Origin of the sequence: Halobacterium sp. MBLA0001 (genome assembly GCF_049705385.1) — an archaeon.
Lineage (GTDB): Archaea > Halobacteriota > Halobacteria > Halobacteriales > Halobacteriaceae > Halobacterium > Halobacterium salinarum.
This window is the reverse complement of the sequence record NZ_JBNAMQ010000007.1, coordinates 2,039,735-2,092,844: the sequence shown is the minus strand read 5'-3', so window position 1 is coordinate 2,092,844 and position 53,110 is coordinate 2,039,735. Positions and strand designations below refer to the sequence as shown.

General features: G+C 66.7%; 64 protein-coding genes and 2 tRNA genes (2 of these 66 cut by a window edge). 21 read left to right on the top strand and 45 right to left on the bottom strand.

Annotated elements, in window-relative coordinates:
- The 6 genes from htr2 to cosT all read left to right on the top strand — a co-directional run.
- Positions 1 to 1,931: the 3' portion of a sensory rhodopsin II transducer Htr2 gene (gene htr2, locus ACOZ32_RS12325; RefSeq protein WP_424335253.1), read on the top strand. 364 nt of this gene lie to the left of the window's left edge; 1,931 of the gene's 2,295 nt are visible here — the last part of the coding sequence; its start codon lies off the left edge, out of view; it ends in the stop codon at positions 1,929 to 1,931.
- Position 1,932: 1 nt separating this feature from the next.
- A complete protein-coding gene (gene sop2, locus ACOZ32_RS12320) occupies positions 1,933 to 2,646 on the top strand; it encodes a sensory rhodopsin II (protein ID WP_205250943.1) in 714 nt (237 codons plus the stop codon).
- Between the two features lie 292 nt (positions 2,647 to 2,938).
- Entirely contained in the window at positions 2,939 to 3,661 is a 723-nt protein-coding gene (locus tag ACOZ32_RS12315) for a hypothetical protein (protein ID WP_205250942.1), read from the top strand.
- 16 nt (positions 3,662 to 3,677) lie between these two features.
- A complete protein-coding gene (locus ACOZ32_RS12310) occupies positions 3,678 to 3,800 on the top strand; it encodes a hypothetical protein (RefSeq protein ID WP_267875136.1) in 123 nt (40 codons plus the stop codon).
- A gap of 241 nt (positions 3,801 to 4,041) precedes the next feature.
- On the top strand, positions 4,042 to 5,046 hold the full coding sequence (locus tag ACOZ32_RS12305; protein WP_229373355.1) for a glycine betaine ABC transporter substrate-binding protein: 1,005 nt from the start codon (positions 4,042 to 4,044) through the stop codon (positions 5,044 to 5,046).
- A 4-nt stretch (positions 5,047 to 5,050) separates the two neighbouring features.
- The gene (gene cosT, locus ACOZ32_RS12300; protein ID WP_205250941.1) at positions 5,051 to 7,483 is read left to right on the top strand and encodes a chemotaxis signal transducer protein CosT; all 2,433 of its coding nucleotides are present in this window, start codon (positions 5,051 to 5,053) and stop codon (positions 7,481 to 7,483) included.
- Positions 7,484 to 7,498: 15 nt separating this feature from the next.
- On the opposite strand, the gene htr7 is transcribed toward cosT, so the two are convergent.
- From htr7 to ACOZ32_RS12285, 3 genes are all read right to left on the bottom strand, one after another.
- Complete coding sequence (htr7, locus tag ACOZ32_RS12295) at positions 7,499 to 9,136, bottom strand: chemotaxis signal transducer protein Htr7 (RefSeq protein WP_205250940.1); 1,638 nt, start codon at positions 9,134 to 9,136, stop codon at positions 7,499 to 7,501.
- Positions 9,133 to 9,420, bottom strand: a complete 288-nt coding sequence (locus ACOZ32_RS12290; protein ID WP_010903282.1) for a hypothetical protein — start codon at positions 9,418 to 9,420, stop codon at positions 9,133 to 9,135. Before ACOZ32_RS12290 ends, htr7 begins: the two co-directional genes overlap by 4 nt.
- Positions 9,421 to 9,626: 206 nt before the next feature.
- Positions 9,627 to 9,911 carry a translation initiation factor eIF-1A gene (locus ACOZ32_RS12285; RefSeq protein ID WP_049892515.1) on the bottom strand — a complete coding sequence of 95 codons (285 nt, stop codon included), beginning with the start codon at positions 9,909 to 9,911 and terminating at the stop codon, positions 9,627 to 9,629.
- Positions 9,912 to 10,011: 100 nt separating this feature from the next.
- Between ACOZ32_RS12285 and ACOZ32_RS12280 the strand changes: the two genes are divergently transcribed.
- The 4 genes from ACOZ32_RS12280 to ACOZ32_RS12265 all read left to right on the top strand — a co-directional run bounded on the left by ACOZ32_RS12280 (position 10,012) and on the right by ACOZ32_RS12265 (position 14,461).
- Entirely contained in the window at positions 10,012 to 11,568 is a 1,557-nt protein-coding gene (locus tag ACOZ32_RS12280) for a phytoene desaturase family protein (protein ID WP_205250939.1), read from the top strand.
- Between the two features lie 2 nt (positions 11,569 to 11,570).
- Entirely contained in the window at positions 11,571 to 12,959 is a 1,389-nt protein-coding gene (locus tag ACOZ32_RS12275; protein WP_205250938.1) for a cryptochrome/photolyase family protein, read from the top strand.
- 63 nt (positions 12,960 to 13,022) lie between these two features.
- Positions 13,023 to 13,454: a universal stress protein gene (locus tag ACOZ32_RS12270; protein WP_010903278.1), complete on the top strand. Its 432-nt coding sequence runs from the start codon at positions 13,023 to 13,025 to the stop codon at positions 13,452 to 13,454.
- Positions 13,455 to 13,507: 53 nt separating this feature from the next.
- Positions 13,508 to 14,461: a PAS domain-containing protein gene (locus tag ACOZ32_RS12265; RefSeq protein ID WP_235262751.1), complete on the top strand. Its 954-nt coding sequence runs from the start codon at positions 13,508 to 13,510 to the stop codon at positions 14,459 to 14,461.
- A gap of 13 nt (positions 14,462 to 14,474) precedes the next feature.
- Here ACOZ32_RS12265 and ACOZ32_RS12260 read toward each other — a convergent pair whose 3' ends face one another.
- Positions 14,475 to 15,665 (bottom strand): redox-regulated ATPase YchF, encoded by a 1,191-nt coding sequence (locus ACOZ32_RS12260; protein WP_010903276.1) that lies wholly within the window; start codon positions 15,663 to 15,665, stop codon positions 14,475 to 14,477.
- A 121-nt stretch (positions 15,666 to 15,786) separates the two neighbouring features.
- Here ACOZ32_RS12260 and ACOZ32_RS12255 point away from each other — a divergent pair, with 121 nt between their 5' ends.
- Complete coding sequence (locus ACOZ32_RS12255) at positions 15,787 to 16,461, top strand: SDR family oxidoreductase (RefSeq protein ID WP_010903275.1); 675 nt, start codon at positions 15,787 to 15,789, stop codon at positions 16,459 to 16,461.
- Here ACOZ32_RS12255 and ACOZ32_RS12250 read toward each other — a convergent pair whose 3' ends face one another.
- Positions 16,462 to 17,151 carry a YqjF family protein gene (locus tag ACOZ32_RS12250; protein WP_010903274.1) on the bottom strand — a complete coding sequence of 230 codons (690 nt, stop codon included), beginning with the start codon at positions 17,149 to 17,151 and terminating at the stop codon, positions 16,462 to 16,464. It abuts the gene before it with no gap.
- 81 nt (positions 17,152 to 17,232) lie between these two features.
- On the opposite strand from ACOZ32_RS12250, the gene ACOZ32_RS12245 reads away from it, so the two are divergent.
- Entirely contained in the window at positions 17,233 to 18,093 is an 861-nt protein-coding gene (locus ACOZ32_RS12245) for a ZIP family metal transporter (protein ID WP_424335252.1), read from the top strand.
- A 41-nt stretch (positions 18,094 to 18,134) separates the two neighbouring features.
- Here the strand turns inward: ACOZ32_RS12245 and ACOZ32_RS12240 are convergent, their stop codons facing one another.
- The 6 genes from ACOZ32_RS12240 to ACOZ32_RS12215 are packed head-to-tail and all read right to left on the bottom strand — an operon-like array spanning position 18,135 to position 22,579.
- Positions 18,135 to 18,449: a transcription factor S gene (locus tag ACOZ32_RS12240; protein WP_012289371.1), complete on the bottom strand. Its 315-nt coding sequence runs from the start codon at positions 18,447 to 18,449 to the stop codon at positions 18,135 to 18,137.
- A gap of 7 nt (positions 18,450 to 18,456) precedes the next feature.
- Positions 18,457 to 18,882, bottom strand: coding sequence for a hypothetical protein (locus ACOZ32_RS12235; protein WP_205250932.1), 426 nt, complete (start codon positions 18,880 to 18,882; stop codon positions 18,457 to 18,459).
- On the bottom strand, positions 18,879 to 19,856 hold the full coding sequence (locus tag ACOZ32_RS12230; RefSeq protein WP_205250931.1) for a hypothetical protein: 978 nt from the start codon (positions 19,854 to 19,856) through the stop codon (positions 18,879 to 18,881). The genes ACOZ32_RS12235 and ACOZ32_RS12230 overlap by 4 nt, the downstream gene beginning before the upstream one ends.
- A gap of 44 nt (positions 19,857 to 19,900) precedes the next feature.
- Positions 19,901 to 20,740, bottom strand: a complete 840-nt coding sequence (locus ACOZ32_RS12225; RefSeq protein WP_010903270.1) for an RAD55 family ATPase — start codon at positions 20,738 to 20,740, stop codon at positions 19,901 to 19,903.
- A 25-nt stretch (positions 20,741 to 20,765) separates the two neighbouring features.
- Positions 20,766 to 21,797, bottom strand: coding sequence for a glycosyltransferase (locus tag ACOZ32_RS12220; protein WP_235158043.1), 1,032 nt, complete (start codon positions 21,795 to 21,797; stop codon positions 20,766 to 20,768).
- Complete coding sequence (locus tag ACOZ32_RS12215; protein WP_235218918.1) at positions 21,794 to 22,579, bottom strand: MOSC domain-containing protein; 786 nt, start codon at positions 22,577 to 22,579, stop codon at positions 21,794 to 21,796. The genes ACOZ32_RS12220 and ACOZ32_RS12215 overlap by 4 nt, the downstream gene beginning before the upstream one ends.
- Positions 22,580 to 22,730: 151 nt before the next feature.
- Here ACOZ32_RS12215 and ACOZ32_RS12210 point away from each other — a divergent pair, with 151 nt between their 5' ends.
- Positions 22,731 to 23,066 carry a hypothetical protein gene (locus ACOZ32_RS12210; RefSeq protein WP_010903267.1) on the top strand — a complete coding sequence of 112 codons (336 nt, stop codon included), beginning with the start codon at positions 22,731 to 22,733 and terminating at the stop codon, positions 23,064 to 23,066.
- Complete coding sequence (locus tag ACOZ32_RS12205) at positions 23,063 to 24,673, top strand: methyl-accepting chemotaxis protein (RefSeq protein ID WP_235262649.1); 1,611 nt, start codon at positions 23,063 to 23,065, stop codon at positions 24,671 to 24,673. The genes ACOZ32_RS12210 and ACOZ32_RS12205 overlap by 4 nt, the downstream gene beginning before the upstream one ends.
- A gap of 228 nt (positions 24,674 to 24,901) precedes the next feature.
- Here ACOZ32_RS12205 and ACOZ32_RS12200 read toward each other — a convergent pair whose 3' ends face one another.
- The 7 genes from ACOZ32_RS12200 to ACOZ32_RS12170 form a co-directional block, all read right to left on the bottom strand.
- A complete protein-coding gene (locus ACOZ32_RS12200; RefSeq protein ID WP_285271661.1) occupies positions 24,902 to 25,807 on the bottom strand; it encodes a hypothetical protein in 906 nt (301 codons plus the stop codon).
- Complete coding sequence (locus ACOZ32_RS12195) at positions 25,804 to 26,952, bottom strand: hypothetical protein (protein WP_285271660.1); 1,149 nt, start codon at positions 26,950 to 26,952, stop codon at positions 25,804 to 25,806. The genes ACOZ32_RS12200 and ACOZ32_RS12195 overlap by 4 nt, the downstream gene beginning before the upstream one ends.
- Before the next feature lie 535 nt (positions 26,953 to 27,487).
- A tRNA-Pro gene (locus ACOZ32_RS12190) sits at positions 27,488 to 27,558 on the bottom strand.
- Positions 27,559 to 27,610: 52 nt separating this feature from the next.
- Positions 27,611 to 28,516 (bottom strand): RNA-guided pseudouridylation complex pseudouridine synthase subunit Cbf5, encoded by a 906-nt coding sequence (locus tag ACOZ32_RS12185; protein WP_235262646.1) that lies wholly within the window; start codon positions 28,514 to 28,516, stop codon positions 27,611 to 27,613.
- Position 28,517: 1 nt separating this feature from the next.
- Positions 28,518 to 29,096: a (d)CMP kinase gene (gene cmk, locus ACOZ32_RS12180; protein ID WP_010903263.1), complete on the bottom strand. Its 579-nt coding sequence runs from the start codon at positions 29,094 to 29,096 to the stop codon at positions 28,518 to 28,520.
- 55 nt (positions 29,097 to 29,151) lie between these two features.
- Positions 29,152 to 30,024 carry a DUF106 domain-containing protein gene (locus ACOZ32_RS12175; RefSeq protein ID WP_010903262.1) on the bottom strand — a complete coding sequence of 291 codons (873 nt, stop codon included), beginning with the start codon at positions 30,022 to 30,024 and terminating at the stop codon, positions 29,152 to 29,154.
- Between the two features lie 63 nt (positions 30,025 to 30,087).
- Positions 30,088 to 30,738 carry an adenylate kinase gene (locus ACOZ32_RS12170; RefSeq protein ID WP_010903261.1) on the bottom strand — a complete coding sequence of 217 codons (651 nt, stop codon included), beginning with the start codon at positions 30,736 to 30,738 and terminating at the stop codon, positions 30,088 to 30,090.
- 88 nt (positions 30,739 to 30,826) lie between these two features.
- On the opposite strand from ACOZ32_RS12170, the gene ACOZ32_RS12165 reads away from it, so the two are divergent.
- Together ACOZ32_RS12165 and ACOZ32_RS12160 are read left to right on the top strand one after the other, a co-directional pair.
- Complete coding sequence (locus ACOZ32_RS12165; protein WP_424335251.1) at positions 30,827 to 31,237, top strand: hypothetical protein; 411 nt, start codon at positions 30,827 to 30,829, stop codon at positions 31,235 to 31,237.
- 102 nt (positions 31,238 to 31,339) lie between these two features.
- On the top strand, positions 31,340 to 33,016 hold the full coding sequence (locus ACOZ32_RS12160; protein WP_424335250.1) for a potassium transporter TrkG: 1,677 nt from the start codon (positions 31,340 to 31,342) through the stop codon (positions 33,014 to 33,016).
- Here ACOZ32_RS12160 and ACOZ32_RS12155 read toward each other — a convergent pair.
- The 27 genes from ACOZ32_RS12155 to ACOZ32_RS12025 form a co-directional block, all read right to left on the bottom strand.
- Entirely contained in the window at positions 33,013 to 33,207 is a 195-nt protein-coding gene (locus tag ACOZ32_RS12155) for a potassium transporter TrkG (RefSeq protein WP_285271137.1), read from the bottom strand. The two genes, ACOZ32_RS12160 and ACOZ32_RS12155, sit on opposite strands and share 4 nt — an antisense overlap.
- A 6-nt stretch (positions 33,208 to 33,213) precedes the next feature.
- Positions 33,214 to 34,377 carry an ABC transporter substrate-binding protein gene (locus tag ACOZ32_RS12150; protein WP_424335249.1) on the bottom strand — a complete coding sequence of 388 codons (1,164 nt, stop codon included), beginning with the start codon at positions 34,375 to 34,377 and terminating at the stop codon, positions 33,214 to 33,216.
- A 75-nt stretch (positions 34,378 to 34,452) separates the two neighbouring features.
- Complete coding sequence (gene secY / locus ACOZ32_RS12145) at positions 34,453 to 35,928, bottom strand: preprotein translocase subunit SecY (RefSeq protein WP_424335248.1); 1,476 nt, start codon at positions 35,926 to 35,928, stop codon at positions 34,453 to 34,455.
- A gap of 3 nt (positions 35,929 to 35,931) precedes the next feature.
- Positions 35,932 to 36,393, bottom strand: coding sequence for an uL15m family ribosomal protein (locus ACOZ32_RS12140; protein ID WP_010903256.1), 462 nt, complete (start codon positions 36,391 to 36,393; stop codon positions 35,932 to 35,934).
- Positions 36,394 to 36,398: 5 nt separating this feature from the next.
- Positions 36,399 to 36,863 carry a 50S ribosomal protein L30 gene (rpmD, locus tag ACOZ32_RS12135; protein WP_205250921.1) on the bottom strand — a complete coding sequence of 155 codons (465 nt, stop codon included), beginning with the start codon at positions 36,861 to 36,863 and terminating at the stop codon, positions 36,399 to 36,401.
- Positions 36,863 to 37,501, bottom strand: coding sequence for a 30S ribosomal protein S5 (locus tag ACOZ32_RS12130; RefSeq protein WP_010903254.1), 639 nt, complete (start codon positions 37,499 to 37,501; stop codon positions 36,863 to 36,865). Before ACOZ32_RS12130 ends, rpmD begins: the two co-directional genes overlap by 1 nt.
- Before the next feature lie 3 nt (positions 37,502 to 37,504).
- Positions 37,505 to 38,056, bottom strand: a complete 552-nt coding sequence (locus tag ACOZ32_RS12125) for a 50S ribosomal protein L18 (RefSeq protein ID WP_010903253.1) — start codon at positions 38,054 to 38,056, stop codon at positions 37,505 to 37,507.
- Positions 38,056 to 38,505, bottom strand: a complete 450-nt coding sequence (locus ACOZ32_RS12120) for a 50S ribosomal protein L19e (RefSeq protein ID WP_010903252.1) — start codon at positions 38,503 to 38,505, stop codon at positions 38,056 to 38,058. The genes ACOZ32_RS12125 and ACOZ32_RS12120 overlap by 1 nt, the downstream gene beginning before the upstream one ends.
- Positions 38,498 to 39,217: a 50S ribosomal protein L32e gene (locus tag ACOZ32_RS12115; RefSeq protein WP_010903251.1), complete on the bottom strand. Its 720-nt coding sequence runs from the start codon at positions 39,215 to 39,217 to the stop codon at positions 38,498 to 38,500. Before ACOZ32_RS12115 ends, ACOZ32_RS12120 begins: the two co-directional genes overlap by 8 nt.
- Before the next feature lie 3 nt (positions 39,218 to 39,220).
- Positions 39,221 to 39,757, bottom strand: coding sequence for a 50S ribosomal protein L6 (locus tag ACOZ32_RS12110; protein ID WP_010903250.1), 537 nt, complete (start codon positions 39,755 to 39,757; stop codon positions 39,221 to 39,223).
- Positions 39,758 to 39,760: 3 nt separating this feature from the next.
- Positions 39,761 to 40,153 (bottom strand): 30S ribosomal protein S8, encoded by a 393-nt coding sequence (locus ACOZ32_RS12105; protein WP_010903249.1) that lies wholly within the window; start codon positions 40,151 to 40,153, stop codon positions 39,761 to 39,763.
- Between the two features lie 2 nt (positions 40,154 to 40,155).
- Positions 40,156 to 40,314, bottom strand: coding sequence for a 30S ribosomal protein S14 (locus ACOZ32_RS12100; protein ID WP_010903248.1), 159 nt, complete (start codon positions 40,312 to 40,314; stop codon positions 40,156 to 40,158).
- Positions 40,311 to 40,838: a 50S ribosomal protein L5 gene (locus ACOZ32_RS12095; protein ID WP_205250920.1), complete on the bottom strand. Its 528-nt coding sequence runs from the start codon at positions 40,836 to 40,838 to the stop codon at positions 40,311 to 40,313. The genes ACOZ32_RS12100 and ACOZ32_RS12095 overlap by 4 nt, the downstream gene beginning before the upstream one ends.
- Complete coding sequence (locus tag ACOZ32_RS12090; protein ID WP_424335247.1) at positions 40,835 to 41,536, bottom strand: 30S ribosomal protein S4e; 702 nt, start codon at positions 41,534 to 41,536, stop codon at positions 40,835 to 40,837. Before ACOZ32_RS12090 ends, ACOZ32_RS12095 begins: the two co-directional genes overlap by 4 nt.
- Positions 41,533 to 41,889 carry a 50S ribosomal protein L24 gene (gene rplX, locus ACOZ32_RS12085; RefSeq protein ID WP_424335246.1) on the bottom strand — a complete coding sequence of 119 codons (357 nt, stop codon included), beginning with the start codon at positions 41,887 to 41,889 and terminating at the stop codon, positions 41,533 to 41,535. Before rplX ends, ACOZ32_RS12090 begins: the two co-directional genes overlap by 4 nt.
- A gap of 4 nt (positions 41,890 to 41,893) precedes the next feature.
- Positions 41,894 to 42,292: a 50S ribosomal protein L14 gene (locus ACOZ32_RS12080; RefSeq protein ID WP_010903244.1), complete on the bottom strand. Its 399-nt coding sequence runs from the start codon at positions 42,290 to 42,292 to the stop codon at positions 41,894 to 41,896.
- A complete protein-coding gene (locus ACOZ32_RS12075; protein ID WP_010903243.1) occupies positions 42,292 to 42,621 on the bottom strand; it encodes a 30S ribosomal protein S17 in 330 nt (109 codons plus the stop codon). Before ACOZ32_RS12075 ends, ACOZ32_RS12080 begins: the two co-directional genes overlap by 1 nt.
- Complete coding sequence (locus ACOZ32_RS12070) at positions 42,612 to 42,983, bottom strand: ribonuclease P protein component 1 (protein ID WP_010903242.1); 372 nt, start codon at positions 42,981 to 42,983, stop codon at positions 42,612 to 42,614. The genes ACOZ32_RS12075 and ACOZ32_RS12070 overlap by 10 nt, the downstream gene beginning before the upstream one ends.
- Positions 42,984 to 42,991: 8 nt before the next feature.
- Complete coding sequence (gene rpmC / locus ACOZ32_RS12065) at positions 42,992 to 43,207, bottom strand: 50S ribosomal protein L29 (protein WP_010903241.1); 216 nt, start codon at positions 43,205 to 43,207, stop codon at positions 42,992 to 42,994.
- Positions 43,207 to 44,115, bottom strand: coding sequence for a 30S ribosomal protein S3 (locus tag ACOZ32_RS12060; RefSeq protein WP_010903240.1), 909 nt, complete (start codon positions 44,113 to 44,115; stop codon positions 43,207 to 43,209). Before ACOZ32_RS12060 ends, rpmC begins: the two co-directional genes overlap by 1 nt.
- Complete coding sequence (locus tag ACOZ32_RS12055) at positions 44,115 to 44,585, bottom strand: 50S ribosomal protein L22 (protein WP_010903239.1); 471 nt, start codon at positions 44,583 to 44,585, stop codon at positions 44,115 to 44,117. The genes ACOZ32_RS12060 and ACOZ32_RS12055 overlap by 1 nt, the downstream gene beginning before the upstream one ends.
- A gap of 3 nt (positions 44,586 to 44,588) precedes the next feature.
- Positions 44,589 to 45,011: a 30S ribosomal protein S19 gene (locus ACOZ32_RS12050; protein WP_010903238.1), complete on the bottom strand. Its 423-nt coding sequence runs from the start codon at positions 45,009 to 45,011 to the stop codon at positions 44,589 to 44,591.
- Between the two features lie 3 nt (positions 45,012 to 45,014).
- Positions 45,015 to 45,737, bottom strand: a complete 723-nt coding sequence (locus ACOZ32_RS12045; RefSeq protein ID WP_010903237.1) for a 50S ribosomal protein L2 — start codon at positions 45,735 to 45,737, stop codon at positions 45,015 to 45,017.
- A 2-nt stretch (positions 45,738 to 45,739) separates the two neighbouring features.
- Complete coding sequence (locus ACOZ32_RS12040; protein ID WP_010903236.1) at positions 45,740 to 45,994, bottom strand: 50S ribosomal protein L23; 255 nt, start codon at positions 45,992 to 45,994, stop codon at positions 45,740 to 45,742.
- Positions 45,991 to 46,743: a 50S ribosomal protein L4 gene (gene rpl4p, locus ACOZ32_RS12035; RefSeq protein ID WP_205250919.1), complete on the bottom strand. Its 753-nt coding sequence runs from the start codon at positions 46,741 to 46,743 to the stop codon at positions 45,991 to 45,993. The genes ACOZ32_RS12040 and rpl4p overlap by 4 nt, the downstream gene beginning before the upstream one ends.
- Before the next feature lie 3 nt (positions 46,744 to 46,746).
- Positions 46,747 to 47,754 (bottom strand): 50S ribosomal protein L3, encoded by a 1,008-nt coding sequence (locus ACOZ32_RS12030; protein WP_010903234.1) that lies wholly within the window; start codon positions 47,752 to 47,754, stop codon positions 46,747 to 46,749.
- 4 nt (positions 47,755 to 47,758) lie between these two features.
- Positions 47,759 to 48,610, bottom strand: coding sequence for a putative RNA uridine N3 methyltransferase (locus tag ACOZ32_RS12025; protein WP_010903233.1), 852 nt, complete (start codon positions 48,608 to 48,610; stop codon positions 47,759 to 47,761).
- A 247-nt stretch (positions 48,611 to 48,857) separates the two neighbouring features.
- Between ACOZ32_RS12025 and ACOZ32_RS12020 the strand changes: the two genes are divergently transcribed.
- The 5 genes from ACOZ32_RS12020 to ACOZ32_RS12000 all read left to right on the top strand — a co-directional run.
- Positions 48,858 to 48,928 (top strand) — tRNA-Gly (locus ACOZ32_RS12020).
- Positions 48,929 to 49,033: 105 nt separating this feature from the next.
- Positions 49,034 to 50,287 carry an MFS transporter gene (locus ACOZ32_RS12015; RefSeq protein WP_010903232.1) on the top strand — a complete coding sequence of 418 codons (1,254 nt, stop codon included), beginning with the start codon at positions 49,034 to 49,036 and terminating at the stop codon, positions 50,285 to 50,287.
- Between the two features lie 59 nt (positions 50,288 to 50,346).
- Entirely contained in the window at positions 50,347 to 51,282 is a 936-nt protein-coding gene (mch, locus tag ACOZ32_RS12010; RefSeq protein WP_010903231.1) for a methenyltetrahydromethanopterin cyclohydrolase, read from the top strand.
- A 46-nt stretch (positions 51,283 to 51,328) separates the two neighbouring features.
- Positions 51,329 to 52,867 carry a phytoene desaturase family protein gene (locus ACOZ32_RS12005; RefSeq protein WP_205250918.1) on the top strand — a complete coding sequence of 513 codons (1,539 nt, stop codon included), beginning with the start codon at positions 51,329 to 51,331 and terminating at the stop codon, positions 52,865 to 52,867.
- Between the two features lie 6 nt (positions 52,868 to 52,873).
- On the top strand, positions 52,874 to 53,110 hold the 5' portion of the coding sequence (locus ACOZ32_RS12000; RefSeq protein WP_010903229.1) for a prenyltransferase. 591 nt of this gene lie beyond the right edge of the window; only the first 237 of its 828 coding nucleotides appear in the window; its start codon is at positions 52,874 to 52,876; its stop codon lies off the right edge, out of view.

Below are 53,110 nucleotides of genomic sequence, written 5' to 3'. Positions count from 1 at the left end.
CCAGCTCCGCCGACGCGTTCACCGGCGTGAACCCCCGCGAGCAGGGCGCGCCGTTCGCCACCGACCCGCCGTCGTTTGCGACCACCAGCGATGTTGTCGTCGCAGCACCGTTCACCGTTCCGGCGGCCGACTTCCCCGTGCTCTCGGTGCTCTCGCCGATCCCTGGCACCACGGATAAGGCCCTCATCTACATGGTGAACGTGAACACGCTCACCGACGACTTCGGGCAGAACGTCGCGGGAAGCACCACCACCGTCGTTTCCGCCGACGGCACGTACGTCTCACACCCCGACCAGGACCGCGTTCTCACCGGCCACGACGGCCCATCGCGGCTCCTCGACCAGTCGCGCACACAGCCCGCCTACATCGACGCCAACGGCACCGTGACGGCCGCCGCCCCCGTCGACGGCGCGCCCTGGTCGGTGCTAGTGCGCGCTCCACACGACCGCGCGTTCGCGCTCGGTGACTTCGTGGCGTCCAGCCTCGTCGGTCTCGTGCTCATCACGATCGTGAGCCTCTCACTGATCGGTGTCACTGTCGGCTCGACCACGGTCACCGCGCTCCGGCAGTTCTCCCGGCGCGCCGACGAAATGGCCGCCGGCGACCTCGACACCGACATCGACACCAGCCGCAACGACGAGTTCGGGACCCTCGCGGAGTCGTTCCGATCCATGCGGGACTCCCTGTCGGAATCCCTGACCGACGCCGAACGCGCGACGGCACGCGCCGAGGACGCCCGTGAGGACGCCGAACAGCAGCGCGCCGACGCTGAAGCCGCCCGCGAAGACGCCGAAGCCGCCCGCAAGGACGCCCAAGAAACCGCTCGCGCCCTCGAATCCGCGGCCGCCGACTACGAGGCCGCGCTCACGGCGGTCGCCGACGGCGACCTCACGCGCCGCGTCGACGCCAGCCGCGACCACGACGCAATGGCGCGCATCGGCCACGCCCTCAACGACATGCTCGACGACATCGAAACCAGCGTCGCCGCCGCAACGGCGTTCTCGGACCACGTCTCGGACGCCGCCCAACGGGTCGAAGCCGACGCCGGCGACGCCATCGACGCCGGAACGGACGTCTCGACCGCCGTCGACGAGATCTCCGACGGCGCAACCGAGCAGACCGACCGCCTCCACGAGGTCGCGGGTGAAGTCGATGACCTCTCGGCCAGCGCCGAAGAAGTCGCCGAAACGGTCGCCTCACTGGCCGACACCGCCGGACAGGCCGCCAGCGCGGTCGACGACGGCCGCCAGGCCACGGAGGACGCCGTCGAGACGATGGACGACGTCGCCGACGACGCCGAAGCCGCCGCCGACGCGATGGACGCCCTCGACAGCGAGATGGCCGACATCGGGGAGATCGTCGATGTCATCGCCGACATCGCCGACCAGACCAACATGCTGGCGTTGAACGCCTCCATCGAGGCCGCCCGCACCGGCGCTGACGGCGACGGGTTCGCGGTGGTCGCCGACGAGGTCAAAACGCTCGCCGAGGAATCCCGGGACGCCGCCGAAGACATCGAATCACGGCTCCTCGCGCTCCAAGGCCAAGTCAGCGACGTCGCCGACGAGATGCGCGCCACAAGCGACACCGTCTCCGACGGCCGAGCGACGGTCGGCGACGCCGCAACCGCGCTCGACGACGTCGTCTCGTTCGTCGCCGACACGGACACCGCCGCCGGCGAAATCCGAGCCGCCACCGACCGCCAAGCACACGCCGCCTCCCGCGTCGCAAGCGCCGTCGACGAGGTCGCCGGCATCAGCCAGGAAACCGCCGCCCAGGCCACTGCGGTCGCCGACTCGGCCGCCACCCAAACCGACACCCTGTCGTCGGTCGACGACGCCGCCGCCGACCTCGCGGACCGCGCCGCAGCCCTCGACGACCTGCTCGCCGAGTTCGACGCCCACGACGACACCGAACCGGAGGACTACTGATATGGCACTCACGACATGGTTTTGGGTCGGCGCTGTCGGCATGCTCGCTGGCACCGTCCTCCCGATCCGGGACTGCATCCGACACCCATCGCATCGCCGCTACGACCTCGTACTCGCCGGCATCACCGGACTGGCCGCCATCGCGTACACCACGATGGGGCTGGGCATCACCGCAACCACCGTCGGCGACCGCACCGTCTACCTCGCGCGGTACATCGACTGGCTGGTCACAACCCCGTTGATCGTGTTGTACCTCGCGATGCTCGCCCGCCCCGGCCACCGCACGTCCGCCTGGCTGCTCGCCGCCGACGTGTTCGTCATCGCCGCCGGGATCGCCGCCGCGCTCACCACGGGCGTGCAGCGCTGGCTGTTTTTCGCCGTCGGCGCTGCCGGCTACGCCGCGCTCCTGTACGGCCTCCTGGGGACGCTGCCGCGCGCGCTCGGCGACGACCCCCGCGTGCGCTCGCTGTTCGTCACGCTTCGCAACATCACGGTCGTCCTCTGGACGCTGTATCCGGTGGTCTGGCTGCTGTCCCCGGCCGGCATCGGCATCCTCCAAACCGAGATGTACACCATCGTCGTGGTCTACCTGGATTTCATCTCGAAGGTCGCGTTCGTGGCGTTCGCCGTGCTCGGTGCCGACGCCATCAGCCGCCTGGTCGCCGCCGACGCCGCCGCGCCGGCCACCACGGAACCAACGCCGGACGGCGACTAACAGCGGGTCCAGACCAGCAACGTCTTTCCGCTGTCCGCCGTGCTATCGACTGGCCGATGACGACACCACCGGGCCGACCCGGGGTGGCTCCCGTGGGACGACGAGCCCTATGAGTGCCGAGGCCAGCTTTCTATCCATACATTTCGGGAAAGGAGTGAACGAACGTCATAGAATCTTGTCTGCTGCCTTCTGAGAAAGGACAGTCGTCATTAGAGGTCGAAGAGTGAGGACGAGCGAATTGAGGATATAGATCTTCCTGGTGTTTATACAAAAGCCATGAGATTGTGCCGACATGTCTGACAATCCGGTGAATGGAATAGAGATTCCTGAGCCAGATTACGAGAGTATCGCTGGTTCGCTTCCATCGCAAGAGACTATCGACTCTGCTACCGATGCAATACAAAAGGCCAAGAAGCGTTTTGAACGAGCCCGAAAAGGGGCAGAGAAACATATCAATATTGGCCCGCCATGGGACTACGACCCGAGCGACTATTCCCCATCAGATGAAGCATCCTATCACGCCTTCAGGTGGGCACACGAAGGTCAAATCTCGTTACAAGAGACGGGAGACTCTGAACTAGAGACCATTGCAGAACAGATAGAGTATGGCTCTAAGATGCTTGCCGAAGATTCTAGCAATGACGATATTCAGGGTTTCAATTCAGGAATATTGGCCCTCATATCTGCATTAGATGGTCTAATCATCTGGCTATGCGAGTACGACTCGAATACTCCCGCTGACAGAACCAATGCCAATGGAGAAGATATCTATCACAGCGGAAGCAAAAAAGATGTTTTGAAGAGAATGTACGACCAGCACTCTGTTTTTGGCGTCGAGAATGGCCAAGGAAGTGAGTTCAAAAACAAGTGGGTCGACTTCTGGGAACACCGTCATCGCATAATGCACGGTGAGCCGGACGCATATTACGACGACAATGTTGGAGTCGCGACCCTGTTCTTTGTAGGCCTAACAGCTTATGTGGTTAAGGAACAGTACGAAGCGTTGAACCCGTGACAATCAACATATAGGTATGAACGAAGGGGAAGTGCGACAAGTGGTATCGGTTGCTCTTGAGAAGGTCAAGGACAAGGATACAGGGTTACTGAGGCTCGATGTCAACGAGAGGAGCATCACCCATCGTCTCGGGATGTAGCTTCAAGTTGCAGTCAGTGACCCTTGGGACGTAGATGTCGAGTACAACCGAATAAGCGAGGATCATGATGTGACTAAGCGGCTCCCAGAGAAGATGCTACATGAGCAGCCAATCCGCTGGCTGTCCATGCCTGTCATCCTCTGCCGAACTTATTGTGCGCGCTAACTGTTGTATCGTATGTGAGTATCACCGTTGATACTATCGCCAATGGACTTTTGACACAGTCCGGCTAGGGCCAGACATGATGGACACACCAGAACACGCCAGCACCAGCAGCCGACGGCGGCTGCTCGGGATGCTGGCGGCAGGGGGGACGACCGCAGTCGCTGGCTGTACCACGATCACCGGGGGTGGTGACACCACATCCACCGGCGGCGGCGACAGTGGCTCGTCGTCGATCGTTGTCGGCTCGAAGGGGTACGCCGAGCAGGTGACGCTCGGATACGTCGCCTACGAGCTCCTGGCAAACACCACGAACGCGACCCTCGTCGACGAAACCGGCTTCGGGGGGAACGCAGCCATCTCCGAGGCGTACCGGACCGGGAACGTCCACGCCTACTACGACTACATGGGGTCGCTGTGGTCGTCGCACCCGCCGAAACACGACAGCGCCGACTTCGACACGCCGGACGCCCAGTACGACGCGCTGAAATCGGAGATGGAATCCGAACACCCGATCCGCATCCTGGATCGCGCGGACTGGCAGAACACGTGGGCGGTGTTCGTCGCCGAGCGCGCCGTCGAGGGCACGGGCATCCAGTCGATCAGCGACCTCGCGGCGCACGTCAACAGCCGAAACTACGACATCAGGCCCGCGTTCGGCGACGGGTTCCGCTCCCGGAGTGACGGCCTGGACGCGCTGCTCGACTACTACGAGTTCGACCCCGAGCGCGTGACCGCGTGGGCGTCCGAGCGCGAGTTCCTGGAGACCGCGTCCGCACAGGCCGCGGGCACTGCGGTCGACGAAGGGTACGCCGATCTGGGGTTCGGGTACAGCACCAGCGCCTGGCTCACCGACGTCGACAACGTTCGTGTGCTCGACGACGACCGGAACTTCTGGCCGTTCTTCCATCCCGTCGGCGTCGTTCACGAGGACGTTGCCACCGACGCGGTGGTGGCGGCGCTGAACACGATGCCCGACGCGATCCCCGACGCGGAGACGATGCAGGCGTTGAACAGTCGCGCCGCTGCGAGCGGGAACCAGCAGGCGGCCGCCGACCACTTGCAGAACAACGACTTCATCTGATCCCATGTCCGAACCCACGGCCGACGCCGGCGACAACTCGCCGTCGTCCACAGACACGGCCCCGCTGGATCGCGTGAAAGCCATCGCCTTGCTGCCGCTGCGGTCGTACCTGGTGAAGTTCGCGGTCGCGTTGCTGGTGATCCTCGTGATCATCGCGGCCGGCGGATTCTGGGTGCAAGCCGACGCCACCGCCACGCTGGAGGCGAACACCGAACAACAACTCGAGCAGGAGGCCGTCTCCGATGCGACCGTGATCGGCGACTGGCTGGAACGCAACGAGCAGTCCGTGCTCATCGCGTCGAACAACCCGCGGCTCGGGTTCAACACCACGGCCGCCGACAAACAGGCGTACGTGACACAGCTCGTGGCGGCCGAACTGGACGCCGATCGGATCGCCGACGTCCACGTCGCTGACCCCACCGTCGGCGGGGCGAGCGACGCGCGCATCGTTGCAAGCACCGACGAGGACGCCCGTGGCACGCGCGTATCGGCGGACACCCACCCGTGGGTGGACCGCACGCGATCCATCGGCCGCGACACCGTGGTGTCCACGAACCCCTACCGGACCGCCGGCGGCCAGCGGGTCGTCAGCTCGATGAGCGTCGCAGCGGACCTGACACACGTTCTCGTCGTGGAGTACACCGCGGGGGATCTCAGCGACCAGTTCGGTGCCGGCATCGACGGCACGTTCACGCAGGTCGTGCGTCCGACCTCGGACGCGACGGCGGTGTTGTTCTCGGACGCCGGAACTGACGCCGTCGGGCAGCCCTACATCCCGGACCGGTCGCAGTCCGAGATCCCGGCGCTCGACTCGGCCACTGAGCGGGGACAGTTCACGAACACCCCGACGAAAGACAGCGTGCTCGACCGTGAGTACGTCGCCGCGTACACGACCGTGCCCGGGAAGAACTGGGTGGTCGTCAAGCACGCACCCTCCGAGAGCGCGTTCGCGTTGAGCAACCAGATCCGCACCGGGATCCTCGGGTTCATTCTGGTCGCGCTCGTGGGCGTGGTCCTGGTCGGTGGCACCATCGGGCGCAACACCGCGGCCGCGGTGCAGTCCCTCTCGGCGGCCGCAGCGGAGATCGAGGCCGGGAACTACGACGTGGACGTGGCGAGCTCTCGCCGGGACGAGATCGGGCAACTGTTCGCGTCCATCGGGAGCATGCGCGACGCGTTGGTCACCCAGATCGACGAGGCCGAGGCCGCCCGCGAGCAGGCCACGGAGGCCCAGCAGGACGCGGAAGCGGAGCGCGAGCGCGCCGAGGACGCCCGGGAGCGCGCCGAGGACGCGAAAGCCGACGCGGAAGCGTTGGCGGCCGAACTCGAAGCGCAGGCCGAGCGGTACAGCGACGTGATGGCGGCGTGCGCCGACGGCGACCTCACCCGCCGCATGCCCGCCGACGACACGGACAACGAGGCGATGGCGGCGATCGCGGCGTCGTTCAACGAGATGCTCGCGCAGTGGGAGCACACCATCATCGACATCCAGGAGTTCGCCGACGCGGTCGCCACCGCCAGCGAGGAGGCCGAAGTCGGAGCCGCCGACGCCGAGCGCGCCAGCGGCCAGGTCAGCGAATCCGTCCAGGAGATCGCCGGCGCGGCCGACGAGCAGCGCAACATGCTGGACACGGTGTCCGGGGAGATGACCGACCTGTCGGCGGCCATCGAGGAGGTGGCGGCGTCCGCCGATTCGGTCGCCGAGCACTCCCATCAGACCGCCGAGATCGCGCGCGACGGCGAGCAGACCGCCGAGGACGCCATCGAGCGCTCGCTGACGGTGCAGGAGGCAATCGACGCGACCGTGCAGAACGTCGAGGCCCTCGACGACCAGATGGCGGAGATCAGCGAGATCGTGGACTTGATCTCGGACATCGCCGAGCAGACGAACATGCTGGCGCTGAACGCCAACATCGAGGCCGCCCGCGCCGACAAGAGCGGCGACGGCTTCGCGGTCGTTGCTGACGAGGTCAAGGACCTCGCCGAGGAAACCCAGGAGTCAGCCGGCGACATCGAGCGCCGCATCACCGAGGTGCAGTCCCAGACGACCGCCACTGTCGCCGAAGCCAGGGCCGCCGAGGAGTCCATGGACGCGGGGATCGACGCGGTCGAGGAGGTCGTGGACGCGTTCACCGCAGTGTCCGACCACGCCGACGAGACCGACACGGGCGTCCAGGAGATCAGCGACACCACCGACGATCAGGCCGCCAGCACCGAGGAGGCGGTGTCGATGACCGAGGAGGTCGCGGATCTCAGTGACTCCACTGCTGGGGAGGCACAGAGCGTCTCCGCCGCTGCAGAGGAGCAGGCCGCGTCGATGTCCGAGATCAGCGACAGCGTCGAGTCGCTCAGCGGCCAGGCCGAACAGCTCAAAGCGCTGCTGTCGGAGTTCGAGGTCGATGCCGACCGGGACGTCACGCCCACGCAGACCGACTGACCAGACCGCAGCCGGTCAGTCCGACTGTCCGGCGGGCGCGTCGGTTGCTTCGCCGTGTGCCGTGCCGGTGGTCTCGGTCCGGAACTCGTTCAACCGGTCTTCGAGGGTGTCCGCCTGCGCGGCCAGTGACTGCAGGCTACTGGTCACCTCGGTGATCGATGCGGTCTGTTCTTCGGAGGCTGCGGACACGTTCTCGGCGCGATCGGCTGTTGCCTGGCTGATCGTGGCGATGTCGTCGACGCTGGAAACGACGCGTTCGGAGCGCTGGGCCTGTTCGTCCATCGCCTGACTGATCTCCTGGACGCCGTCGGTCGTCTCCTGGATGTTCTCGGTCACCGCCCCGAACGCGTCGACGGTCTCCTCGACGGCCGCCGCCCCGTCGTTGACGCGCTGCTCGGCGACCCGGATCTCCTCGACCGTCGTGGCCGTCTGTGACTGCACTTCCTCGATGAGCTCCGCGATGTCCTTGGCCGAGCGCTGGCTCTCGGTGGCCAGCTCTTTGACCTCGTCGGCGACCACGGCGAAGCCGTCCCCGTTGCTACCGCCGCCCGATCCCGCACGAGCGGCTTCGATGTTGGCGTTCAACGCCAGCATGTTCGTCTGCTCGGCGATGTCGCTGATGAGCTCCGCGATGTCGTCGATCTCGGTCGTGAGCTCTTCGAGCGCGTCGACGTTGGCGACCGTCGTCTGCATGGTCTCCTGGACGGCGTCGATCGCGTCGATGGCGTCCTCGGCGGTCTGTTTGCCCGCCGTCGCGACGTCCGTGGTGTCGGCCGCGGTGTCCGCGACGCTCTGTGCGGTCGCCGCCACCTCCTCGACGGTCGCGGAGTACGAATCCATCTCCTCGGCGACCGACTCCAGTTGCTCGCGTTGGTCGTCGGTGCCGGCGGCGATCTCCTGGACGGACTCGCTGACCGTCTGGCTGGCGTCCTGGATCTCCTTCGCGCCGGCGGTGGCTTCCCGGCTGGCCGTCGTGACGTTCGTCGAGAACCCCTGGATCTCGTCGATCGTGCGCTCCATCGTCGTCAGCATGTCGTTGACGACGGCTGCCACTTCGGCGATCTCCGCGTTGTCGGTCGTGGCGTCCACCCTGGCGGTCAGATCCCCGTCCGCCGCCGCTTCCAGCGTCGCTCCGACTTCGGTCGCCTGGGATTCGAGGTCCGCCGCCAACTGCTCGATCTCCGCGCTGCGTTCCCGTGCGTCCTGTTTGGCCGATTCGGCCTCGGCCGTTTGCCGCTCGGCTTCGGCCTGCTTCTGTTCGGCTTTCTCGCGGGCGCGCTCCGCCTCGGCGCGCTCTTCCTCGGCCTCCTGGCGGCGCTGGGCGCGCTCCTCGACCAGCGCCTCCATGTCCTCGACGATGGCCAGCGTCGCAGTCCCGCCGATCGCGAACACCGCCACCGTCGTCGCCATCAGCGGCCCCGTCGCGAGGTTGAAGATCTGCGTGGCGACACCGGCTTTCTCCAGCATGAGCGACACCGTCCACGTCACGCCGAGCAGTGAGGCGAACGTGAACGCCATCCAGAACGCCGCTTCAGCGTCCGTGTCCCGGTAGTTCCGGTAGCCGAGCGCGGCCGCGGCACCGAACCCGATCGCGCCGACCGCGTCACCGAGGGGCGCAACGACCGCGTCAACGAAGACGGCAGCACCACTCATGCCGTGTCCTCCGTTGCCGTCATCCCTTGCCGGCGCTGGTAGGCCGCGAACAGGAACGTCACGCCAGCGAGCCCGATGCCGACGACGTGCTCAGTGGCGTTCAACACGACCGGCAGAACCACGGCTTCGAGGTTGGTCGCCACCATCCCGACCACGAGCAGGAGGTAGCCGACCGTGAACAGCTTCGTGCTCTCCTTGTACTGGCTCACCACCGGGAACAACCCCAGCACGGCCACAATCAATCCCACAACTTCCAGAACACCGAACGCCCCAATTGCTGCCATTGCACACACTTACTTCCCGAGAACGTAGGAATGTTACCCGAACGGTGCTCTCTCACACACGTTCCGGTGAAAGATTTTGCGTCCGGACGCGTGCACGGGATCAGGTGGCATCGACTGGCACGCAGCGCGGACTCTCCGATCGCGCGACGAGAAGCACAGCTATGCGGGGCGAGAAGCGGTCGCGGCGCGGCCTGCTGTGGGCGCGGTTATTCGATGTGGCCTTCTTCGCGGAGCTGATCGGCGTCCTGGTCGGAGTACCGCCACTCGACGTTCGCCTTCTCGTCCTGCCAGTCCCACGGCTCGGCGAGCACGACGTCGCCCTCGTTGATCCACGTCCGGTACTTCATGCGGCCGGGAATGCGTCCCATCCGCTCTTTGCCGTCCTCGCACTGCAGCGTCACGTGGTTCCCGCCGTCGTGTCGCTTGACGACCGCAAACACTTCGTCGTCGTTGGGCATTCGGAGGTTCCGCCGCCCTGACTCATCGCTCACACGCTGCCTACGCGCCCGCCACAGTAAAAGGGCGCGGTCCCCCGCGATGCCCCATCAGTCACAACCCGGCTTTTTGTTGCCGGCGATCCAACACCACTCCATGCAGGGGAGCCTACCCGGTGAGCGTGACGTGACTGTCGTGGGCGGCGGCTTCGGCGGGCTCGCCGCGGCGGCCTACCTCGCCCGCGCCGGTGCCAGCGTCACACTACTCGAACAACACGACACCGTCGGCGGCCGCGCCGGCGTCCTCGAACGCGACGGGTTCCGGTTCGACACCGGCCCGTCCTGGTATCTGATGCCCGACGTCTTCGAGCGGTTCTTCGACCACTTCGACCACGACCCACACGACTTCTACGAGCTCACCCGCCTCGACCCCCAGTACCGGGTGTTCTGGACGGACGGCGACAGCGCGACGATCGAACCCAACCGGCGCAACGCCCACGAGCTGTTCGAGTCCTACGAAGAGGGCGCCGGCGACGCGCTCGCGACGTACCTCGACCGCGCCGCCACCAACTACGATCTCGCGATGAACCGCGTCGTCTACCCCGACCGGACGGCGTTCCGGGATTACGCGAGCACCGACATGCTCCCGCTGGCGTCCCGGCTGCGGCTGTTCGGGAACATGGACGACTACGTCTCGCGGTTCTTCGACCACCCCAAGCTCCGCCAGCTCCTCGAATACACGCTGGTGTTCCTGGGTGGTGCACCGCACAACACGCCCGCGCTGTACTCCATCATGAGCCACGTCGACCTCAACGGCAACGTCTTCTACCCCGAGGGCGGCATCGCCGGGGTCGTCGACGCGCTCGCCGAGCTCGCCGTCGAGCAGGGCGCAACGATCGAAACCGGGGTCGGCGTCAACGCCATCAGCGGCCGCCGCGGCGAGTTCACGCTCGCCACCGACGACGGCACACGAACCACGGACCTCGTGGTGAACAACGCCAACCCCGCGTACGCCGAGCGCGAACTCCTCGACACCGGCGGCCGCGACCACGCCCCCGACTACTGGGACGACCAGACGTACGCGCCGTCGGCGCTCATGTTCTACCTCGGCGTCGAGGGCGACGTGGGGCCACTCGCGCACCACTCGCTGGTGTTGCCCCCGGACTGGGACGGCCACTTCGCCCGGCTCTTCGACGACCCGGGGTGGCCCGATGATCCGGCGTTCTACCTCTCGGTGGCGTCGAAGACCGACGACACCGTCGCGCCCGACGGCCACGAAGCGGTGGTCATCCTGCTCCCGATCGCGCCCGGCCTCGACGACACCCCCGAGATCCGGGCGCAGTACCGCGACCGCCTGCTGGGGACGCTGGCGGCCCAGACCGGCGTCGACCTCCGGGACCGCATCGTCGTCGAGGAGTCCGCCTGCGTCTCGGAGTTCAGCGAGCAGTTCGGCGACCCCGGCGGGACGGCGCTTGGCCTGGCGCACACGCTGTTCCAAACCGGGCCGTTGCGCCCGGGGAAGCGCGACGGCCCCGACGGCCACTACTACGTCGGCGCGTACACGAACCCCGGGATCGGCATGCCCATGTGTCTCATCAGCGGCGAGCACGTCACCAAAGCCGTCATCGACGACGATCCCGCGGCGTCGGGCTCGACCGACCCGCTGGCCGTCCCCGGGGAGTTCAACTTCGACACGCCGACCACGGCCGACTGACCATGCACCTGTACTGGCACCAACGCGACCTCCGCGTTCCCGACAACCGCGGCCTCCACGCCGCCACCGACGGCGACACCGTCGTGCCCGTCTACGTCTTCGACGACACCGTGCTCTCCCAGGTGGGCCGCCCCAAGCGCGCGTTCCTCGCCGCCGGCGTGCGCGCACTGCGGGCGGCGTACCGCGAGCGCGGCAGCGACCTCCTCGTCCGCGAGGGCGACGCCGAATCCGTGCTGCCGGCGCTGGCCGACGAGTTCGACGCCGACACCGTGTTCCACGCCGCCCACTACGACGCCGCGCGGCGGAACCGCCGCACGCGGGTCGCGGACGCACTCGCCGCCGCGGGCGTCGACACCGCGGGCCACGTCGACCACACGCTCGTCGACCCCGCGACCCTCGACGACGCCTACCCCTCTCACAGCCAGTTCTACGACGACTGGCAGCAGGCACCGAAACCCGACCCGGTGCCCGCGCCGGACGCCGACGCGCTGGCCGACGTCCACGACGACCACACGCTCTCGGTCCCGGCCCCCGAGCCGCCGCTCCCGGATGCGGGACACGCGGCCGCCACCGACCGCCTCGCGGCGTTCCTCGACGACGGCATCGCGTCGTACAACGACACCCGGGACGACCTCGCGGCGGCGGTCGACGCCCCTACCAGCGCCGTCTCCCGGCTGTCGCCGTATCTCGCGGCCGGCAACATCGGCGTCCGCGAGGTGTGGGCGGCCGTCGCCGACGCCTACGACGACGCCACCGGGGACGCGGCGCGGAACATCGGGAAATACCGCTACGAGCTGTCCTGGCGCGAGCAGAACTACCACCTGCTGTACCACACCCCCCGCCTCCAGACGGAGAACTACGTCAGCTTCGACGCCCCGATCGCGTGGCAGAACAGCGACGACCACTTCGAGGCGTGGACCCGGGGGGAGACCGGCTACCCGCTGGTGGACGCCGGCATGCGCCAGCTCCGCGCGGAGGGGTACGTCCACAACCGCCCCCGGCAGGTGGTCGCCAGCTTCCTCACGAAACACCTCCTGGTGGACTGGCGGCGCGGCGAGCGCCACTTCGCCGACCGGCTGGTGGATTACGACCCCGCGAACAACGCCGCGAACTGGCAGTGGACCGCCTCCACCGGCACGGACACGGTCGCCGTCCGCATCTTCGATCCGGTCAGCCAGATGGCGAAATACGATTCCGATGCGGCGTTCGTCACCGAGTACGTCCCCGAGCTGCGCGGCGTCGACCCCGAGACCATCGTGGACTGGCCGACGCTGCGCCACTCCCAGCGCGAACGCCTCGCGCCCGACTACCACCACCCGATCGTCGACCGCGACCACGCCTACGAGCGCGCCCAGCGCGTCTTCGAAGCGGCCCTGGACGGGGACGCGTGACCCGGGCCGCGGCCACACGCTGATTCCGCGGCGGTTTTACCGCGTGTCCCCGTAGCGCCAGCCATGTACGACCGGATCCTGCTCCCGGTGGACGACAGTGACTCGATGGACCGCGTTGTTGAGCACGCCGCCGACGTGGCCGGCCGCCGGGACGCCACCGTTGACGTGCTGTACGTCCTCGACGATCGGGCGTTCCTCACGCTCGACGACGGCATGCAGGACGAAGCCACGGCGCAGCTCCGCACGCAGGGCGAGCGCGCCGTCGAACACGCCGCCGACCGCCTCTCGGAGGCGGGGGTTGACACCGAAACGTACGTCCGCGACGGTGACCCCGCGGATGAAATCCTCGCGGTACTCGCCGAGGACGGCGCGGACCTCGTCGTGATGGGGACGCGGCGCGGCGACTTCGAGCAGTCCATGCTCGGCAGCGTCTCCCGGGACGTCGTCGAGTCGACCGAAACACCCGTGTTGACCGTCCCGGTCACCGAGGACTGAGTACCGCGGCGTCGGGGCCAACGTATTTGTGGCTCGTCGGTGTGGCCCGAGACATGGATCCCCGCACAGACGAGTTGGACGAACGACAGGCTGTGACGGACGCGATCAACGTGACGTACGTCCTCGGCAGCGGCGGCGGGGCCGGCGAGCGCACCGCGGCCCGCCTCGAACGCGTTGCCGGCGACGTCCCGATCGCCGTCACACCCACGACCGACCCGATGTCGGTCTCCGACGACGCCGGCTGTGTCGTCGCCGAAACCGGTCTCCACGGCGTTGACATCGTCTCCGTGGTGGCGCGGCTCGCGGACGCCGACGTTCCCGTGGTGGTGGTCGACGACCCCGACGGCAGTGTTGCTGCCGGATCGGCCATCGACGCCGGGGCGACGGCCCACGTGCGTGCCCGGCCGGACGGGGACACAGCACGGGTGCTCGCGAACCGCGTTCGGGCCGCCGTCGAGCGGCGCCGCGACCGCGAGTCGATGTCACACACCGAGCGCCGGCTCCGGCGGGTGATCGACTCGCTTCCACAGTGCGTCCTCGAAAAGACACTCGACGGCGAGTACCTCCTCGTCAACGACTCGGGGGCGTCGAACTACGGGCTGGACCCCGACGCCGTCGAAGGGCACCGCGAGGACGAGTTCCTCCCCCCGGATCTCGTGGAACGCTTCCACCGCGAGGACGAACAGGTCATCGCCGACGACGAGGCGCTGCACATCCCCGAACAGCACGTCGACGACCGCGTCATCGGCGACGATCGCGTCGAGGAAGTCTACAAGCTCCCGTTCGACGACCCGGACACGGACGCCGACACCGTGTTGACCGTGGTTGCGGACGTCACCACGGCCTACGAGCGCCGCCACCGACTCGCCGGCGCGGCCACCCACATCGAGGACGCCATCTCCCAGATGGCGTCGGCGGACCCCGACCACGATCGCATCCGGTCGCTGCTCGACGCAGCCCACGAGTACGCCGTCGGCGACTCCGAGCGCGCCGTCGACCCCCAGTAGCCGCCGGCGTCGGTCAGTTCGTCGAGATGATCTCGATGACCGCCCGCGAGTCGAGGTCCTGGTCGGCGGCGATCTGGCGGTTCGCCCGGCAGTCAACGGCGTGCAGGAAGCCGTCACCGACATCGGAGTGAACGGCGTACGCGAAGTCCTCGGCGGTCGCGTCGGGTTCAAGCAAGAACACGTCGGGCAGCACGCGCCCGTCGGCGGTGCCCAGGCCGTTCGCCGACCCGGGGAAGACGGGCTTGACGCCGAGCGCGTCGAACAGCGCCGCCTCGATCGCGGACTGCACGCCGGTGCCGCCGTACTCGGTGACGAACTCCCGGATCGACTCCAGGCCAGCGCGCTGGTCGTCGCTTGGCTCGCCGACGATCGTGAACGCGTCGTCGCCCGCCCGGTAGTCGACCACGCCACCCTGGTCGGCCTGCGTGAGCGCCTGCTCGGCGTGCGCGCTCACGGGCACGAACTCCAAGTGGTCGTACTCGTCGTCGTCGGTGATCGCCGCCCAGTTGGCTTGGGCTTCCGGGGTGTCCATCTTGTTCGCCGCGACCACCATGGGCTTGGTGCGGGTGCGCATCTCGCGGGCGAGTTCGAGGCGGTCGGCGTCGTCCCAGGTGTCCGGGTCGAACGCCAGATCCAGGGCCAACAGCACCTGCTTGACCTCCTCGGGGCTCGTGCGGAACGCGCTCATCTGCTCGGCCAACTCGACTTCGAGGGTGGCGTCCGCCATGTGCTGGCCCTCGTAGCGCTCGATGCCCTTCTCTAGGACGTCGAGGTACCACTGATCGAGCTCCGTTTCGAGGAAGTCGATGTCCTCGCGGGGGTCGTGGCCCTCGGTCGCCTCGCCCTCGATGTCCGTCGTGCCGGAGAAATCGACCACGTGGATGAGCACGTCCGCCTCGTTGAGGTCCGTGAGGAACTGGTTGCCGAGGCCCGCGCCCTCGTGGGCACCCGGGATGAGGCCCGCGACGTCCACGAGCTTCGTCGGGACGAACCGCGTGCCGTCCTCGCAGAACCCCGTTGCGGGCGTACACTCCTCGCCGAACTCGGGGGCAGCACACTCCACACGAACGTACGCTTCGCCGACCGCGGGGTCGATGGTGGTGAACGGGTACGCGCCCTCCGGCACGTCGTTGTTCGTCGCTGCGTTGAAAAACGTGGACTTGCCCACCGAGGGCTTGCCCACCAGGCCGACGCGATAGCTCATTGATCACCGGCAGGGGGTTCTCGCCTAAACGGATTGCTACCTGCGGCCCGTATGCGAACCCGGGACAGACCCACCGCTGTGGCACCGGCGCTTTTACGCTGGCGGCGCTCCACGGTGGCGTATGAGCGAGACAGTCGTCGTGACTGGGGCGGCCGGCGGTATCGGAAGCGAAGCAGCCCACGCGTTCGCCGACGACGGCGCCACCGTCGTGCTCGGCGGCCGGAACCGGGACGCCATCGAAACGCTCGCCGCGGAGATCGGCGCGGAGTGGCTGCGGGCCGACGCGCGCGACGAGTTCGACGCCGAGCGACTGATGGAGACGGCCTCCCGGGCGGGTGATTCCTCCGGCATCGACGTGGTCGTTCCGTGTGCCGCCGTCTACCACGGCGACGCCGGACACACGCCGCTCGGGGAAACGGGCTACAGCACGTTCGACGACACCATCCGGACGAACGTGCGCGGGGTGTTCGCGACCGTGCGCGAGGCGCTCCCGCACATGGACAGCGACGGCCGCGTGCTCGTCCCAACCGGCAGCGTCGCCACCGACCCGAAACCCGGCTTCGGCGCGTACGCCGTGTCGAAAGCCGCCGCGGAGGGGGTTGCGAGGCAGTTCGCGGTCGACTGCGAGCCGGCTGTCGGCTGCGTCGATCCCGGCGCGGTCGACACCGAACTCCACGGCATGGGGGGCCGCGATCCAGCCGACGTCGGGGGGTTGTTCACGTGGGCGGCGTCGGTCCCCGACACCCTCGATGGCGGCGTGGTCGGGCTGAAAGACTGGAAGCAGGCGACCCGGTGATCAGACCACCGTGGGCAGGCCAGCGGTGACATCGACGCCAGGACTGTAGGCGATGTGGGGGCTGCCGGCGGGCTGCTCGAACCCGTTGGCGGTGAAGAGGTCGTTCCGGCGGACGTCCAGGGTGGCGTCGGCGAGCTGCCAGGGGTCGTGGTCGACCGCTCCCTGGTAGACGGTGCCGTCCTCGCTGGCGACGAAAAACCGATACCGCTCCAGGAGGAACGCGGTCAGCGACCCGGGGGTGGCGCGCGAGCACGCGCCCGCTTGCTCGTACGTCGCGTCGAAGGCAAGCGACGGCTGGCCGGCGTGCGTGCGGGTGCTGCGAACCGCGAGCGCGCCGCCCGCGCGGCGTTCGATCCGCATGTCCGCGGTGTAGTACGGCAGCCCGAACAGCCGGCGGGCGACCCGGACCCCCAGGGCGTCGGTGGCGTCCAGGTTGAAGAAGTAGATGCCGGGGCGGCCGTCCACCGTGACGTACGTGCGGAGGTTCAGCTCCCCGAAGGTGCGGCCGACACCCGACGGGAGACCGCGAGGACGGATGTTCTCCATCACGAACGGGACCACCGAGAGGTACGCGTCGCCGTCGTGGGTGTCGACGTCGACCCCGTCGGGGAGTCGGTCGGCGACGACCTCGGGGTCGACCGGCCAGCTCGCCACCAAGACGTCGGCCCACCGCATGGATAGCACGTCCATACCAGCGGGTTCGTGCGCCGGCAGCTTGGCGCTGTCGCCAACCGACAGGTTGTTAATACTGGGTACAGATTTAATAATCGAATGTCGGTTTCACACTCCACGTCGAGCGCACGCGCCCGCACGATCCGGCTCGGCGCAGCCAGCGCCATCGCCTTCCTCGCCCTCTCAGCGTACGTCTCTCGCACCGGAGACGCCCCCAAACTGGTGGGCATCTCCTGGGTGGCGTTCACCGCGATGGCCGGCGCCGCCGCGCTCGGCGGCCACACCACCGCCGACCACCCCCGTGGGCTCGTCTGGGGGTACGGCCTCGCCAGCGGCGCAATGATCGCCAGCGCTGCCGCCTTCCTCCTCCCGCAGGCCATCGGCTACGCCGCCAAACCGGGCGGGTTCGGCGTCGCGGCCGGCATCCTCACCGGGTTCGGCGCGCACACCATCGGCCACCGGCTCTCGCACCTCGACCTCCCGCTGGACCGCACCACCGCCGAACTCTCCGCGCACTCGCTGGCCGCCGGCTCCATCATCGGCGTCGTCTACACCGCCATGCCCGGCCTCGGCCCCCTCCTCGGTCTCGCCATCGTCTCGCACAAAGGCCCCGCCGGCTACGCCGCCGCCCGCCGCCTCGCCCGCACCGACCGCTCCCCGGCGATGCTGCTGTTGCCCGCCGCCGGCGTCGGCATCGCCGCGCTCGCCGTCACCGTCGTTTCGTTCCCCACTGCCCCGGTCTTCCGGGCGGTCGTCTTCGGGTTCGCCGCGGGCATCTTCCTGCACGTCGCGATGGACTTCCTACCGCACTGCGAGACCGGCAGCGACGTCCACGACGCGGTCACGCGCTCCGCCCACGACCACGACCACGCCCTGCTCGACCGCCTGCGCCTCCACGCCGTCGCCTCCACCGGCCTCGGTGCCGCCGTGGTCGCCACGGCCTGGGTTCTCCTGCAGTAGCTACACCCGAATCCGACAACTGCGGGCGTCTTCCGGCTCGGTTAGTTGTAGTCCCGCCACCGGTTGCCACAGTCCTGGCACTTGAAAAATCGCGTTGGCGGCTCGTCGGCGCTTCCGGTCTGCTTGATCGTGTACCACGCCTCGCCGTGGCCACACTCCGGACACGTCTCCTCGGCAGTCGGCTTCCCCTCGGAGGCCGCGTCCTCGCTGGTCTCGATGACATCGCTGGTGTCCTGGCTGGCGGTCTCCACGAACCCCTCGCTGCCCTCGCTGTCGGCGCTCGCGCCACAGGACGCACACACCATCTCGCCGTCCTGTTTGTGCATCATCGAGCCACACTCGTCGCAGAACTGCATACCTCGATTACTCGTGGTCGGCGGAAAAATCACTCGGGTCGTCTCCCGCCCGCCGGGCGACGATCGGACAGTCAACCACCCGGAAATGATCCACGTCCACCATCGCCGCGATCGTCGTGCCCTCGTGGGTGCAGCCCATCTCCGGCGGCGCGGCGAAGTGCGGACAGCCATGACAGAGACTCGACTCCACGACGGTCGTCTCCCCGTCGTCGGCCGCCGCGCTGTCGGTCGCGGCTGCACTCGACGGTGCCGCCGCCGCGCTGTCGGCGTCCGTCGCGAGCGCCGTCCACACCGCGTCCTCGTCGATCTCGGCGACCGACATCTCCTCGAACAACGCCGCGACATCGGCTCCGCCGTCGTCGTCGTGGTCGCGGCGCTCGTCGATCCGTCGGCGTACGTCGGCCAGCGGCTCGTCGGTCTCGTCGTCGCTCACGCCCCACCACCGTCGTTGCCGGCGTCCTCGGCGTCGGCGTCGAGCACCTCGGACGGCTCCATCGGCCCGTCGCCGTCCCCGCGGGAATCACCCGCGGACGCCATCCGCTCCAGTGTCTCCGTCTCCGCCCCGAGCCACGACTGATCGGAGTCCTCCCCCTCGCCGTTGCCCTGCGGGCCGCCGGCCGCAAGCGCCGGCGTCTCGCCGGTTTCCAGCGTGTGATTGCTGAACCAGCCCGGGTCCGGTGATACGTCCGCGAACGCCGCGCCACAGAACGGACACTCCGGGGCCGTCAGCAGCGCGACGTCCACGGCCTGCTCACATCCCTCGCAGTCCGCCGTCCGCACGCCCGCGACGTTCGCCGCACGCTTCAGGGCGTCCACCCGCGCCCGCCGGGCTTCGGCCGCGCCGACGCTCCGCACGGCCTCCCGCATCGACACCACCGCCTGCGCGAGCGTCGACACCTTCTCCGAGAGCCCCGCTGCCTCCTCGTCTAGGGACTCGGCCACCGCCTCGAAGTTCTCGAAGCCCGCGTCGACGCGCTCGGTCACCGCGGTCACGTCCTCCGCCACCGCGTCCACGGTCCCCTCGGCGTGCTCGGCGGCCGCCAGCGCCGCCTCGACGTCGGCCGCCAACTCGGGGTGACCGTGGCCGGCGTCGGCTTTCCCGTCGGTCTCGCGTTTCACCTGCACCACGCGCTCCCGGATGTCCTCCACCAACTCGTCGACTGTCGCCTCGTGGTCGTCGAGTTGCGCCTCCAGTTCATCGACGCGGCTCGTCACCTCCGTCAGCCGGTCACCGACCCCCTCGTCGGCTGCCAGCTCGCCGTCTTCGACGCTCCGATAGGCGGCCACCACGCGTTTCAGAAACGCGTCCTCCTCGTGGCCCAGCTCCTCGGCGCGCGCGGCCAACCAGGCGGCGGCCGGCCCCTCCAGAGTCACGCTCTCGACGCCATCCGACGTGCCGTCGGGCATTCGTTCGAACTTACTGTGCGGTGGTCTTAACGGTTCGGGGCAGCCTACCTGATCTTCCGCACGTCGCTGATGTCGAAGCCGCTGTCACGGATCTCGGTCTCGAACTGCACGATGTCGTCCTCTTCGAGCCGCCCGAGCACGCCACGGAACTCCCGCACGAACATCGTTCGAACCCGCTCGTTGCCGCCGCTCTCCCACGCGAACTGCACCGTGCCGTCCACCGACGACATCAGGCTCCCGAACTCCTCGCTGCGCACCGCATCCCGCGTCAGATGCAACAGGATCAGGCCGCTCCAGTCCCGCGCGGCCTTCCGCAGTCCCTTCAGCGTCATCACCACGTCGGAGAACGCCATGTCAGAGGACCGCCGCCCGATCAGATCGTTCAACGAATCCACCACCACGAGGCTGCCGCTGGCGTGTTCGTCGAGGTAGTCGGCGAACCGCTCCAGTACGTCCCGCGTGTCCTCGCCGGTGTTCCCGAGATCGCGCACGGTCTGGTGTTTGTCGGCGTACCACGACCGCGGCACCGGGCTCAACTGGAAGTACTCCGGTGACAGGTCGGCGAACGTCACGGCGTCCGCGCCAGCCGCCACGATCTCCTCGTCCATCGTGAACGCGATCTCGCGCTGTAACTCCGCCTCGTTCGCGGTGAACGACACGTAATGGATCTCCTCGGGCTGTCGAGCGCTCCCGTGAGGGCTGCCGTAATGCAGGTCGAACAGCTCTGGGTCCGCGGTCGCAACCGCGTTCATCATCGCCGCCGTGTACAGGAACTCCCGCGCCCCCGCGCCGGCCTCCCCGGACAGCAACACGACACTGCCCTCCGGTGCCCCACCCCCGATGCGGCTGTCCAGCCGCGAGATCCCGAACGGTATCGTCGCCATACCACGCCCCTCGCACGGTCTGCGCTTACGTCTTTTGCCACGCCGCACGGTCTCCCATGACCCGATCCGCAACCACGGGCGCGCCGTTGGGGAACGACGGCGCCGCCGGCGGCTGGGCGACCGCAGCCACGGCCTCGTCGGGCGTCGTGGCGACGGCGAACCCATCACTTGCAGCGAGGAACTCCGCGACGCCGCGTTGCTCGCTGGTGAACGGATACACCACACACGGCGTGCCCGCCACGGCGGCCTCCATCACCGTCGAATAGCCCGGACAGACGACAACGCTCGCCTCGCGCAACACCGGCAGCATCGACCGAACAGTCGTCCAGTCGTCGCCGCCCACGACGGTCACGCTGCGCCCCCGCTCGCGCAGCCGCCCGGCGACCGCGCCGAGATCGTCGGAGTAGGTGCTCGGTGAGACCAACACGTCGACGTCCGGCACAGCACCGTCCAGGGGGACGTCCAACGCCAGCGGCGGCACGCGCTCGACACCGCGCGGATCCCCAGCACGTGCCGGCCAGACCGCCGGATAGAAGAACGTGCGGCTGGCGGTGACCTGCTGGCGGGTCAGAAGCGCGGCCCCCGCGCGCTCCGCGCGGTCGTCGTAGTAGCCCGGCGTGTTGTGCGTGCAGACGTACTGGGGAACACGCGCCAGCAGCGCCGCCACCGACGCGAACATGTCATCGGTAACCACGCAGTCGGCGTCCACTCGCCCCAGCCACCGGGCGACATCACGCACCCGACGGACGGCATCCGGCACGCTTCCCGTGAGCACGTCCGCCAGCGAGCCGTCCGCGCCCTGGTAATCGCCGATGAAGTCCACGGCCGTCGGCACGAACTCCTCGTAGCCGAGCAACGCCGCGAAGCGCTCGCCCGGCCCGCCGCCCGCCACCTCCACGGTCGCCCCCCGGGACTGGAGTTCGCGGGCGATCGCCAGCATCCGCGTGGCGTGGCCGGCCCCTTCCGGGTAATGCACGACGGCGACGGTCGCGTCCATGCCGGAGGGTGCTTGCGGGGCACGCAAGCCGGTTTCGGTCGCCGCTCCCGGCGCGCTCACGCCGCCTCGTCGAGAACGGCAACGCCGTCACCGACTGCGAGCGTCTCTCCCCCCGAGATGTCGGGGGCCCGCGCCAGGATCATCGCAGCGTACTCGTGGTCGAACGCGTCGCCGTCGGCCCACTCGGGGAACGTCCGCTCGCGGTTCGCACAGAACGTTTTCCGGAACTCGGGTAGCGGCTCACCCGTGTCCGGGTCCCGTGATGGAACCACGCACCGATTACACGGGGTCACGCCCTCGAAGCGAACACCGCCCACCTCGAACGCCGGCGCACCATCGCCCACGAACCGGTCCTCCCAGAACGCCGGCACGCCCTCGATCTCGATGTTCGCCCGCAGCCGTCGCCGCGCGCCGGCCACGGTCATCGAGTCGAACCAGTCCGCGATGGCGTCCAGTGTGGCCGTGCTGACCACTGCCGGCCCCATGTCTGCCCGATCCACGAACCCAGTGGGATCGCTGCGCATCGACACTGAGACTGCCAGCCGGCTGTCGAACCAGTCGCCGGCCGCCGACAGCCCCTCGTCGTCGCCAAGCGAGAACGACGCCCGCTGGCCGTCGGGGTCCGTCACAGTCAGTGTTCCCGTTTCGGGCTCGTAGTCGGTGCGGAACGCGTGCAACGCGGGGCGGCGTTTCGCGGTCACGATCGACCCCGTGTCGGAGTCCACCAGCGTGAACGTCCGGTCGTGGTGTAGTTGCCCGTGGGTTCGCAGTGTTACGGTCGATCGGTGCTCGCTGTCGAGGCCTTTGATCGGATACACGTACAGTCCCGCGATGGCTGCCATCTCCTTGCGCCACGCCTGGCACCGTGATAACTGTTGGGTGGGCTCCGACGCACCAACCCATTTTTCCACCACGAGCGCCTGTCAGAGCGATTGTATTGCCTGATGTGTACGGCCGACACACTATTCACTGACATCACATAATACTGCGTTCATGATGGGCATCCTGGAGGTGCTTGATCCGCCGAAGGCTGTGCTCCCACTCATCGCACTCATCGGACTCGTTCCCGTTGTGGCGCGATACCGGACCGAATCACGGTGGTTCGTCGTCGGATACGGCCTGCTGGCCGTTGCGACGCTCGCAACCAACCTCGAAAACATCGTGCTCGGGGACGTGCTCAACGGCACCGAACACGCCCTCGGACTCATGGGCTCCGGGATCGCGTTCCTCGTCGCGGGCTACTACCGCCGCCAGACCATCCTCGACCCCCAGTCCGACGACGCAGCCACCGGCGACGCCGCCCCGGCCGCCGAGGGTGACGACCAATGAACCACCTCATCGTGCTGTTCGACGTCATCGCCGTCGCCGCCTACGTCGCCGCCGTCGGCGTCGGCATCCAGACCTACCGCGACACCACTGACATCGCGGGCTTCTGGGTGAACTACACGTACATCTGCGGGCTCGGCTTCCTCTGGACGGGGGTCGTCGCGCTCGAATGGATCGGCGTCGCCGGGCCCGTCATGGACGCGTTCAGCACGTCCCTGCTGGCCGTACTCATCGGCGTCGTCGCCATCTCGTCCACCGGCACGATCTCGATCGTTGAAGACCTGAAAACGTCGAACGCACGCGCCCACCGCCGCCGCAAGGACGCCGAACAAGCCAAACGCCGCGCCGACGAGCAACGCGCGCAGGCACAGGAAGCCAAAGCCGAAGCCCAAGACGCCCGTGAGGAAGCCGAGACGCTGGCCGCCAAGCTCCAAGAGCGCGCCGCCGAACGCGACGCACAGCTCTCGAAGAAAGCCTCCGAATACAGTTCGGTCATGGAGAAAGCAGCCAGCGGCGACCTCACGGTGCGCGCGAACTCCAGCAGCGACAGCGACGCGATGACCGAAGTCGGGCAGGCGTTCAACGAGATGATCGCCGCCTTCGAGGAGATGGTTGCGCGCACCCGCGAGTTCGCCGGCGACGTCGCCGACAACAGCCGCGACATACACGCCAGCGTCGACGAAATCGAAGCCGCAAGCGAACAGGTCGCCGAATCCGTCCAGGAGATCTCGGCCGGCACCGACCGCGAACACACCCGCCTCGCGGACGCAACGGACGAACTCCAATCGCTGTCCGGCGCCGTCGAAGAAGTCGCCGCCTCGGCCAGCCAGGTCGCCGACGTTTCCGACCAAGCCGCCGACCGCGGCCGCCAGGGCAGCGACGACGCCGCCGCGGCGGTCACACAGATGACCGACATCCAATCCGAGACCGAGGCCGTCGTCTCGGAGGCCAACGCGCTTGCCGCCGAAGCCCAGGAGATCCGCCGCGTGGTCGATCTCATCAACGACATCACCGACCAAACCCACCTGCTGGCGCTGAACGCCAGCATCGAAGCGGCGCGCGCCGACCAGGACGGCGACGGGTTCGCCGTCGTCGCCGCGGAGGTCAAGGAACTCGCCGAGGAGACCAACGAGGCGACCGACGAGATCGAGACGCTCGTGGACAACCTCCTGTCGTCCACGCAGTCGGTCGTCGACGACTCCGAGCAGATGGCCGACACCGTCTCCTCGGGCACCGAAACCGTCGAAAACGCGCTGACCGCGCTCGAAGAGATCGGCGACCACGTCACCGATGTCAACGAAGCCGTCCAACAGATCGACGACGCGACCGACGCACAGGCGGCGTCCGCCGACACCACCGTCTCGATGATCGAGGAGATCGAGGACATCAGCGAGCAGAACAGCTCCGAGGCCGCCAGCGTCTCCGCCGCCGCCCAACAGCAGACCGCGTCGCTGTCGGATGTCACCGACGGCGTCACGCGCCTCGTTGACCGCGCGGACACCCTCCAGGACGTCCTCACTGGCTTCACCGTCGACAGCGACGACTACGAACTGGACGTCGACACGTCACGACCCGCCACGACGAACCCGGAACTGGAAGCCGACGACTGACGCCCCCACCGGCGCGTTCTTTTATCGCCGGGCAGTGTCCGTCCTCCAGCTTTGCCAGCCCTGCCGACGGCACCGAGTAGTGTGTCTCGCTCGATCAGCCGACGGTTGTAGGATCTCCCCTGGACGAACGCGAAGTGAATAAGCACACACAGAATTGAACTGGTTGCTCAGGACGGATTCTACAGCACTATTCAATGGTCATCGGGACTGGCGGGGCCATGCACTTGGCTATCGCTCAAAGAACTCGTCAAGTCCTGGCACTTCGCCAGTACTTCTACCCCGCTCACTCACCAGCGTCTCGATATCCAGAATCTGCGGCATGTGTTCGGGCGTGAACTCTAGCTCTCGGTTCTCGTCGTAATCACCCGCTCCGACCTCGTCAACGAGTCCGAACGCGTTTTCCACTCTGCCGGGCTCCAGGCTCCGGTAATTGAAGTGGCTCCGTAGCTGCGATACACCAACGGTCACCGGCTTGGAGACTGCTCTCTGCCCCCAGATGTTACAGATGCTGACCGCAATGCTCTCTATCTCCAAGCCGTCAGTCATCGACACTGTGACGCGAGGCGTTTCCGACATCTCGATTCCGTAATCCAGCCACTTGGTGAGCTCCTGAGAATCGAATTCCCCCACCATCAGCTCCAGGCGGCGATCCCCTTCACGCCCCATAACAGGACAATTCGATTTCATTTCCATCAGGCGCTCGCGACAGTTCTCCCACTCATCTCGGCACTTCTCTACGTAGCCACTGTCGACGCCATCGTAATAGATGAATGGCTCAACAGCATACACGTCGCCTGAGAGTCCGAACCGTCCGACGTCGACGTTTTCCATATACTCCTCAGCTGCGTCAATCGTTACGCTGTCCAGTCGTCTTGCTTGCTCGACGTCTCTCTGGTCGATATTGTTTCCCTGCTTCACTTCGGCAAGTAGCAGAGTTTCGCCGTCATAGAACGAGAAGTCAGGTTCAACTGCGGTGTCGGTGTGCCGATTGTCTATCGTCGGGAAGAAGTTCGTAAGGCGAAATCCTCGCTCAGAAAAGCCGTGGTAGCTGTTCCGCGATTGGTACGCGGACAAGAACGCGTTATAGGCGTCTATCTCTCCCTTCTGGCGCGACCATGACGGCCCGCCGCTCACTGTGCTTTCACCCGAGTTTCCTTTTTCCTGACAGAGTAGGTTGAATCAAAACTGTCGAGTACAATTCGAGTGAAGGCACGCAGACTGAGTGCTGTCGTGGTCTCTCGGGCGTGAAGAACCAACTCGTTCGATTCGATACCAACCTCAAAGACCTCCTCGTGCTCTTTGTCGTAGACGAAGAACGTATCTCCTCCCCACCGCCCGACCTGGTATCGATTCTTTGAGAAGACATCTTCTTCAAGCTCCTTGTCAAGCGATTCCGCTTCGTCCCGCTCTGGATCGTGTAATTCTATACTCGTGTATTCGTCGACAACGAAGCCGGGCTCGAACAATTTCCAACTCGTATCCGCGCTGATCTTGAACCGTTCTGTATCCCGAGAAACGAACTCTTCGGACGTGTTCAGCAGTGTATCCGCAGCCTTCCCTTCTGAACCCTCTCGAACGCTCTCCAATTTGAGAAACCCATCATTAGACCCAGAACCCTGAATTGCCGTTGTAGGACTATTACTCTGGTTGAACTCGATTCTCGTCGGTGTAGCAGAGAACGTGCCTTCGGCTTTCTCTAGGTCGCCGTTCTCTGCACCATGGAACTGGAGTGTTGCGTCTCTATCCTTGTGTTGAGAGTGGTATTCTGCCGTGAATCCCGCGATTTCTGAATCTACGATACCTCGCATTGAGTCTTCCAAGTCGTCGGAAGAGAGATATACACGCTCCAACTGCGGGAGGTACTTGATGACCTTCTCAATGGTGTCTTCCAGCCAGTGCTTCAACTCTGTCGAGAGGAACCAAAGCGTATCACCACGGTCTACAACGACTGCCTCGTCTATTCGGTCATAACGAGGGTACGAGACGCTGAGGAACGTGACTCCGTCATCCGTCTGCTCTTCGTCGATAACGACTTTGTTGAAGAACTTCTGAGCCGCCTTCTTCGCATTCTCGTCTTCCGTTACACTCAGACCAGCTTCGTCGAAACAACCCTGGATGTCCTCAGAATAGTCGACGATGTAGAGCTTCAAGTCGGTCGATTTCGAGTTCCTCGTCTCTTTTTTGTCTATTTCTGCACCACTCTTCGTGACTTCAGAGATGAGTTCCAGAATCACCTCCCTCTCGTTGTGGCCCTGAATATCGGATGGATCGATGTTCATATTGGTGGTTTATTCATGGACAGGCTTGATTAGTCTGCCCACTCTTGACGTGTCAATATCCTCTCGCAATCGATGTTATGTGTTTCCCTGAAAACGCCGCGTGTGAAAACGGACCAGCCGCGGATCCGGTGCTAAACTTCTACCGTTGGGTGCGCTTGCTGGCAGAACCCGGGGTCGCTGCATATACGCCGGAAAGTCGTGTTTGTCCGTTCGTAGGAACTGCCACGTGCCGTGGTCGAAGCGCCCGCCCCGCAGCATCCCCGGTCCTACGATCCGGCCGGAGAATTCTTCGTTATCCAATATATACTAAGTCTTATAATTCTGCATTGCCTGTACTGTCCTCGCTGGATACAGCTTTGACCACATCTTCTGGTTGTCTAGTTACTCCACTGAACAATTTACATCAGACAATGGATTTTGTTGACTCGCTCACCCGCTCATATTAAACAAGCGCGTTGCACACAGACGTGCCTCCTCGAAAACTGAGCCAGCAGGCCGGGCGTATCCCGCGACAGGAATCCGGCCAGAATTGGAGTGGGACCGTCGAGATTCGAACTCGAGTCCGACGCACCCCATGCGCCGAGGATACCGCTACCCCACGGTCCCGTATCTGGGTGGAGGCGCGGTCCACCATTAAGACCTTCGTTTCGGCGGCGGGCTACACGAGCACGCGTTCGAGGGCAACGACCACGCCGGCGTCCGCGTCCGGATCGCCGACCAGCCGACCGAGGCAGACCGCCGTCCCGCCTGCGGTGTAACACGCCACCAGCGCCCCATCCGCCGGCGGTGTCGGCAGGGCCGTGGTGTCGATGACGCCCGGCGCGTACACCGGCGCACCCGTGGCGACCTCGTGGGCTGCCGAGTCGGCGATGGTGAGCCGCGGCAGATGCGTGAGCGCGCGCTCGGCGGGCTGGACCGCTGCGCGCAGCGCGTCCGCGGGTGCGTCCGGCGGCTCGGTGTCGTCGGTGTCGCGCAGCCACGCCACCGCGTCCGCGAGGTCGTGCAGCGTGACGAGGTCGGTGTCGTCGAACGGCGTGGTGGCGCTGCGGCGCAGATGCCCCATGTGGGCGTTCGTGCCGAGCGCGCGGCCGATGTCGTGGCAGAGCTTCCGGATGTACGTGCCCGACTCACACCGGATCCGGAGCAGGACCTGGCGGCCGTCCACGTCGAGCACGTCGAGGTCGTAGACCGTGCGGGTGCGCAGGCGGCGCGCGACCGCGGATTTCTTCGGCGGCTTCTGGTAGATCTCGCCGGTGAACGCCTCGATCACGTCCGGGAGGGTGCGCGGCGGGTCGTCGTGCAGCTCCAGGACGGCGACGTACTCCTTGAACCCCTCCAGGAGCGCGGGTGCGATCCGGGTCGCGGTCCCGGTCAACACGGGTAGACAGCCCGTGACCTTCGGATCGAGCGTGCCGGCGTGTGCGGCCTTCTCCACGCCCACGAGGTCTCGAATCCACGCCGACACCTGGTGGGCCGACGGCCCCGGTGGCTTGTCCAGGTTCACGACGCCAAACGACAGCACTGCCGCCGGGCTGCGCTCGCCGGGTGGCGGTCGAATCCCCATGTTAGAACTGATAGCGGACGTTCTCAATGGGTGTTGGGCCTTCGTCGCGCTCGGCCTGGTAGGCGTCGACGGCGTCCAAAACGATGTCCGTGACGGCGTCGGGCCCCCAGCGGGCGGTGTTCACCGACAGGTCGTAGATGGTGATGTCGTCGAAGTCGATGGCGTAATACTCCTCGTAGCGCTGGGTCTCGGATTCCTCGCGGGCCTCCGTCTCGGCGCGGGCCGCCGCCGGCGTCTTGTCCTCGCGCTCGGCGATGCGGCGCGCCCGCACGCTCATCGGGGCGTCCAGCCAGATCTTGATGTCGGCGTACTCGCCGGCCATCCAGCCGGCCAGCCGGGACTCCAGGACGATGTCGTCGCGCCCGCGGGCGGTCTCCCGGAGGCGGCGGTCCAGGTCCTTATCGATCTGGGGGTCCTCCTCGGCGAGCTCGTTGAACTCCGCGAGCGTCAGATCCCGGTCCTCCGCGAGCCCGCGAAAGATGTCACCACCGGAGATGTGTTCGTAACTGAGGTGATCGGCGAGCGTCGACGCGACGGTGCTTTTCCCGCTCCCCGGCGGTCCGGAGATTGTGACCAACATATCCGACCTGGGGGTGGCCGGGACAAAGAGGTTTTGAACCGCGGCTGCCGGCGCGCTACGTGGGCGTCGTCTGGATGTTCAGCGCCTTCCGGATGATGTTCGAGAAGCTGAACGAGCACATCATATACCAGAGGATCCACGCCGGGAACACGAGCACGCGGCCGCCGTTGAGATCGATCTCACCCAGCAACGGCAACACCATGTTGAGCTCGCTTTGCGGGATCGTGCCCGTGCCCAGCTTCCAGTACATCCAGAGGAACACCGGGATCGTCAGCAGCATGATCCACACCATGGGGCGGAACTGCTCTTTCATCATGCTGGCCTGATCGCCGAACGCCTCCATCTGTTCCTCGCGGAGGCGTTCGACCGCGGCGTCGTCGCCGCGCTCTTTCGCCGCGGACATCTTGTCCTGGAGCTCCTGGGCTTGCTCCTGGTATTTCGACATCTTCTCCATGTCCGTGAGGTTCGCCTGGAGGATCGTCGTGTACAACCCAGTCAGCACCGCCAACACCAGGATCACGACGTAGAACGGCATGATCGAGTCCAGGGGCCCCAACACGACGTTGATCGTGCCGCCGATCGCGTTCTTGATCGGCGAGTAACTGTACCCGATCATCGCGCCGACGGCCCCGACGCCCGCGAGCTTGTCGTACGTCGACCACGACGTGCCCTCGGGGCTGTCGTCGTCGCCGTCGTCGTCGGGTGCAAGCCCTTCCTCGACGCCGTCGGGGTCACCGACTTCGAACCCCGTGTCGCCCTCGACGAGGATGTCTTTCTCCAGGAGGCGGCCCCACTGGCCGCTCGAAACGTCGTCGCTGACGTCCTGCCACTGGAGGTCGCCGTCATGGTCCAGGAGGTCTTCGAGGATCGTCGCCATCTCGGGGTCCTCGCGAACCAACGACTGTACTTTCTCCGCGGTTCGTGCCATCGTGTGGCCGTGTTAGCGACGGCGGCTTGAATCGCTTACGGAACGCCGGCCCAGGCGCCGACGCTACGCCGTGCGCTCGTCGACGGCGGCCGCCACGTCAGTCCAGACCTCGTCGGGTGTCCGTTCACCGTCGACCTCCGCCAGCACGCCCTGTTCGCGGAAGTACTCCACGACCGGTGCCGTGTTCTCCTCGTAGACCGTGATGCGCTCGCGGGCCGTCTCCTCGGTGTCGTCCTCGCGCTGGTAGAGGCTGCCGCCACACGCGTCACACACGCCCTCGGTCTCGGGCTGGTTGAACGACACGTGGAACGTCGCCCCGCAGTCCTCACAGACCCGTCGCCCCGTCAGCCGGCCCACGAGCTCGTCCTCGTCGACGTCGAGGTACAACACCACGTCCAGATCCGTGATCGAGTCCAGATACTCCGTCTGGCTCTCGTTGCGCGGGTAGCCGTCGAGGACGTACCCGTCGGCGTCGTCCAAGGCGGTCTTGACGATCTCGTTGACGACCGCGTCGGGCACGAGTTCGCCGGCGTCCATGTACGCGCCCGGGGTGTCGTACTCCACGTCGAGGTGGGTGATGTCCTTCGTCTTGTTCGCGCGCAGCGCGTCCCCGGTGGTCACGTGTTCGACGCCGAACTCGTCGACCAGTCGACGGCTCTGCGTGCCTTTTCCAGCGCCCGGTGCACCCAACAGCAGTACGTTCGGATGGCTCATAGCGTTCTTTCACCGGCCCCGATTAAGGGCGTGTCGTTCCCGGTTGCCACACCCCGCCTGCTTTGTGGGTGCGCCCGCAAACACCACCATGACTCGATTCGACGCCGACACCGAAGCCGCCCGCATCGAACTCGTCGCCGACACGGTTGCCGCACACCGCGACCGCGACAGCCAGTTTTGCACCCTCGAAGCCGCGGCCGACGCCAGCGACACCCCCGAATCCCTCCCGCCGTGGGTGCAGTTCGCCGACGGCACGCTGAACCTCGACTGCACGGACGGCGAACTGGAGGCGCTGCACACGACGCTCAGCCGGTACGGCGCGTTCACCATCGCCGACCGAACCACCGTGGAGCCCGACACCGCCGAGGAATCACCCGGCACGAACGTCCGCATCGACGCGCGCGCCGACGACGATCGCGTCGGGCAGTTCGTCGACACCGTCTTCCAAGCGGTCTACGGACTGCCCACCGACTTCGAGCTCTGGGCCGTCGAAATCTGAGCCACACTCCGCCAACGCCCGCCGCCACCGCAAGCGGGGCACTTTTCCATCCGCGCTGTCGACATACGCCACGATCCGCACCGCGGTGCCATCCCACAACGCATGTCACGCGCGAACGCCAACCGCAGACGCGACCTCGCCACCATCGCCAGAGACGTCGGCGGCCTCGTTCTCATCGCCGCGGGCCTGATGTCCGCGAGCGTGCTCGTCGCTGCCGGCTTCCAGGAGTGGTACGCCGCCCTCGGGTTCCTGCTTGCAGGCGGCCTGAGCGCGACCATTGGCGGGCTCGCGCGCCGCCGGTTCGCGGACGCTCCCGCGCCCAAGATGAAACACGGCATGGTGATCGCGGCCGGCGGCTGGTTCGCGATCGCGGTCGTCGGCGCGCTCCCGTTCCTCTTTACCGCGTGGCTGACGCCGCCAGCAGCCATGGCGCGGTTCGTGCCCACCGATGCCACCTGGACGGCCGTCAGCGTCGGCAACACCACCACCCTGTCGAGTCTGGCGTACTTCCGCCAGCCGCTGCACGCGCTCTTCGAGAGCATGAGCGGGTGGACCGGCAGCGGGCTCACGATGGCGATCCACGAGCCGTCCCTGCCCCGCAGCATCCAGTGGTGGCGGTCGCTCACCCAGTGGGTGGGCGGCGTCGGCGTCGTCGTGCTCACCGTCTCCATCCTCGCGCGGCCCGGATCCGGCAGCTACGCGCTCTACCGCAGCGAAGCCCGCGAGAAGAAGATCCACCCCAGCGTGGTGTCCACCGTCCGCACTGTCTGGAAGCTCGTCGTCGGATACACCGTCGTGGGCGTGGCCGTGCTGTTCGTCGCGATCCGCGCCAGCGACTACGGCGCGGCCCTTCCGGTGTGGGACGCCGCCTGGCAGGCGCTCAACCACACCATGACCGGGCTCACAACCGGCGGGTTCAGCGTCACCGACAACTCCATTGCGACCTACGACGCCCCCGTGATCGAGGCGGCACTGCTGCCCATCATGGTCGCCGGCGCGATCGCGTTCCCCATCCATTACCGGCTGCTCGCCGACCGCGACCACGGTGTGCTCCGGGGGGACCTCCAGACGCGGTGGCTGTTCGTGCTCCTCGGCGGCGGCGTCGTCGTGCTCGCCGCACAGAACGTTGCCGCCGTGCCCGTGACGCCCGACGCGGTCACGCAGTGGACGCCCGCGATCGGTGACGTTCCGGTGTTGTCGCCCGCACAGGCCGACGCCGCCCGCGATGCGACCTTCCAGTGGGTGAGCGCACTCACCTGCACGGGCTTTCAGTCGGCTCCCATCGGCAACTGGATCGCCGGCGGGAAGATCCTCGTTGTCGGCGCGATGACGATCGGCGGTGCCGCCGGCTCGACGGTCGGCGGCATCAAGATCATCCGCGCGTACACCGCCGTTCGCGGGTTCATCTGGCAGTTCTCCCGGGTGTTCCTGCCGTCGAACGCGGTCGTCACGGCGCGCATCGACGGCCGCACGCTCGATCGGGACGCCATGGAACAGGAGTTCAGCGAAGCCGCCATCGTGGCGCTGCTGTGGGTGGTGTTGCTGTTCGCCACCAGCCTCGTGTTGGTGAACCTCGCGGGGCCGTCGTTCAGTTACGCGGACGCCCTGTTCGAGGTCGCCAGCGCCCAGGGTAACGTCGGGCTGTCCTCGGGCATCACCGGCCCGGACATGTCACCGATCGCAGAAGCCATGTTCCTGTTCAACATGTGGATCGGGCGCTTGGAGATCATTCCCGTGTTGGTGTTCGCGCGCGCCGCGATCTCCGGCCTCGACCCCTAATCCCGCCAGTACGACCCCGTGAACAACACGAGCACGGGCAGCATCTCCAACCGCCCCACCAACATCAACCCCACCAGCACCAGCTTCGAGACGCTCGTGAACACGCCCACGACGCCCGCGTAAACCCTGAACTCGTCGTCTCCGGTGAGCGCCTGCCAGACGAGCGCGAAGTTCGTCCCCGCGGGACCCACGCCCGGCTACTGGGCGTCTCCAGTGACGATGGCGGCGACCCGGCTGCGGTCGAACAGCCGCTCGGACGCCGGCAGCGCGGGATACGACCCGCCGTCCTCGAACCCCGGCCACGCGCCGAAGACATCCGGATACAGCTGTTTGGCGGTCATCTCCAGTTGGAAGAGGTTCATGATCGGGCCCTGATACCGCATGCCCGACGCGTACACGCGGTCGTTCGCTACGGCGGACAGCCGCCCGCCGACCGCGTCACCCCGGAGGCGGCTGCGGACGGCGTCCATCTCGTAGTTCGGCGTCGCCCCCCAGAGATGCAGGATCACGTCCGGATCGGCGTCCAGCATCGTCTCGTAGCCGACGGTCCCCCAGAGGCTCGCCCAGTCCGCGTCGGCGAACGCGTCCCGCGCGCCCAGCGGCCGGGTGTCCGCCAGCCAATACCCCGGCTCGTTGAGGTGGTAGGTGTAAAACGACCCCTCGTCGTAGGTCACACGCACGGCCGTCGGCCGGTCCCGCTTCGGCGGGAGGCGGTCGGCGATGGTCGCCACGAGGGTCTCGTGGACGCGACGTAACGCCTCGAACCTGGCGCGCTCCTGGAACACGTCCGCGACCCGCCCGAACAACTCCCACAGCGTGTAGTAGTCGTATCCGTCCCGGTAGCCCTGTGGTGGGTCGGCACGCGTCCCGCTGTAGAAGTTCCCGAACCAGGGGCCGACGTCGGACGCAATGGCCTCGATGTCGCGCGCGTCCCAGGCGTCCTGTGTGCTGACGTACGCCGGGTCGACGAAATGCACGTCGCTGTCGAGGGCGTAACACTCCTCGGGCGTGAAGCCGTCGGTGAGCGGATCGGGAAGCCCACCGTAGTCGAAGTCAACGCCGTCAAGCCGGTCGTAGTAGGCGTTCATCGTGGGGCCGCTCATCTCGGGGACGTAGATGGCGTTGACGGCATCGCCGTGGCCGAGCGCCACGGCCATGTCGGCGTACTGTGGGAACACCACGAACGCGCGGTCGGGCACCCCAGTGAGGGTGAGATCCCCGACCGGAGCCACTGCCGCGTGGTGGCTCGCGGCCGGTTCGGTTGACGTGCTGGTGTCGCTGTGGCTGGTGCAGCCGGCCAGAAGTGCGGCTCCAGCCGCGACGTGCCCCAAGCAGCGGCGTCTGGTTGCTTCCCCGGACATGGGTTTAGGCTAGCCTAAAACAGGATAAGCGTTCGGATCCAACGCCGCCGCAGAAAAACGGGTCGTGGAACGGCGTTAATCGCCGCCGCCGAACATCTCGCGCATCATCGGATGCATCTCCATCATCTGCTCTTCGGCGATCTCCTCGTAGAGCTTGTAGGTGATCGAGATCGTCAGCAGCAGCCCGGTTCCGGAGACGTTTCCGATCGTCCCGAGCATGTTCGCCATCACGGCGAGCAGCCCGACAAGCGCCCCACCGATCACGGTGACCTGCGGAATGTACCGCTCCATCACCTTCTCGATGACGCCCTGGTTCTTCCGGAACCCCGGGATCTGCATCCCCGAGTTCTGGATCTGGCGGGCGGTCGCGTCCGGCCCCATGTCCGCGGTCTCGACCCAGAAGATCGCGAAGATGGCGCCGCCGATGATCATGAACGACAGGTCGATCGCGATCCGGATCAGGACCTGCCACCTCGCGGCGGTCGCGCCGCTCGTCCACCACATCCACGCGTTCGGACTGTAGATGGGCGCGAGGTAGTAGAACAGCCCACCCGTGACTTGGCCGTTCCCGCCATAGACGCCCAGCCACGTCGGCATCGACGCCAACGTCGAGTTCAGGATCTGGCCGAGGAACTGGATGTTCGCCTGCAACGCGCGCACCAGGATCATCGGCAGGACGCTGGCGTAAATGAGCTTTACCGGGAAGCGACCACGCGCGCCTTTCACACGCGCGTGGCTCAGCGGGATCTCGACGCGCACGCTCTCGGCGTACACGACCACGACGTAGATGAACAACGTCGTTAGCAGTCCCAGGATGCCCGCCTGCATCAACAGGAACTCGATCCCGCCGCCGGACAGCAGCGGCGGCATGTTCGAGACGTTGCCGACGATGATGTCGAACCACGTCGGGAGCAGCCCCTGGCTTCCAACACCGCCTTCCCAGAAGACCAGCCCGCCGACGAGGCTCTGGCTCACACCGGCAACGATGAACAGCCCGATCCCGGAGCCGACGCCCCACTTCGAGATCACCTCGTCCATGAACAGGAGGAGGACGCCGCCGGCCGCGATCTGGGCGAATATCAGGACTTCGACGCCGAACGCGCCGCCCGGCATCGACTGCGCGAGCTGCTGGCTCGGCTGCAGGAAGTTCCCCAGGAACACCATCGGTGCCCCTGTCAGGACGACCATCACGCCCACGAGGAACTTCTGGAGGCCCTGATAGATCGCCTGGTCACGGGGATCGTTGTCCGTGTCCAGGCCAAGCAGGTTCGCGCCGCCAAGCAACTGCAACACGATACTCGCCGTGACGATGGGCCCAATGCCGAGCTGGAGTACGGTACCCTGACCGCCAGCGAGCAGGCTCCGGAACTGTCCGAAGAAGTCGTTGCCGGCAGTCTGGATTCCCCACAGGGGAACGTTCGTCAGGAAGAAATACAGCACAAGCACGCCGCCTGTCCAGTACATCTTCCGCCGGAACGGCACGTGTCCCTCCGGGCGTTCGACCGCGGGCATCCGCGTGAGAACCGGTGCAGCAGCCTCCTTCCAGCCCATGGGTTACTCCTCGTCGTCCTCGCTTGCGCGCTCGGAGACGACGGCGTCGCCGCCCTCGCCTTCGATGAGTTCGACGGCCGCGTCGCTGAACGCGTCCGCGGTCACTTCGAGCTGCTCGTAGAGCTGGCCGCCACCGAGCACCTTCACCACGTCGGCGTCCCAGCCGTCGTCAACGACGTCCCGTGCGTCGACACGGTAGCCGAACTCGGTTTCTTCGGCGACGCCGGACTCGCTGAGTACGGGGATGTCTTCGTCGAGTTCCTGCACGGAGAGCACCGCCACGTCGCGGTCGGTTTTCTCCGGTCGTTTGAACCCGCTCTTGCCGACGTCCTCGTAGTTGTGTTGCTCGTGTTTCTTGCGGCCCGCGCGGCCACGGCCGCCACGGTTACCGGCGCCGCGGCGGTTCTTGTGCGTACCGCCGCCGTGCGTGCGGGAGCCGCGTTGTCGTCGTTTCTTGTCGGTCATGGTTTCTATCGCATGTCGGTGAGGAGGTGATCGATCTCCTCGGTCGTGTGTTTCCCGAGTTGCCCACCGTCGCTGGCGGGCGTCTTGATGCCGTCGTGGCCGCCCCGTGGCGGATGCAGCCGAATCACCGGCGCGAGGCCGGCGTCCGAAAGCGTCGTCTCCTCGGCGAGCAGCGCGCCCGCCAGGTCGGCGACATCGTCGTACTCGGTGTGCTCGGCGACCCACGCGTCGTCGACGTCGCCCGCCCCGCTGGCGGGCTCGCCGCGACTCTCGATGAGGTCCGCCAGCACGGCCTCGCTCGGCTCGCCGAACGCCACGTAGTCGTTCACCTTCGCAACCATCCCCGAGTACGTGTCGGTCTCGGGGACCAGCGCGCAGTGGTTCACGCTGTGGATGTTCAGCATCTCCAGGGTGTCCTGGATGTCGCGGCTCATGTCTACCGGACCGCGAACCTGAACGAGTGCCTGCATCACTCGATCACCTCGCGTTCCTCGCGTGCGTGCTGTGGCACACGCGCTTCGGAGGTCTCACGCAGCGCGTTGAACGTCGCCTTCGCGAAGTTCACCGTCGTGCGCGTCTTCCCCGAGGACCGCGTCCACACGTCGTCGATGCCAGCGAGCTCGAGTACGTGCTGGACCGTCTCACCGCCCGCGAGCCCGAGGCCGCGGGGTGCCGGCATCAGCTCCACGTCGACGCTGCCCGCCTTGCCGGTGGACTTGAGTGCGACGGTGTGGGGACGCCCACAGCCACACTCCCAGGACCCACAGCCGCGGGAGACGTCGATGATGTTCAGCTTCGCTACCTCGATCGCTTTCTGGATGGCGCCGCCGACCTGATCGTCGCGGCCCTCCGCGTAGCCGACGTAGCCGTCGCGGTTCCCGATCGCAACGACGCATCGGAACTTCACGCGGCGACCGGAGTCGGTCATCCGCTGCACCATATTGATGTCCAGCACTTCGTCGTCCAACCCCGGCAGGAGCTGGTCGACGATCTCTGGCTCCTTCAGGGGCAGCCCGGTGTCGAGGGCCTCCGACATGTCCTCGACCTCCCCGTCCTGCACGAGGCCGCCGAGGCGGGTCTTCGGTTGCCAGGTGTCGTTGTAGCTCATGTGTTAGTCCTCCATGATGGCTTCCCGTGTTTCGTCGAAATGCGCGGGAAGCGCCGTTGCGTCGAAGTCACCGCTGTACAGCGGCTCGTCGAGACTCTCAGCGTACTCCGCGATATGCTCGCCGCGGGTGCGACTCCAGTCCGCCAGCACGGAGTCGTTGTGCGGAACGTCCAGGCCGGCATCGATCGCGCCCTCCTGGATGGCGAACACCTTCGAACCCGGGGTGGCCGTGTTCAGGCCGATGTCGAGGACCGCCTCCTCGACGCCCGCGTCCACCGCGCGCTGTCCAGCGAGCAGCCCCGTCAGGTACGCTGCCGGCAGGTTCCCCGTGGGAGCCGCCCAGCCGTACGCGTCGAGGTCACTGGAATGTGCGCTTGCAACTGTCTCGTCGCCGTCCGGGCCGGTCGTGACCAGCTGCGCCGTGACGTGCTTGTTGCTCTTGCGAGCGACAAGCCGGGGTTTCCCCGACTTCAGGAGGCGCAACCTCTGATGGTAGTCCGTCCGGACCTCGCGGCGGCGCCGCATCGGCACCTTGTATCTAGGTCCTGTCGCCATTAGCTATCACCGTAGTTCTCTTCGACGTAGTTCGTCAAGCGCCGAACGCTATCGAACTCGCCGCCGTTTGCCATGTTGTACATCTCGCGGTACTGCGCGGGGGACAGCGTCCCGTCGTCGCGCAGCTCCCGGAGCTGCTGTCGCTGGGCACGGATGCCAGCGACGTACTCGCGCTTCTCGTTCTGCCGCGCGCCGGCTTTCCCCTTCCGGGAGCCAGCGCCCTTCTTGTGCCCGTAGGACTCCTTGGCGTCGCGCTCTCGCGCGCGACCCCGAGAGTTGCCCTGGGTGTCCTCGGCGTCGATGGTGCCGTCCGCGACCAGCTCACGGATGTCCTCGCGCGTGATCGCGTCGGCGATCTCGGACTGGGCGTCAGGGTCGAACCACACGCGGTTCTCGCCGACATCCAGCACGTCAGCCGCGAGGCGTTTCTGTGCGCTCAGATCACTCATTGTCCTCGACCTCCACTTCGACGTACGTCGGGTTCAGGACACGAATGCCCTGTGATTCGGCGTGCTCTTCGATTCGCTCGCGCTTGCGAGCACCGACCTTCGAGGCGATCCGCGCCGCCTCGGTGTCGGGGTCCACGCCCGCGAGGTCGTCGGTGTTGTGCACGCGCACTTCCTCGAACCCGCTGGGGTGTTTGCCGCGAACCGCCGTCGGCGTTCGGAACCCGGCTTCGACGGTGTCGCCTTTCCCCTTGATGCCGCGGCGCTGCTTGGACAGCGTGCCCTTCGGTCGCCGCCACGACGTCGGGGTGCGCTTTTTCTTGTGGTAGTCCTGGCGGTTGAACTGCGGCGTGTTGACGCTGCGCCGCTTCTGGAGCAGTCGCTGCTCGTCCTCGCTGAGGTCCGGGGTCTTCTCGGTCAGCCCGCGGGCCCGCAGCTCGGTCTCCACGTCCGCGTCGGTGTCCGCCTCGTCATCGCCGCCGACTTCCTCGACTTCGGCGTCGGTGTCGGCCTCGACTTCCAGGCCACCAACGTCGGCCTTGATGCGCGCTGCGAGCGCGTTCCCGATTCCGTCGGCCTCGGCGAGCTCGCTCTGGTCGGCCGCCTGCACGTCCGCGACTGACTCGAAGCCGGCCTCCGCAAGCGCCTCGGCCTTCGACGGCCCGACGCCGGAGATATCGGCGAGTTCTTCGGGTGTGTCGTTCTCGTCGCTCATCTATCAGGCACCTCCTTTCGCGGGCTTCTCGACGATGTAGACGCCGTCCTGGAAGACGCGCGTGTCCTTGTCGGTGACCCGCGTTAGCTGTTCGATGTCGGCCGCCGTCTGGCCGACGTCCTCGATACTCGGGCCGCTGAGCGTGACCTCCTCGTCGTCCACGACCACGTCCGTGTCACCACGGATCTGTGTGCGACGGGCTGCCTTCTCGCCGAGGAAGTTCTGAATCACGACTTCCTCGCCCTCCACGTCGACCTGCATCGGGAAGTGGGAGTAATGCACTTCGAGCTTGTACTCCCAGCCCTCGCTAACCCCGTGGAACATGTTCGCCACGTGGCTCTCGAAGGTCCCGACCGTCGAGTCCGTCTTCGCGTCGTCGACCTCGCTGGCGACGACGACAGCGTCGTCCTCGACGGACACGTCAACGTCAGGATACCAGAGGCGCCGTGTTACGGACCCCTCGGGGCCTTCAACGGTGAGATCGAGGTGGTCGACCTCGGCCGTCACGTCATCCGGAATTTCGATTTCGACTCGTGCCATGGTTCAGTATACGTACGCGATGACCTGGCCACCGATGCCGGCCTCGCGGGCCTCGTAGTGGCTCATGATGCCGTGGCTGGTCGTCACAACGAGCGAGCCGTAGTCCCGAGCCGGGAGGTATCGCTTCTCCCACTGCTCGAAGCCGTCCGCCCCCACGGAGTAGCGTGGGTTCACCGGACCGCACTCGTTGATGGCACCTTTCAGTTCGACCTCGAATCGGCCGGCTTTCCCGTTGTCGACGAACTCGAAGCCGTCGATGTACCCGCGGTCGTAGAAGACCTCGAGGACGGAGCCAACCATGTTCGAGGCGGGCGCTACCGTGTGTGTGAGATGGCCGACGCTCTCGGCGTTATCGATGCCGGAGAGTGCGTCGGACAGTGGATCGTTTGCCGTCATTGTTAGCTGTACTTCTTGAAGCCCATCGAACGGGCGATCTCTCGGAAGCACTGTCGACACAGCCAGATGTCGTACTTGCCGACGAGGCCCTGTTCGCGGCCACAGCGTCGGCACTCGTGTGTCTGACCCGTCTCTTCGGCTTCGCCGTCCGTCTCGCTCATTCGTTGACCTCCACGTCGAAGTTGGATACGAGGAACGACACCGCGTCCTCGGAGTTGAGTCGGTGATTCGACGGAATCTGTCGCGTACCCTGGTCGCGCTTCGCAACCCGGTAGCCGGGACGCGTGAGGTTCACCGTCACGTCCATCCCGTAGATTCCGATGTTCGGGTCGTACTCCTGGCTGGGGAAGTCGGTGTGCTCTTCGATGCCGAAGCTCACGTTCCCCGTGTTGTCGAACTGCCGGCGGTCGAGATCAGCGGCCGGCAGCGCGCGCTCCAGGAAATCCACTGCGGTGTCGTCGCGCAGCGTGACCTTCGCGCCGATCGGGTCGCCCTGCCGCAGCCCGAACTCGGGCTCCGGGCTTTTGGCCTTCGTACGAACCGTCTGCTGGCCGGTGATCGCTTCGAGGATCGTCTCGGCGTTCTGGAGCTCGACCCCACCCTGGCCGACGCCCATGTGGACGACGACCTTCTCGATGCGGGGCTCCCGCATCTCGTGGAAGTCAGTGCTGTCAGCCTCGCTCATTCGTCATCCTCCTCCACGAAGTTCTCGTCGATGACGACGACGTACTCCGCGATCGTCTCGAAGCCGCCGTTCTCGTCGTCCACCCGGACGGTGTTGCTCGCGCTGCCCGGCTGCACGTTGATCTCGGCGATCTCACCGATGTCGCCGGCGTGCTGGCCGGCAACCGCGGTGACCAGCGCGCCCTCCTCGTACTGGAAGTGCGCGACGATCTCGTTGGTGTCGGTGTCGACGACGACCGAGTCCCCGCCCGCGTACGCGTCCTCATCGAGGGCGAGGTTCGAGCCGTCGTGGAAGTTCAACTGTGTGCGACCGCCCGACACGGTCGTCTTGTCAGTGACTTTGTTCAGCTTGCTGCCGGCCGCGTCCGCGTCGATCTCCGTGAGGCCGAGTCGACCGCCCTCGTCGGGGAACACGCGGTAATACTCGTTGCGGTCCGGGAACGCCAGGATGTCGAACATCCCGATCGGACGGTTGACGTCGCCGACCGAGTCGCCGTTGACGAGCACGCCGTCCGTGTTGATGGCGTACTGCGCCTCGCTCGTGTCGTCGACGTACTCCAGGACGTCCCGAAGCACAACGACCAGTGGCACGCCGGATTCGCCGTGCGGGCCGGCCCCGGCCTTCGCGGTGAACGTCTCCGTCTTCCGCTCGACGGGCCAGGATTTCGGTACCGAAAGTCGCTTCTGGTGATTCGTCATTCGTTGTCACCTTCCAGTCGCTCGACGCGCATGTCGTCATCGAGATCGAGGTCGGTCACGCGGAGGTTACTCGACTCCACCGGCCGCGGCGTCTCCTCGCCGTCGGCGGCCTCCACCGTGACGTCCTCAACGAAGACCTCGGCGTCCCGCAGGTCGACGTCGGTGACTTCGCCGTCCTCACCGGCGTCGTCGCCACGCATGACCTCGACGGTGTCGCCGACGTTCACGCGGACGTTGCGCTGGCCGTACTCCTCGCGGAGCTCCTCGGACAGCGTTGCCCGCACTTGGTCTTGCTTCTCGTGCAGCGACGCGCGCTTCGTGCGAGTTCGCTGTTTGTGTGGTTGCTCGCTCATGGTTCTATACGATCATCGTCGCGGTACTCGCGATGGTCCCGTACCGTTCGGCCACCTCACGCGAAATCGGGCCCTTGATCTCGGTCCCGCGAGGCTCGCCGAGGTCGTCGATGATGACCGCGGCGTTGTCCTCGAATTTCACGCGAGTCCCGTCCGGGCGTCGGATCGGCTTGCGCTGGCGCACGACAACGGCCTCAAGCACCTGCCGACGCATCTCCGGGGTCCCTTTGGTGACTGAGACGGTGATCGTGTCGCCCAGTCCAGCCTTCGGGTGGCGGTTCTTTCGTCCTTGATACCCCATCACGCTCGTGATTTTGAGCTCGCGTGCGCCAGTGTTGTCGGCGCACGTGATCAGCGAGCCCTTCTCCAATCCCTGGGTGATGTCCGCCTTGATGGCTTCCATCAGGCGTCACCTCCGTCCGTGATCTCGACGACCACGTGGGATTTGGTCTTCGAAAGCGGTCGGGTTTCTGCGATGCTCACCGTGTCGCCGACACTGATGTCGAAGCACTCTGGTGCGTGTGCCGGAACGCGCGACCGCCGCTTCATGTAGCGGTCGTACTTCGGCACGAACACGTCGTACTCGCGTTCGACGACAACGGTTTTCTCCATGTCTGTGGACGCCACTTCACCCTCCAAGACCTGCCCGCGCACGGAAAGATTCCCGTGGAACGGACAGTCCTCGTCGGAGCACGTGCCCTCCGGTTCTGTTACGTTCAGTCCTATCGCCATTTCGAATCAACTCCGTTTTCGGAGCGCCGCTCGGGTCGTGAGAGCAATCGTCCTCCATCCACCGTAACGTAGGCCACGCTCTCGCCAGTGGTTTGGCGTGTCTCGCCACCTGCAGGTTTGAACGCGGTCCCGACCCCGTTGTCCGGGGCCGCAGCTTCATCTGTGAGACGGAACTCGAATGTCGCCCCCTTCTTGGGGACTTGTGCCACACCCGACGCAGTCCGGAGCACCACCGTCTGCATCGTCTCGTCGACGACGCGTCCGGCGATCCCCACCCGCGACTGATCGGTGTCCGCAGCGACCCGCGCGTGCAGGCCCAGCAGCTCGTGTCGCGGCAGCGATTCGGGTGTGATGGTCGTCATGTTCGTCGTTATTCGTCGTCCGCGAGGTCGCCTTCCTCCCGCTGCACCGTCTTGATGCGGGCGATGGTCTTCCGCAGCTCGCTGATGCGGCCCGGATTGTCCGGCGCACCACCGGCCGCTTTCACGGCTTTCGAGTTCAAGAGCTCGGTTCGGAGCTCCTCGAGTTCGGCCTCACGCTCCGCCGGCGTCATGTCACGGATCTCGCTCGTGTAGAGGATCGCCATTATTCGGCACCTCCATCCTCGTCGTCCATCTCATCGAGGAGGTCTTCGGCGGTGTCGGCGGCCTCGTCGTCGACGTCACTGAACTCGTCGTCCTCGTCCTCGCCTTCGACCGCGTCGGCGAGCTCGTCGAGTTCCTCTTCGACGTCGTCGTCGGTCTCGATGACCTCCTCGTCCTCGAAGTCGGCGGGCTCGGACTCCGGTTCGGCCGCCGCATCGGCGTCGGCGTCCTCGGCGTCCGCGTCCTCGCCCTCAAGCAGCTCTTCGAGGTCCTCGCCGGCCTCGGCCTCGTCCACGACGAGGTCTTCGATGTCCGCGTCCTCCTGGATCTCGAAGTCGTCGGGGAGTTCGGCGTTCGGCGGGATGATCTTCACGTTCACGCCGATGGTACCGAGCTTCATCACGGCAACGCCTTTGCCGTGGTCGACGATCTCCTCGGCCGGCTCGCCGTTGTGCTTGATGTAGCCGCGGTTGAACTTCTCGACGCGACCGCGGTTCCCGGTGACCTTCCCGCTCAGCACGATCTCCGCGCCGAGCGCGCCGGACTCCATGATGCGGTCGATCGTGGTGTGGCCGGCCTTCCGGAAGTACCAGCCACGTTCGAGCGCGTTCGCCAGTCGGTCGGCGACGATCTGCGCGTTCAGGTCGGGCTCCTCGACCTCCTGCACGTCGATCTGTGGGTCTTCGAGGTCGAATCGCTCCTCGAGCTGTGTGGTGATCTTCCGGATGTTCTTCCCGCCTTTCCCGATGACCATCCCGGGCTTCTCGGCCTTCAGGACGATCTGCATGCCCATCGGCGTTGGCGCGAGTTCCATCCCGCCGTAGCCGGCGCGTGCCAGCTCCTCAGCGAAGAACTCGTCGATCTGACTGCGCTGAAGTCCTTGTTCGATGAATTCGAGTTCGTCCGCCATCAGGCGGTCACCTCCTCGGTCTCGGTCACGACGATCTCGACGTCACAGAGCGTCGCGTTCCACGTGGTCGCGCGCCCCATCGCACGGGGTTTGCGGCCCTGGCTCTCACCGACCTTGTGCGGGGCGACGTGTTCGATCACCATCTCGTCGGCGTCGAACCCCTGCTGGTCGGCGTTGTTCGATACGTTCGACAGCAGCTTCAGGAAGTCCTTCGAGGCCTTCTCCGGGTAGCGCCCGGCGTCCCAGCCGTCGATGTCGTTCCGGTGACCGACGCCGCTGTTGTGCTGCTTGAACGGCACGGATCGCTCCTCGTCGATGACCGCCTGGAGGTACTCTTTCGCGTCGGCGACCGTTTCCCCGCTGATCTCGCGGGCGATGGCCTTGCTGTGCTTCAGACTGATGGAGCGCTCTCGGAGCATGGCTTTCGCCGACGCCTCCGAGTCCACGTCCACGCTGTAGCTGATTCCCATGGTTTATTTGAGCGGCACGAACTTCGAGGAGCGGGTCGCGCCGATGCCCGCCTGCCCGTGTTCGACCGACGACCGCGTGAGCTGGAACTCGCCGAGGTAATGCCCGATCATCTCGGGCTGGACCTCGACACGCTCGAACTCCTGGCCGGTGTACACAGCGAACGTCAGGCCGACGAACTCCGGCAGCACCGGCATATCACGCAGGTGCGTTCGGATCGGGTTGTTCGCCGTTTCCTCGGTGCCCGACTCGCGTGCCTCCGCGAGCACCTTGTGGTGCTCCTCGGAGAGGCCACGGGTGATGGTTCGCCGCTGGCGTGCGGGAAGCAGTTCCGCGACGTCCTCCAGGCTCATCTCCTGCAGCTCGTCGAGGTCGTGGCCGCGGTAGGTGAACTCCCCCTCACGGCCGGTTCGGTATTCCGTACTCATGGTTTACTCGTTGCCCCCGCGGCCCGTCCGCTTGGAGGCGATGTCTCCGACCTTGCGGCCGGGTGCTGCGTCCCGGGAGACCGACTTCGGTCGGCCCGGGTGCTGGCGGCCACCGCCACCGAACGGGTGGTCGACGGCGTTCATCGCAACACCACGCACGCGGGGCCACTTCGTCCCGCGCGCCTTCATCTTGTGGTGCTTGTTGCCAGCCTTCACGAACGGCTTCTCGGTCCGGCCACCGCCCGCCACCACGCCGATGGTTGCGCGGCAGTCCGGGGAGAGGCGCTTCGTCTCGCCGGACGGCAGCTCCACGATCGTGGCGTCACGCTCGTGGGTCACCAGGTCGGCGTTGACGCCGCCCGCGCGGGCGAACTTGCCGCCGTCGCCCGGATGACTTTCGACGTTGCAGACCGGCACTCCCTCGGGGATCTCCGCCAGCGGGAGGGTGTTGCCCTCCTCGATCGTGGCGGAAATCCCGATCTCGATGGTGTCGCCGACACCGACGCCCTCGCTGGCGAGCACGAGGCGCTGGTCGTCGTCCTCGAAGGCGACGCGGGCGACCGGCGCGCTGCGCGCCGGGTCGTGTTCCACGTCGATGACCTCGCCGGCCAGCACGTCCGTGTCCTCGGTTCGCTTGTGCGACAGTTCGGCCTTGTATCGGTGCGACGGCGCACGGAACGTCGACGTCCCGCGCCCGCGTCGCTGCCCTTGGATCCTGCGTCCCATTCTCAGAACACCCCGATGCGGGAGGCGACGTCTTGGGCGTCGTCCTCCGCGGAGAGTTTCACCGTTGCCTTCTTCTCGGCTTCGGGCGTGATCTGTGTGTTCACGTCGACGACCGTGACGTCGTACTCCGACTCGACGACATCCCGGATCTCGGGTTTCGCCGCGTCGATGTCGACGATGAACTGGAGCTTGTTCTGGAAGTCCATCTCGTCCATCGCCTTCTCGGTCACCAGTGGGTAGTCGATGATCGAACTCATCGCTGTGCCACCTCCTCGACGGCGCTTTCGGTCCACACCGTCAGTCGGCCCGGCTCCGCGCCCGGCGCGAGGTCCTCGGCGTTCACTTCACGACCGGTCGCCACGTCGACGCCCGCGAGGTTGCGGGCGGCCGTCGACGGCCCGCTCTCGCTGGCCGTGACGAACAGGATCGACGTCGGCTCCTGGTATTTGCGGCCGCGCAGCGTTCCCTGGCCGGCACGAACGGTGCGGCCCTCGTCTGCGCGCTCGATGTCCGCGTGGACGCCAAGCGCCTCCAGGAGGGAAACGACGTCCTGGGTTTTCACGAGATCCTCGAAGTCGTCGCTGACAACGAGGGGCAACTCGACGTCGTCGTCGAAGTTGTGGCCGCGGTCGGCCACCAGCTCGCTGTCCGTGGTCGCCGCGACGGCGGCCCGAACGGCGGCCTTGCGCTCCTTGTCGTTGACGTCGAGACCGTGGTCTTTCTCGGCTTTCGGCGGGTGCGCTTTCCGGCCGCCGACAGTCTGGGGCACACGGGCACCCTGCCCGTTTGCTTTCGGCACGTGGGCCATTCCACGGCCACTCCCCTGTGACTCGGCGGTGGTGCGCAGGCCGGCGTACTCGTCCGCGCCGTACTCCTGTGTCCGATTGGCCTGAGCGGCGAGCACGGCTCGCTTCACGAGGTCCGGGCGGACCGGTTCCTCGAAGACCCGCGGCAGGTCAAGCGTGCCAGCGTCGTCGCCGTCCAGGTCGCGTACGGTTACCTGCATAAATTATCCCTGGTTGGATGCGGTGCTCACGTACCGCACCTCCGGATCGAGGCGCGGCGATTCGTTCGGCCGGACGGCCGGCCGGAAGCGCACGAGGCGCTGCTCCGGGCCGGGCACCGAGCCTTTCACGAGCGTGTACGGGCCGTCGACTTCGCCGTAGTTCGGGAAGCCGCCGTCCGGCGTCGGCTCGTCCCCATCGTTGATGTCGATGAGGCGTTTGTTCAGTTCGGTGCGCTGGTGGTAGCCGGTCTGGCCCTGCTGTGGAACCGTCGAGCGAACCCGAGAGGGGTTCCACGGGCCGAGGTTACCGATGCGGCGCCGCCAGCCCTGGCGGGCGTGCTTGCCCTTTCGCTTCTGGACGCCCCAGCGCTTGACGGGGCCCTGGGTGCCCTTGCCTTTGGTGATGCCCGCGGCGTCGGTGAACTCACCGGCGCGGAACACATCGCCGAACGCGTGGACGCCGCCGTCCTCGATGAGGTCGGCAGCGAACTCCAGTCGGTCGGCGAGCGTGCCGCCGCCGACGCGAGTCTCCATCACGTCCGGGTTTTTCTTCGGGACGCCCGCGGTGTCGCCGGGGACCGTGTGCGTGATGACACGGATGTCGGCGATTTCCTCGGTGTCGAGCGCCTCGATCAGTTCGTCTGTATCTCCGCCCTCGTCGGGGACAGAGAGCGTGCGGTCGAGCGACTCGTGGGTGTCGTCCGCCCAGACTTCCGTTAGCGGCTTCTTGCCGTACGGCGTGTCCTCGTAGAGGCGGACGGCCGCCGCCCGCATGGGCGGCGTTTCGACGACCGTCACGGGGACGGTCGTCTCCATGCCCTCGGTCGGTGCGTTGGCCTTGTCGTCAACGAGGACGACGTGGGTCATGCCGGCCTTGTAGCCAGCGAAGCCCTGGAGGCCGACTTCACCGTCGTCGGCGGGCCACGAGTTGAAGCGCGGTACTTCGCTCTCCGCGCGCTTGCGGGGACTGAACCCCATCGAGCCTTTGCGTGGTCGGTTTGGCTGTGGCATCGTATCACTCCGTGAGCGTCAGGGAGCCGAGTGTCGCGAGCACCGCTTCTTCGGTGCGCACGACCTCGCTCCCCTGATCGGGGATGGTGTTGAGCCAGGCGTCGAATCGCGCGGGGGCGTCTGCGGATGAGTCGGTGACCGACTCGTTGACCGCGTCCGCCGAAACACCAAGCATGGGCGGCAGCCCACGTTCCGGTGCTCCGAACGCAACGGTCACGCCGTCCCTGGCGATGCGTTCGCGGTACCCACCGAGGGAAGCCACCGAAAGCGGCTCCCCGTGCCGGGAGGTCGCAATGCGAACGCCCGCGTCGGAACGGTCTAAAGCGTCACCGAGACCCGTGCGTTCGACCGAAAACCCCGGGAGGGGGTCGTCGACCAGTTTCGCACGGACCGGTCGTCGCGAAGAGACCCTGATGGTCACGCGCTCTCCTTCCGAGACCGCCATTCCTGGTGGTTCGTGGAGGGAGATCGGGTGTTGCATGCCGCAATTGACCCGAACGCGCCCTTCAGATCCGACCTGGGTCACGATTCCCTGTCGTAACGACCCAGACCCGCTCGAGTCTGAGCCGGTCCATGACGAGAGACGGAGCGGGGGCAGGACACCGGCGTACGCCAGTTCGTCGCGCGTATCGAAGGCCTCCTTTCGGAGGTATGGTGGCGTTGCGGCGTACCGCAACACCGTTTCGACGAACCCGCCGCCCCACTGCCGCTCGCCGTCTTCGTCGGGGAAGACAACGACGCGGTCGATCCGGAACACCGCCGCCGCGCGGGCGACGTAACCGAGCTTGCGAGTTGCCTCGCGTTTGTCCTCGGCTTCCCGGACGAGGGACGACGGCACGAGTACGCTCCGTGTCATGCCGTGTCGCGTCCGTGTCTCGTCACGAGACTGTAGCATACGTACAGATCACTCCCTAAAAAGGGTGGCGTTTCCGAACCGGCCGTGTGTCGCCGTCGCACGCACTCACGCCCCGGATCGTTTCGGCTCGCGTGCTGATCCGTCCGCGGCGGTCGCATCCGCGATCCATGGGGCTGACTACCGTACTCATAGCGTCCGTCAAAGAACGGATTTATATACACCCGCGTCGTTGTTCAGAATGCGAAGGGCGCTGGTAGTGTAGTGGTATCACGTGACCTTGCCATGGTCACAACCTGGGTTCAAATCCCAGCCAGCGCATTTCTCACCGTCGTTGTGTCCGATAGCCTGCCGTCGGCTGTCCGCACTCGCTCGGTCTCGAAGCATACTTGAACGCCGACGGGAACCGATAGCTGTCCCGCTGACATGAGTCGCCTCTCGAAGTCACAGGTCATCCGCCGGTATTACCTCTACAGAGCCACCGCCCGCCCCGGCTTCCATTACGCCATCTACACGTTCTTCTTGCTGTTCAACGGGCTGTCGTACACCCAGATCGGACTCATCGCCTCGATCCAGTCGATCGTCGTCGTCGCGTCCGAGGTCCCCACGGGCTACGTCGGCGACCGCATCGGCCGCCGGAACAGCCTCGCGGTCGGTGCCGCCATCCTCCTCGTGTCGAACGCCAGCTACCTCGTCGCCACGGACCTCATCGGGTTCACGTTCACCTTCGTCACGCTCTCGTTCGGCGGTACGTTCATCTCCGGCTCCGCCAGCGCGTGGCTCTACGACACCCTCCAGGAGCACGACAGCGCCGACGAGTTCACGCGCATCAGCGGGCGCGGGCGCGCCATCGGACTCTACGTCGGCGCTGTCGGCGTCGTTCTCGGGGCCGTTCTGTACACGGTGGACCGCTCGTATCCGTTCGTTGCGGGCATCGTGACCGCCGCGCTCGCGGCCGCGTTCGTGCTCCGCCTCCCGCAGAACGAGGCCTACGACGACAGCGCCGCCGTCGAACAGGACCGCATGTCCGTCGCCGACGCGCTCCCGGTCATCACCGACCAGCTGACCACCCCCCGGCTGCGGTGGTTCGTCGTCTACGTCTCGCTCATCAGCGGCACCATCTGGACGATGGACATGTGGATTCAGCCCATCGCCCGCGACGCCATCGAGGCGACGTTCCTCCCGCTGCTGCAGTCACTCCCCCTCCCGCAGCCCGCCGTTCTGTTCGTTGGCGGCCTCTACGGCGCGTTCCGGCTGCTCTCGGCGGTCACGAGCGATTACGCCGGCGACCTCGAAGGGCTGTTGGGCGTCCGGACCTCCCTCATCGTCGTCCCCGCCGCCATCGCCGCGACGTACGTCCTCGCGGGCCTGGTTCCCTGGGTGGTGTTCCCCATGTTCTTCGCGCTGAAAGGCGGGGGGTCGCTGCTGCGCCCCATCCAGAACCGCTATCTCAACGACAACGTCGCGTCCGTCGGGCGCGCAACGCTGCTGTCCGCGGTGGCGATGCTGCGGCAGGTCGTCGGTGCGCCGTTCCGGTTCGCCAGCGGCGTGCTCGCCGACGCGTTCTCGGCCGTGGACGCCGTCGCCATCCTCGGCGGCGTGTTCCTGGTCGGGGCGGCGCTGCTGTGGGTGCTCCGGCCGCCGGTCCGCGCGGACTACCAGCCGCCGCCCGGCGAGTGACCACCGCGCGCCGGCCGCTACTGCGAACCCTCTTGTATCGGGACGCCAAACCCCGCGGTATGGAGAGTCTCAACCGGATGGCGCTGGAACTCGCCGACGAGGCCTTGGAGTTCACCGAGGAACTCGACATCGGTGCCTTCGAGCTGGACACCGGCACGACGGTCATCGACTTCGGCGTGGAGCACGACGGCGGCCTGGAGGCCGGGCTGCTGTTGGCGGAGCTGCAGACCGCGGGGCTGGCGACTGTGCAAACGCGCGTCGACACCGTCGGCGACGCGACGTTCCCCCACGTCGAGGTCGCCTGCGACCAGCCCGCCGTGGCCATGCTCGGCGCGCAGAAAGCCGGCTGGGAGCTCGCCGTCGATGACTACGAGGCGCTGGGCAGCGGGCCGGCCCGCGCGCTCGTCGCCACCGAGGGCGAGTTCCAAGCCATCGACTACGTCGACGCCTTCGAGTTCGCGGTGTTGACCCTGGAGAGCACCGGCCTCCCGACGACGGCCGCCGCCAGTGAGGTCGCCGCCCGGGCGGGCGTCACCGAGGAGAGCGTCTTCCTGCCGACGTACCGCACGGCCAGCGTCGCCGGCAGCGTCTCCGCCGCCGCCCGCACCGTCGAGTTGGCGGTGTTCCGCCTCTACGAGCTCGGCTACGACCCCACGGACGTCCTCTCGGCGTCGGGCTGTGCACCGGTCGCACCGGTCGCCGGCGACGAACAGACGGCCATCGGCCGCACCAACGACGCCCTCGCCCACGGCGGCCGGGTTCACCTCACGGTCGCGGAGGACTTCGACGCCTTCGACGCGGTGGTGTCCTCGGCGGCGGCCCGCTACGACGACCCGTTCGCGGAGGTCGTCGGCACCGACGACTGGGATGCGGGCGACGTGGACAACGGCGTGTTCGGTCCCGCCCAACTCACCGTCGACGTCGTCGGCGGCCCCACCCACGCGTTCGGCACCGTTCGCGAGGACGTGCTCGCCGACGGGTTCGGGCTGTCGTAACGCCGGAAGGCGGCGTTTTATCTGGCGTCCGGCCCACGGCACTGCCATGGACGAACTCGCGGGGACATCGGTGGCGGTCATCGGTGCCGGCTTCGGGGGGCTCTCGACGGCCTGCTATCTCGCCGACGCCGGCGCGGACGTGACCGTCGTGGAGAAAACCGACCAGATCGGCGGCCGTGCGAGCACCCTGGAACGCGACGGGTTCCGGTTCGACATGGGGCCGTCGTGGTATCTGATGCCGGACGTCTTCGAGGAGTTCTTCGCGTCGTTCGACAGCCACCCCAGCGACTACTACGGGTTGACGCGCCTCGACCCCCACTACCGCATCTTCTTCAAGGACAACGAGGGGCGGCGGCCCGGCCGGGACGCCCCCGGCCTGAACGTGGACACCGACGGCGACACCATCGACGTGACGCCCGACCGCGAGCAGGTCAAGCAGGTGTTCGACGCCTACGAGCCGGGCGCTGGGGACGTGCTCGACGACTACCTCGCGCAGGCCAAGGAGAACTACGAGGTCGGCATGGAGCACTTCGTGAAGACCGACCGCCCCCGGGTCCGGGACTGGATGGACCCGAAGCTCGCGGAGTACGCCCGCGGCCTCACGCTGCTGGGGTCGATGCAGGACCACGTCGAGCAGTATTTCGACCACCCGAAGCTCCAGCAGGTGATGCAGTACACGCTGGTGTTCCTCGGCGGCTCCCCGGACACCACGCCGGCGCTCTACAACCTCATGAGCCACGTGGACTTCGGGCTCGGCGTCTACTATCCGGAGGGCGGCATGGGGGGTGTCGTCGACGGGATCACGGCCCTCGCGCGCGAACTCGGCGTCGAGTTCCGCACCGGCCACCCGGTGTCGGCGATCAAGGGCCGCCGGGGCGGCTTCAAGCTGGACACCGAACCCGGTGACGCCGTGCTCGCGGACGTCGTCGTCTCCGACGCCGACTACGCCCACACCGAACAGGCGTTGCTCCCCGCGCAAAAGCGCCAGTACGACGCCGACTACTGGGACGCCCGGACGTACGCGCCGTCGGCGTTCCTGCTGTACCTCGGCGTCGAGGGCGACGTGGAGCCACTCGCCCACCACACCCTCGTGTTGCCGTCCGACTGGGACACGCATTTCGCGCAGATCTTCGACGACCCCGCGTGGCCCGACGACCCCGCGTACTACCTCTGCGTGCCCTCGAAGACCGACGACACCGTTGCGCCCGACGGGCACAGCAACCTCTTCGCGCTCGTTCCCGTCGCCCCGGGGCTGGACGACACCCCGGCCGTCCGTGAGTCCTACCGCGACCTCGTGCTCGACGACATCGCCGAGAACACGGGCGTCGAACTGCGGGACCGCATCGTCGTCGAGGAGCGGTTCTCGGTTTCGGAGTTCGCCGACCGGTACAACAGTCACCAGGGCACCGCGCTCGGGCTGGCGCACACGCTGCGACAGACCGCGCTGTTCCGCCCGCCGCACCGGTCGACCGCCCTTGACGGCCTCTACTTCACGGGCGCGAACACAACCCCCGGCATCGGCGTCCCGATGTGTCTGATCAGCGGCGAAGTGACCGCCAACAACGTGCTCGCCGACGCGCGCTGACACACCATGTTCCGGTATCTGTTCGTGCTGTCCCGGCCGCGGTTCTGGCTGTACCTCGCCGGCCCCGTCTTGGTCGGCGTGTCCTACGGCGCGACCACCGTCGGGGAGCTGTTCAGCGCGCCCGCGGTGGTGCTGTTCAGCTACTTCCTGTTGCCCGCGAACATCTACCTCTACGGCATCAACGACGTCTTCGACCGCGACGTCGACGAGACGAACCCGAAAAAGGACGGCCGGGAGTCGCGC

Bases quoted from the DNA above. Each gene is read 5' to 3' on its own strand.
- sop2 (WP_205250943.1), top strand. From the start codon at position 1,933: ATGGCACTCACGACATGGTTTTGGGTCGGCGCTGTCGGCATGCTCGCT.
- ACOZ32_RS12315 (WP_205250942.1), top strand. From the start codon at position 2,939: ATGTCTGACAATCCGGTGAATGGAATAGAGATTCCTGAGCCAGATTAC.
- ACOZ32_RS12310 (WP_267875136.1), top strand. From the start codon at position 3,678: ATGAACGAAGGGGAAGTGCGACAAGTGGTATCGGTTGCTCTTGAGAAG.
- ACOZ32_RS12305 (WP_229373355.1), top strand. From the start codon at position 4,042: ATGATGGACACACCAGAACACGCCAGCACCAGCAGCCGACGGCGGCTG.
- cosT (WP_205250941.1), top strand. From the start codon at position 5,051: ATGTCCGAACCCACGGCCGACGCCGGCGACAACTCGCCGTCGTCCACA.
- htr7 (WP_205250940.1), bottom strand. From the start codon at position 9,136: ATGAGTGGTGCTGCCGTCTTCGTTGACGCGGTCGTTGCGCCCCTCGGT.
- ACOZ32_RS12290 (WP_010903282.1), bottom strand. From the start codon at position 9,420: ATGGCAGCAATTGGGGCGTTCGGTGTTCTGGAAGTTGTGGGATTGATT.
- ACOZ32_RS12280 (WP_205250939.1), top strand. From the start codon at position 10,012: ATGCAGGGGAGCCTACCCGGTGAGCGTGACGTGACTGTCGTGGGCGGC.
- ACOZ32_RS12275 (WP_205250938.1), top strand. From the start codon at position 11,571: ATGCACCTGTACTGGCACCAACGCGACCTCCGCGTTCCCGACAACCGC.
- ACOZ32_RS12270 (WP_010903278.1), top strand. From the start codon at position 13,023: ATGTACGACCGGATCCTGCTCCCGGTGGACGACAGTGACTCGATGGAC.
- ACOZ32_RS12265 (WP_235262751.1), top strand. From the start codon at position 13,508: ATGGATCCCCGCACAGACGAGTTGGACGAACGACAGGCTGTGACGGAC.
- ACOZ32_RS12260 (WP_010903276.1), bottom strand. From the start codon at position 15,665: ATGAGCTATCGCGTCGGCCTGGTGGGCAAGCCCTCGGTGGGCAAGTCC.
- ACOZ32_RS12255 (WP_010903275.1), top strand. From the start codon at position 15,787: ATGAGCGAGACAGTCGTCGTGACTGGGGCGGCCGGCGGTATCGGAAGC.
- ACOZ32_RS12250 (WP_010903274.1), bottom strand. From the start codon at position 17,151: ATGGACGTGCTATCCATGCGGTGGGCCGACGTCTTGGTGGCGAGCTGG.
- ACOZ32_RS12245 (WP_424335252.1), top strand. From the start codon at position 17,233: ATGTCGGTTTCACACTCCACGTCGAGCGCACGCGCCCGCACGATCCGG.
- ACOZ32_RS12240 (WP_012289371.1), bottom strand. From the start codon at position 18,449: ATGCAGTTCTGCGACGAGTGTGGCTCGATGATGCACAAACAGGACGGC.
- ACOZ32_RS12230 (WP_205250931.1), bottom strand. From the start codon at position 19,856: ATGCCCGACGGCACGTCGGATGGCGTCGAGAGCGTGACTCTGGAGGGG.
- ACOZ32_RS12225 (WP_010903270.1), bottom strand. From the start codon at position 20,740: ATGGCGACGATACCGTTCGGGATCTCGCGGCTGGACAGCCGCATCGGG.
- ACOZ32_RS12215 (WP_235218918.1), bottom strand. From the start codon at position 22,579: ATGGCAGCCATCGCGGGACTGTACGTGTATCCGATCAAAGGCCTCGAC.
- ACOZ32_RS12210 (WP_010903267.1), top strand. From the start codon at position 22,731: ATGATGGGCATCCTGGAGGTGCTTGATCCGCCGAAGGCTGTGCTCCCA.
- ACOZ32_RS12205 (WP_235262649.1), top strand. From the start codon at position 23,063: ATGAACCACCTCATCGTGCTGTTCGACGTCATCGCCGTCGCCGCCTAC.
- ACOZ32_RS12195 (WP_285271660.1), bottom strand. From the start codon at position 26,952: ATGAACATCGATCCATCCGATATTCAGGGCCACAACGAGAGGGAGGTG.
- ACOZ32_RS12185 (WP_235262646.1), bottom strand. From the start codon at position 28,516: ATGGGGATTCGACCGCCACCCGGCGAGCGCAGCCCGGCGGCAGTGCTG.
- cmk (WP_010903263.1), bottom strand. From the start codon at position 29,096: ATGTTGGTCACAATCTCCGGACCGCCGGGGAGCGGGAAAAGCACCGTC.
- ACOZ32_RS12175 (WP_010903262.1), bottom strand. From the start codon at position 30,024: ATGGCACGAACCGCGGAGAAAGTACAGTCGTTGGTTCGCGAGGACCCC.
- ACOZ32_RS12170 (WP_010903261.1), bottom strand. From the start codon at position 30,738: ATGAGCCATCCGAACGTACTGCTGTTGGGTGCACCGGGCGCTGGAAAA.
- ACOZ32_RS12165 (WP_424335251.1), top strand. From the start codon at position 30,827: ATGACTCGATTCGACGCCGACACCGAAGCCGCCCGCATCGAACTCGTC.
- ACOZ32_RS12160 (WP_424335250.1), top strand. From the start codon at position 31,340: ATGTCACGCGCGAACGCCAACCGCAGACGCGACCTCGCCACCATCGCC.
- ACOZ32_RS12150 (WP_424335249.1), bottom strand. From the start codon at position 34,377: ATGTCCGGGGAAGCAACCAGACGCCGCTGCTTGGGGCACGTCGCGGCT.
- secY (WP_424335248.1), bottom strand. From the start codon at position 35,928: ATGGGCTGGAAGGAGGCTGCTGCACCGGTTCTCACGCGGATGCCCGCG.
- ACOZ32_RS12140 (WP_010903256.1), bottom strand. From the start codon at position 36,393: ATGACCGACAAGAAACGACGACAACGCGGCTCCCGCACGCACGGCGGC.
- rpmD (WP_205250921.1), bottom strand. From the start codon at position 36,863: ATGCAGGCACTCGTTCAGGTTCGCGGTCCGGTAGACATGAGCCGCGAC.
- ACOZ32_RS12130 (WP_010903254.1), bottom strand. From the start codon at position 37,501: ATGAGCTACAACGACACCTGGCAACCGAAGACCCGCCTCGGCGGCCTC.
- ACOZ32_RS12125 (WP_010903253.1), bottom strand. From the start codon at position 38,056: ATGGCGACAGGACCTAGATACAAGGTGCCGATGCGGCGCCGCCGCGAG.
- ACOZ32_RS12120 (WP_010903252.1), bottom strand. From the start codon at position 38,505: ATGAGTGATCTGAGCGCACAGAAACGCCTCGCGGCTGACGTGCTGGAT.
- ACOZ32_RS12115 (WP_010903251.1), bottom strand. From the start codon at position 39,217: ATGAGCGACGAGAACGACACACCCGAAGAACTCGCCGATATCTCCGGC.
- ACOZ32_RS12110 (WP_010903250.1), bottom strand. From the start codon at position 39,757: ATGGCACGAGTCGAAATCGAAATTCCGGATGACGTGACGGCCGAGGTC.
- ACOZ32_RS12105 (WP_010903249.1), bottom strand. From the start codon at position 40,153: ATGACGGCAAACGATCCACTGTCCGACGCACTCTCCGGCATCGATAAC.
- ACOZ32_RS12100 (WP_010903248.1), bottom strand. From the start codon at position 40,314: ATGAGCGAGACGGACGGCGAAGCCGAAGAGACGGGTCAGACACACGAG.
- ACOZ32_RS12095 (WP_205250920.1), bottom strand. From the start codon at position 40,838: ATGAGCGAGGCTGACAGCACTGACTTCCACGAGATGCGGGAGCCCCGC.
- ACOZ32_RS12090 (WP_424335247.1), bottom strand. From the start codon at position 41,536: ATGACGAATCACCAGAAGCGACTTTCGGTACCGAAATCCTGGCCCGTC.
- rplX (WP_424335246.1), bottom strand. From the start codon at position 41,889: ATGAGCGAGCAACCACACAAACAGCGAACTCGCACGAAGCGCGCGTCG.
- ACOZ32_RS12080 (WP_010903244.1), bottom strand. From the start codon at position 42,292: ATGGAAGCCATCAAGGCGGACATCACCCAGGGATTGGAGAAGGGCTCG.
- ACOZ32_RS12075 (WP_010903243.1), bottom strand. From the start codon at position 42,621: ATGGCGATAGGACTGAACGTAACAGAACCGGAGGGCACGTGCTCCGAC.
- ACOZ32_RS12070 (WP_010903242.1), bottom strand. From the start codon at position 42,983: ATGACGACCATCACACCCGAATCGCTGCCGCGACACGAGCTGCTGGGC.
- rpmC (WP_010903241.1), bottom strand. From the start codon at position 43,207: ATGGCGATCCTCTACACGAGCGAGATCCGTGACATGACGCCGGCGGAG.
- ACOZ32_RS12060 (WP_010903240.1), bottom strand. From the start codon at position 44,115: ATGGCGGACGAACTCGAATTCATCGAACAAGGACTTCAGCGCAGTCAG.
- ACOZ32_RS12055 (WP_010903239.1), bottom strand. From the start codon at position 44,585: ATGGGAATCAGCTACAGCGTGGACGTGGACTCGGAGGCGTCGGCGAAA.
- ACOZ32_RS12050 (WP_010903238.1), bottom strand. From the start codon at position 45,011: ATGAGTACGGAATACCGAACCGGCCGTGAGGGGGAGTTCACCTACCGC.
- ACOZ32_RS12045 (WP_010903237.1), bottom strand. From the start codon at position 45,737: ATGGGACGCAGGATCCAAGGGCAGCGACGCGGGCGCGGGACGTCGACG.
- ACOZ32_RS12040 (WP_010903236.1), bottom strand. From the start codon at position 45,994: ATGAGTTCGATCATCGACTACCCACTGGTGACCGAGAAGGCGATGGAC.
- rpl4p (WP_205250919.1), bottom strand. From the start codon at position 46,743: ATGCAGGTAACCGTACGCGACCTGGACGGCGACGACGCTGGCACGCTT.
- ACOZ32_RS12030 (WP_010903234.1), bottom strand. From the start codon at position 47,754: ATGCCACAGCCAAACCGACCACGCAAAGGCTCGATGGGGTTCAGTCCC.
- ACOZ32_RS12025 (WP_010903233.1), bottom strand. From the start codon at position 48,610: ATGACACGGAGCGTACTCGTGCCGTCGTCCCTCGTCCGGGAAGCCGAG.
- ACOZ32_RS12015 (WP_010903232.1), top strand. From the start codon at position 49,034: ATGAGTCGCCTCTCGAAGTCACAGGTCATCCGCCGGTATTACCTCTAC.
- mch (WP_010903231.1), top strand. From the start codon at position 50,347: ATGGAGAGTCTCAACCGGATGGCGCTGGAACTCGCCGACGAGGCCTTG.
- ACOZ32_RS12005 (WP_205250918.1), top strand. From the start codon at position 51,329: ATGGACGAACTCGCGGGGACATCGGTGGCGGTCATCGGTGCCGGCTTC.